Here is a 57,671-nt window from a genome sequence, read left to right as displayed (position 1 = left end):
CGGCACCCAAGAGTGATACGCCCCGATCCCCCGGGACAAATAGCCGGCTAGCCTACGAAGCGCTGGTAGGTACGTCGCGCCTCCACGCTCGGCTCCGCATCGATCTCCGCCAACCGTGCCGAAAGCTGCCGAAAGGTAAGCTCCAGCGCAGGCAACCGCCCCAGCTCTCCCTGAATCGTCATGATCTGCCGCCACAGCACCTCGCTATAGGGATCGATCCGATCCACCGCCAAGGTCAAGGCTCCCAGCGCGCGATCGGGATCGCCCTTGCGCTCCAACTCGGCCAACTGCGTCACCGCGGTCACGGCCTTGGTGAGTGCGGCCTGGCGAAGGGGAAGACACCACAGGTCATCACGGTCGGCCAACAGCGGTCCTTGATAGAGGTCGAGCATCTGCCGGAGCGCGTGGAGTCGAACAGACTCGCTGTCGGCGGCGTTCGCCTTCACGTACGCCTCCTCAAACCGCCACAGGTCGACATCGAAATACGCCGCTGGCAGACGACGCCGCTGCGCTGCCTTCACCACGAACTTCACCCCGGCACCTAGCCCTGTCGCCTGCCGCATGGCCGCATTGATATCGCGCACCGCGGTCTCCAGCCGCCGGAGTCCACGCTCCCCCTCATCGGGCCACAGCCGCTCGACCACCGACTCCGACAGCTCGCCGTCCTTCGACGCCGCCAGCAAGGCGAACAGGGCACGTCCCTCGGTTCGTCCGAAGGACACCTCGTTCCCCGCCACCGTCACCCGTGTTGCCCCAAGGACCTCTACCGTGGCCACGGCCCGCGGCACCACCGTAGTGGCCGATGTGCCGGAAACTGCGGCACGCTCGTCCGGGACGACATCTCGCTTTGGTTGAGCCGCTTCGCTCACAACGGCGCCGACCGAAGAAGCCGTTGTTTCCCTTAGCGCATCGGAGTGCACGCTCAGTGAGGCTGTTGGTCCATCGGATACAGGCGCGGGAGGGCGAGAGACATCTTCGCCCTGGCATGACACGCTCCCCGACACTGTGGACGCAGCCGCGACGTCCCGATGAATCCGCGTACGTGTCCAGCGCACCGCCAGCGCGCTCATCAGCATCACCACAAGCCCGAAGACAGCGGCCCCTATTAGCGCCGGCCACTGCTCGCTAGAGGCTTGCCTTCCCTGTACGTGGACAGGAGACGCGCCAGGCCCCACCTCAGGCATGGGTTTCTTCTCCACGGTGGAAGGCGACGGCGACCGCGCCACCGTCACCGTAGGCTCCGCTTCTGGATGGCCGGCTCGGCGTCCGTGACTTCTGTGTGTGGGCTTGCTCGTCCCCGTTCCCTTCTTCGTGGTGGGGAACGGCCGAAGCCGCTGGACGTTCCTTCCCTCGCTCGGCGTCGCCACTCGGATGGGGTCATGGTGCGGTGGATTGGCTTTTCTCTGCCCCGTCGCACCTCTCACCTTGGCCGGGCGAGTTCGGTTGCCGACCGAGGTCCTGGCGGCCGACGGTTTCGGTCGGACCGTTGGGGTTTCGTCCCGGCTTTGGGGTCGGAGAGTGGCGGTCGGATACCGCCGCGATTCCTCCAGCCGTTCGGCGAGATTCGGAAGCCTTCCATTCCGCAGGTCGTTGTTAACTGCGGCGCACCATTTTTCGATGTCGTAGATCTGGTGCCCCTGACTCGAGACCGGTGGACAATAGTAGGGATCGCCCACCTCAGCGGCCGATGTGCCACTCAGGCACACGCCAATCACGACAGCCGCCAGGAGGGGATATTGAGGCAAATACCGGAACTCGTCACATCTGCCCCTTGTGAGAGGGTTTCGCCGAATCATCAGGCACCTCCACAAGAGCCAAGCACAACACCTCTGGTCTACTAACTCCTTCCCTAAGTCGATCATGGGGCGGCAATACACACCACCAAAGAATTTCCTCGTCTGGCAAATACTTAACTCAATACGCGGATACACACTTTACCCGCAAACTCATAACCAAAAGTGGCATACCGGGAATCCTGACCACATAGAATACCGCCGGTCAATATGTGAGACATTGCCACACAGAAATAACAGCCTCACGGCAACATTTGACGCATACCCGCCATAGTTTACCCAAGAGAACATCCTGGCGGGCGTAATATCTCCTATGCGGTCACTCCTGTCGGTTCAATGACGCATCGAAGCTGGCGGTAAATGGATACGGATATCCAGCGCTCGCCGAATACGGCCTTCCAGCGCCTTACGTAGCGGACGTGAGCCAGGCGCCGGGGTGGTTCATCACGGCATGGCGCATACAGGAGCGCGTGACTGTCGCATCTTGGCCTTGATCGGCTGTCCGCGACGGCAGGCCAAGTAGAGTCGTCAGAAGCGAAAGACGGGTCCCGTCGCAGCATCCAGCACACAGGCGTTGGAGAAGGTCTTCTGCCAGGTGATAGGCCGATTCCGCCAGATCCCGCTCATCGTCGCGGTGACCGGGTCATACTCCTTGGTGCAGGGATGCGGGTCGCGCGGAAGCCGGTCGAAGTCTCCGCCAGCGGCAGCGACGACGGCGCACGTAGCCTCGCCGTACGGGTGCTGGTAGGCCCGGCCTGGACACTGAATGACCACTGCTCGGAGCCAGGAATTCCCGTGGGCCGAGACGGCCAGGAACAGACCGTTCGGCGTCGCAGCCGCGGGAGCGGGGAACGCCGCGAGGACGATACCGGCGGCAACGCTGGCGCAGGCGATAGGCAGGACCAGGCGCATGAACGCTCCAGACGTCGGGACTTGGAGTAGCTGCAACACTACTTACCGCTACTTTACGACGCCTGACATCTCCGCGGTAAGCCTTTAGGGCAATCATGCATTCACATGAGGAGTATGCGGGCGCCGAAAATTGCACTCTTCACGCCCATATCTATCGATTCCCGACCAAGCTGCGAATCGGTGGTGCCGAGGGTGGAGGTGATCCTGGCCAGCGCATACCAGGGGTAGCGGCTGTTGGTGCGGAGGAGTTCACCGGCGGACACCAGGCGTCGAGCTTCATGGATTGGTAGTTGTCCCTCCGTGGAGAGAGCGCAACTCGGGTCGGGCAGTGACGGCGTCGCGCAGGAAACTGCGTTTGGAATAGAAGGTGCGCTGCGCCGCCAGGCCGCGCGCGGCCAGATAGCCCAGGAGCCAGTAGCTGATTCGTTCCATCTCTTGCAGCACCCCGTCGCCGTCATGGTCCAGGAGGCTGCGCGAGCGCCGGTACTCCATCTCGCACTGGGAGAGCACCACCTCCGGCGCCGCCAGGAGTGAGCAGTGGTCGAAGAAGATGCCGTACACGTGGCCGGTGCGCATAGATTCGCACTGGATGTCGTAGCGGACACGCCGGAAGGGCGGCATGGACTGCACCTGGAGGCCCAGCTCTGAGCGCAGGTACTCCTCGAAACCGCTTGGAGAGATCTCGATGTTGGAGTAGAGCTTTTCCCGGCGGGCAAAGGTGTCCTGCTCGAACCACTTCCGCTTCAGCACGTACGCGCCGTCGACGGTGGGGATGAAGGAGGCGTAGCCGTGCTCCGCGTCGGGCCCGGTGACGTCGAACAGGTGGTTCTCGAAGGAGTAGATCTGAAATTCGTCCCGATACTCTGGCCGGCAATCGGCCAGTTCGCCACGGCGTAGGGCCTGCAGAAGGTCCACGGAGGCGGCCCAGATGTCCGTCCCGGGTGTCAGGTTGTACTTGTACTCCAGCTCCGTCCCGGCGAAATGGGTGCGGAAGTACCGCAGATGGTTGTTGAGCGGCAGGGCGAACTCGGCGTGTGCGGCCAGCGCCGGGTCCAGCCAGCGCAACGCTTCCACCGCTCCCGCGCCGACCGGCTCCCGGGAGATGCGGACGAAACAGGCGTCCTCAGGGTAGAAACGGATCTGCGCGTACACGTGGTAGCCGCCCCCTGGGTGCTCGGACAGATAGCACAGCGGCACAAAGCTGGAGGCTGCTGCCGCGCCGACCATCTCGCGCACGGCGTGGCTGGCGACGGCGTCGGGGAACAGGGCGCTGCCCTCGATCTGACGTCGTCCGAGTGGTCTGCCGTCCGCGGTCAGGCTGCTGACCTGGCATGGGCCGAGCATGTCCCATCGGATGATCGTGGTGGTGCTTGGTACGCAGACCTCCTGCGGAGGAACCCGGATCAGCACGATCGGTTCGTCCGCGCGGCGGGGAGCGGTTCTGTTGAGCAGGTGTACCCCACCTAGGACGACCCAGGCTCCTGGCGTCGGCGTACTACTGCTCATGACTGATTCCCCTTCCTGAAGCCGGATGGCCGCCGTGCCGTCGCGCTGTGCGTTGGAGCTACCGCCGCAGCATGTTGCGCCTCGGTCTGCCACCAGCACCGAAGCGAATGACGGCAGGCGCGCGGCGGGGCAGCGGCGGCATAAGGTGTGGCGAGTGAGTCACGGTGGCCTTGGACGACGGGTCTTCGACGCAGCTCTCGCCGATGCGCGTCTTGCTGTGCTGGAGTTTGATGACGCTCTGGCCTGGCTGGAACGGGCGAGGCAGCAACCGATGGAGCCGCTCGCGGCCGAGGTGTGGGTCACGGACCCCACCTTCAGCCACGTCTTGCTCGTCAAGCACCGTTGGCGCGGATGGGTGCCGCCCGGCGGCAAGGTCGAACCAGGCGAGACGCCGCGGGCTGCAGCGGCCCGTGAGCTCGTTGAGGAGACCGGTCTGCGGGCTGAGTTGCTGCCCATGCCGGCGGCCGTCTCTGTCCGCTCGTACCACGCCGACTGGACGCCGACGCTGGGCCTGTCGTACGCCGCTGTCATCGGTCGCGACGTGCCGCTCGGCGGGGAAAACGGCCAGCCCCCGACGTGGTTTGATCTCGACGACGAGTGGGAGAGCATCTTTCCCGAGGACCGCGGTCGCATCCGTGCGCACGCACGTGGGCTGGCGGCCGGGCATGTGGACCGCGTGACCTGAACCATGCTTGTCTATGGTTAGACGTCGCTATCGATCTGGGCGACGACGACGAGCCAGCTCGTCACCACCGTGGTTTCGGGTGTGGTCAGGGCGTACGCCTTGTCCAAGATCTCCATGCGCTGCTCGTAGGTGAAGTGGCCTTCGGGCCGGGCGAACACCGGGATGGACAGCCATGCCTTCTTCTCCGTCATGGTGCTGTGCTGGGCGGTGACCTCGGTCTCCACGACGATCATCCCGGCGGCGGCCAACTGCGCTCGGCGAGGCCTTTCGCGGATCGGATATCCGCGTCGGCACGGGTCTGGGCCAGCCCGTACTGCCGCAGCAGGCACACCGCAGACCTCGCCTTCGACCGCGCCGAGGTTGTTCCTGGCCTGGAGCGGCTCTATCCTCAGCTCGCGACGAGCGAGCCGACCGGCGCCTGAACGAGCTGATCCGCCGGCGGCTCCCCGTGCGGGCGAGCCTGACTTGATGATCGTCAGTCATGGCGTCTATCTGAGCATCCTGACCCCCGCCGTCCCCATCGCCGAAGGTGAGGCCGCTGTCTAGACCCGTCAGGGAGACCACTTCGCCCTGCTCGCCCTCGTCACCCCTTCCCAGTGGGCGGCCTACCGGCCACCCGCGGTCCCGTAACCGCGGCGTCGTGGATCTGCCCGGCGGCGCGGCGTTCCGCGTCGCCGTGCCGGGCGTCCTGGTCACCAACGCGTACCTGATGAACGGCGCCCGCGAGGTCGTGGCGGTGTTGCCGGGCGGAGCCGGCGCACCGCGCAGGTGCTGGACAGCCGACCGGATGTGGACATCGCCGCCCTCCGGCTGGAGGGGACCGCGCTGCCGCCCATGCACTCCGGTGCCGGCCTGGACCGGGCATGCGCCGGTGATCCGGTGCTTGCCCTCGGCGCGGACGGCGCTGTCGCCCGGGGGGCCATCCAGGATCTCGGCCATCCGGTGACCTGGAACGTTCGACTGGACTGGAGATTTGTGACGTAATGTTCCCCCAACCCAGTGCTGCTGAGCCGCTTTTGCTGCCGGCAGCGTAAGGTAAGGGGGATCGGAGATCAGCGGCACCGGCCTCCTCATTTTCGGGGAACGCTCCGCTGGCGGCCCGCATGGCGCGCTGGATCTGGTCGGACAGGCGCGTATTTTCTACGGTCGCGATCGACTCCCGGAGTGCTTCGAGGAACACGTGCGGGCACAGGGGTAGTCCAAGGCAGCATGCGAAACGCGCGATCACTGATCGGGTCGCTGCCGTACAACGCGGTCAGAATGACAATCACGGTCAGCGCTGTTTCCACCAGAATGACAACCACCGCCAGGGCAGGAGCAGCCAGCCACAGTCCGGCGTGGACCCCCGCCACGGTCAAAACAGCTCCGCCCTGGCCGACGGCGGTGGCAGAAGATCGGCGGCGGTCGGGTGCATGCGTGGAGGGCATGACCGCAGAGTGGTTCCGGCGGATGCCGATCCGGAACAGGGCTTGGACAACCTCGGACATATGCGCGTTGCGTCCAGGCTGGGCAACCGGCGTCCGGATGAGGCAATATCCGAAGGGATCGGACACCAACACAGTGACTGACAAGACCATGGTGAGGGCGTGGCCGCCTGGGGCAACGATTGCGAGGGTCTGCTGTGTCATCGCCGCCGCAGACGCCGGAGGACTTCGGCAAGGCGTTCACTGCGTTGTTGACCGCCGCTGGCCTCACCGTCGACCAGGTCATACGACGGCGGGCGGTAGTCAGCCGTAGCACCCTGTACGACTGGAAGAAAGGCGATCATCTCCCCGAGGACACCGGTCCGCTGCTGGCCGTGGTGGAGCTGTGCCTGGATCTCGCCGCTCAACGAGGAGCCGATCTCGGGGTGGCGCCCAATGATGTGAACGACTGGCTTCAGCTACTCGCTCAGGCCAAGCAGACCCGAGACTCCCGCGCCGCGCAAGGAGGCACGCCCGAGGCGGCTGCCGGCTCCAGCGGGCAGGGGAGAGCCGGTTCCGGGCGGCTGGTGGGCCAGTGGGATCCGGTGGTGCTGGGAGTGCACAAGGCGATCGGCGGCGGACCGCTACCGAGCTATGTCCGGCGTGCCCACGACGACCTGCTGGATGCGGTGCTGAATCCGGCCGTGGCCGCCAACCGCCTGATAGTGCTGCGCGGAGACTCCTCCACTGGCAAGTCTCGAGCGGCCTACCAGTCGGTGATGGCGCGGTTGCCGCACTGGCCGCTGCTGTACCCGCGCACTGCGGCCGCGCTGGCGGGGCTGCTGGGCAAGGGGGTGCCGCGCCGGTCGGTGCTGTGGCTAAATGAGCTGCGCCATTACGCCGATGACCCTGTAGCAGCGCACGTGCTGTTCGAGCTGGCCGGGCTACTGCAAGGCCGCGACCACATCGTGGCCATCACCGCCTTGTGGCCGGGACACTGGGCCGCCTACACCTCCAGCCACTCCGGCGGGCCGGGCACCGCCGATCCGGCCCGTGCGACCCGCGAGCTGCTGACTCCACTGCCCGAACTCACCGGCCAGGATCCTCGCCGTGTCAATGCCGCTCGTGGTGGCGTCATTGACGTGCCTGACTACTTCACCGGCGAACAAGTCGCTCAGGCGCGCCGTCGCGGCGATGCGGCGTTGGGTGAAGCTCTTACCGCCGCCAAGCGCGCCGGAGAGGAAGCACGGCTCACCCAGTACCTGGCTGGCGTGCCCGACCTGCTCGCCCACTACGAACAGCCTGGCGCCGATCCCTACGGCCAAGCTCTGATCACCGTCGCCATGGACGCTGTCCGGTTAGGCCATGCCGGCCTGCTGGGACGGGACCTGCTGCAGCATGCAGCCGTCGGCTATCTGGCACCTCAGCACCGGAGCATTGCTGGTGAAGAGCTCAACAGTTGGCAAGAACGGGCCTGGGCGTACGCCACGCGTAGCCTAAAAGGCACCATCCAGGCTCTGCAGCCGGTGCCTCCTGAGCATGGCTTCGGAATCGTCGGCTACCGACTGGCTGACTACCTCGACCAGCATGGCCGCCGCCACCGCGCCAGCAAGGTTCCGCCCATGGAGTTTTGGACCGCGGCCGTCACTCACGCCAGCCCCGGTGACATGACCGCCCTCGGGTATGCCGCCCAAGAGCGGGGCCTGTACCGCGAGGCTGCCCGACTGTTCAAACGCGCCAACGCTCAGGGCGATCCAGCTGCCGCCGCGGCCCTTGTCCGCCACCTGCATGCCCTGAATCCTGCTGACCCCCGCCCCGCCCACTGGGCCGCCGCCCATGTCTCTCTGGAGGACCCGGACGCCGTGGCCCGGCTGCTGGACACGCTGCGAGAGGTGGGCGCGCACGACCAGGCCGCCGCGCTGGCTGAACGCGCTGCCGCCCATGTTGCCCTGAACGACCCGAGCGCTGTGGGCGACTTGCTGAACGAGCTGCGGAGGATCGGGGCGCACGACCAGCTGCTCGCGCTGGCCGAACGCGCTGCCGCCCATGTCGCCTTGGACAGCCCGGTTGCCGTGGCATATCTGCTGGGGAGACTGCGAAAGTTCGGCGCGCACGACCAGATGCGCGCGCTGGCCGAACGCGCTGCCGCGCACGTCGCCTTCGGCCGCAGCCGCGCTGTGCCCCGGCTGCTGAACGAGTTGCGCGAGGCCGGCGCGCGCGACCAGACCATCACGCTGGCCGAACACGCCGCCGCCGAGATTGCCCTGAACGACCCGGGTGTCGTGGGTCAGCTGGTGCACGCGCTGTGGGAGGCCGGAGCGCACGACCAGGTCACCATGCTGCTGGCCCGTAACCCGGCCGCCTTGGTCACCGTGGACGATCCCAGTGCCACAGCCCGGCTGCTGGACGCGCTATGGAAGATCGGGGCACACGATCAGGCCACCGCGCTAGCCGGACGGGCTGCAGCCGATGTCGCCCTGGAGGATCCGGGTGCCGTGGCTTGGTTGCTGGACCGACTGCTGATGACGGGGACGCATGACCAGGCCCGTGTGTTGGCCGGACGCGCTGCAGCCCACGTCGCCCTAGAGGATCCGGGTGCCGTGGCCTGGCTGCTGGGCTTCTTGCACCGGGCCGGGGCGCGCGACGAGGCCGCCACACTGGCCGGACGCGCCGCCGCACATGCAGCCCTGAACGATTCCGACGGCGTGGCCCGGCTGCTGGACGCGCTATGGGACGCCGAAGCGCATGACCAGATGTGCGCTCTGGCGGGACGTGCCGCCGCTCATGTCGCCCAGGACGACTTGGACGCTGTCGCTGTTCTGTTGCACGAACTGCAGGAGATCGGCGCACAGGACCACGCCGCCGCGCTGTTGGCCCGTGATCCCGCCGCCCTGGCTACGTTGAACGATCCGTTTAGCCTGTCCAGGCTGCTGAACGAGCTACGGGAAGCTGGCGCGCCCGAGCAGGCCGCCGCGCTGGCCGGACGCGCCGCCGCCCAGGTTGTCCTGAACGACCCATTCGCCGTGGGTGAGTTGGTCCAGGCGCTGCGGGAGGTCGGTGCCCACGACCAGATCCGCGCGCTGGCCGGACCCGCCGTCGACCGCGTCTCCCTGAACGCCCCGGACGCCGTCGCCTGGCTGCTGCGCGCGCTATGGGAGGCTGGCGCGCGCGAATCGGCTGCCGCGCTGGCTGAACGGGCCGCCGCCCATCTCGTCCTGGACAAGCGGAAGCCAGTGGCCGTTCTGCTGCACGAACTGCGACAGACCGGAGCACACGACCAGGCCGCCGCGTTGGTCAGACGACTCCCGGCAGAAGGGCTATTCGATCAGTTCACTGAAATTGCTGATCATCGGGAGCGATTTCGGTTCGGGTGGGAATCCGATGGGGCCGCCGCTGCACCTTGGACCTGGGAGGACCTCGAGTGACCAGGAAACGGCGCTCAACGTCGGACCGCCGTATCCAGGCGATGACGTGCTGCCCGGCGTAGGCGCGCAGGTACTGGAACCCATACGACTTCGGCTCGAACCGCGCCTCCCACTCGGGCTCCAGCGCGTTGACCCCCGCGCTTGAAGCATCCGATCGGCGATCACCGGCGATCCCGAGTGGACGCTGTTTCCCGCCCGCCTTGGGGATGAACAACGCCGCAAACACCGCCTCATGAACTGGAAGGAACTACGCCAAGCCCCTCGCCAAGGCCCGGATCCCCCTGGGCCGAAGCCTCGTCGCCACCGGCGACTGAGGCGGAGAGCACGGCGCCACGTCCATGGGTGTCCTGCTCGGCCCGCGTACCGCCAGGAGAACCAGGAGGCCCGAGGCGCCCACCTTGAGGGCTCGCCACGAGGGGGCACCTTGCTTATTTCACGCCCGGGGGGCGTCTCCGAAGTCCGGGATCGCCAGCCGCTCGCCGCCCTTGAGGGCGGATTGGTGCGCGACGATGCCGGGCAAGGTGTAGCGTGCGGCGACCCAGGCATTGACCGGGGGCACGGCGCCGGTGGCGACCGCCCGCACGAAGTCGTCGGCCAGGAAGTGATGACTGCCCTCATGGCCGTTGGAGACGTGGGCGAACTCTTCAGGCAGCCGCGAGCGGTCGTGCACCGGCGCTGAGCCCGAGGTGAAGGCGTCTCTGAGGGCGGGAGCAACATGCTGGAGCGAGGGGTCGTCAGGTGACAGGGTGGGCTTGGGCTGCAGGAACTCGGTGATGTCGGTGACACCGCTCTTGTTCTGCCACAAGCTCACTGTGGCCAACTGTTCCAGACTCCCCTCCGTCCCGAAGAACCGGAACCGTGACTCACGGATGTGCGAGGGGTAGCCGACCCGCCGGAACTCGTTCGTCCGGAAGCATCCCCCGCCCTCGACCTCGAACAAAGCAGTGGCGTTGGAGAAGTCGTTGCCGAACTGGCTGACCGACTTGTCGAACACCCCGTCCCCGCGATCGTCGACGACCCCGATTGCCGACACGCTGATTGCGTACGTCTGCCATGCGCCGAGCACACCACCGATCGCATGGGTGGGGTAGAGCAGCGGCGGGTAGCTAGCGGTCGCCTGCCAGGTATCGCCGCCGCTGTACCGGTAGGCGTCGTAGAAGCCGAGGTCCATGTCGTGCACGTAGTCGCCCTCCGCGTAGAACAGCCGTCCGAAGCCGCCGGCAGCGACCTGGTTGCGGGCGTACACCGTGGCCGGGTTGTACTGGCTGGTCTCCCCCATCATGTAGATCAGCCCAGTCTCTTGGACGGCCGTGAGGATGGCTGCGATCTCCACCTCGGTCACCGCCATGGGTACCGCCGAATACACGTGCTTACCGGCCCGTAGCGCCTTGACCGTCAGCGGCCCGTGGGTCCAGCGTTGGGTGAAGATGGCGACCGCGTCGATATCGGAGTCGAGCAGGGCCTCGAAGGACGGCACGGTGCCGGCAAGGTCGTAGTCGGCGGCCAGCCGGGCGGCCCGGTCCGCGATCAGGTCGGTGGCCCAGATATCGCCGACGCCAGGGTGGATCCGCCACAGCTTGGCGAACTGCCCAGCGAACTGCCCGGCGCCGACGATACCCAAAGAAAAGGTCATGAAGGGTTCCTTGTCATGCCGTCCGAGGAATGGTCATGCTTTCCTGCCCCGCGGACCCGCCGTCGGTGAGGCGCCGGCACCGGCCTCGGGCGGCCCACGTGGACTGCCACGACGATAGAGCCCTACAATCCACGAACGCTTCATCCAAAAGAGTGAGAACTTCTTGGATCCTCATGTCCGGCCTTGAACCGCCGAGCCTCACCGGATGGCGGGGCCGACCAGTGGTCATGGGCGCCCCGCATCAGCACGACGACCTGGAGATCAATCTGGTGACCGAGGGCGGCACCATGCTCTACCTGTTTGGTGGCACGCCCGTCGAGATCAGCTCCGGAAGCCTGGCAGTGTTCTGGGCCGCGGTACCGCATCAACTGGTGGCGAACTCGGCGACGTCCGTTCACTGGCTGCATCTGCCGTTCACGACCTTCCTGGGCTGGGGACTGCCCGACACGCTCGTCAGGCGCGTTCTGTCCGGTACGCCTGTGGTCTCCGCGCCGTCGGCCGCCTTGCCCACCGATCCCGCGAGCTTCGCCCAGTGGGCCGCCGACCTCGCCACCAACCACCGCGAACGCCACCGGATCGCACTGCTCGAGATCGAAGCCAGGGTCCGCCGCCTCGCTCTGACGAGCCTGGGCGAACCAGTGCGCCGGTACACCGGAGGCGAACCGGCGCTACAGCACGTCATCGCCATGGTGCGGCACATCGCCGAACACTTCCGCGAGCCGTTGACGAGCGCCGACATCGCCGGCGCCGCACACCTGCACCCCCACTACGCCATGACCCAGTTCCGCAAGGTGGTCCGCACGACCATGGGCGACTACCTCACCAAGCACCGCCTTGCGGAGGCCCGCCGACTGCTGATCACCACCGATCTGCCGGTCAACGACATCGCGTCCGCAGCCGGCTTCGGTTCAGTCAGCCGGTTCTACAGCGTGTTCACCTCTCTCTGTGGCACATCCCCGGCGAAGTTCAGACGCGAATACCAGGGAGCCGGCCGTCACCGTACGCCAGAGCACCCCTGAACCAACCGGAGGCCCCTGCCGCCACCCACGCCCCTCCGGCACGTGCTCTGCCCTTGCTCATGCCGGGATCGCATGCGGTCAGTTGCGTCTGCATCCCTAGGGCGTTGGGGCTGCTGGCCAGGCCGCCCAGGAACCAGACGGTGGCCGAGCCGGTCAGGACCAGCGCGGCTGAGGCGCACTGGCTCACCCCGCAGAGGAGCTGACACGTCACTATGATCCAGAACCGGGTAGCCGGTCGGCCAGCACGCGAGCGATCGGGATGACGGCCAGGAAGATGAGCAAGCTGACAGTCGTCACTACGCCGATGGCAGTGGCTCCGCCGCCGACGGCGATGAGCGCAAAGGCGAGCCCGGCCGGCGCCGTGGTGGTGCCGAGGACGGAGGCGGTACGCGCCACGGCGTAGCGCGAAACTGCCTGTTGCGGCGCAGTAGCTCCGCTGCGGCTGCGAGACGCTCGCGCATCACACCGTCCTGCTGCCGGCGAACGGCTGTCCCGATGTAAAGGGTGGGGCGGCCGGGCGAAGCCGGGCGCCGAAGTGGGCCGCGATTCCCGCCTCGCTTTGCTGCACGGCGGCGTGCAGGTCGCCCGCGAGCGGCTCAGGTATGCCGTCTGAACCCAGCCCAGCGGCCTCGACGGCTGCGGTGAGTCTTTGCTCGTCAGCGTCCGTGAGAGCCAATCGGCATGCCTGGTAGGAGAGCAGGTCCCGCGCTGCGTAGCCGTCGCCCGCGGTGAGAACGTCGCTTACGAGCCGGGCGGCGATCGGCGCCGTGTCCGGCTGGCCCGGGCCGCCCGCAAGGTCGAGTACGGTCAGGCCGAGGCGGGTGTGGAAAACGACCAGCTCGTCTGCGGGTTCGAGGTCGAGGTAGCGCTGTCGCATGGCCGCGATCTTCGTGTCGGCCGGTTGCGCGCAGGCGCGGAGGCACAGTACGTCGAGGGCGCGGGCGACCAGACGCTCCCACGGCTCGCTGGGGGTGCTGTCGTCCAGGAGCGCCTGCGCGTCCTTCGGCTGTTGAGCCAGGCAGCGGCTCACGATGGCCGCCTGGCGTCCGTCCAGCAGGCGTCGGCCGACGCCGTGGTGGCGTTCGGAGTGTTTTGCCGCCTGCTGCCAGCGGCCTGCGCTGATCAGCGCTCTGGCGCCTTCGGCCAGGAAGACGCCCCACAGCCACTGGACCACGTTGCGATGCTCGGTGTCGCTGGTGGTGAGGTCGCGAAAGGAGACGGGCGTGTCGTCGATGATGGCGTTGCCGCGGTCGGCGACAGCGTGGAACAGGTCTTCGAGTAGGTGGTAGGCGCCGTCGGCGTCGCCGGCGCGGATGGCCAGCCGGGCGAGGTTGACCGCGGGCTCGAGGGCGTAGCGCGCTTCCTTCGCATTCAGCGGCCGGGCGCGAAGGAAGAGGTCGAACTGACGTCGGCACCAGGTTCGAGCCAGATCGGGCCGCCCGCAGTCGCTGGCGATCAGCGCGGCTTTGTTCATCGCCTGCACCGCCTGGGACAGCAGGACGGAGCCGCCTTCGCCGGCGGTGCGCGCGAGGGTGCGTACGTCGTCGATGCGGTCCGGCAACGGTGGGTAGGCGGGTCTGGGCCGTGGAATGAGCGGGAAGCGGTGCGCGATCTGGGCGAGGTCCAGGGCGGCGTTCATGAGGTCACATCCAGTCGGTCCAGGGCCGGGTGTTGGGCCGGTCGAGGGTGAATTGGCTGGGAAGGGGGCGTGTAAGTCGGCGTGCTGGAGGTCGATGCCCACGCGACGGCATTGGGCGGCCGGTGTGCTTGTCGGTGTGGTCCATCAGCGTCGCAGCGGAGGTGTCGCGGCGGGCTCGCGGCCGAAGACGACGGTTGCGGCGGTGCCGGCCAGCACGGCTTGGGTCTCGTGGGGTAGGCCGTGCCTGTTCCAGGTGAAGATGACGTGGTGGGCCAGGACGTCGCGCAGCCCGCGATGGAGTCGCCCGTCGGCGGCTAGATCGCCCAGCTGGCGGCCGGCGGCGGAGAAGGCTTCCACCCACCCGGCTGCATCGGCGAGGGCCGCGCCAGGGCGGCAGAGGCTGGTGAGGTCCACGCTCATCAGCCGGCGCAGCTTCTCATGCAAGTCGGGGCGCGGAAGGGCTGGTTCACGGTGCTGGGCCACGCGTGCCCAGATGTCGCCCTGTTCATACCAGTCTTGACCGGCAGCGCGCATCAGGGCGCTGCACAGCAGGATGGCCAGCTCACGGCGATGCCCGCCGTCCGGCCGATGGCGGGCCGCGATGAGGTGGTCGAGCAGGTGACGGGTGTCGGCGTGGAAGAGCTGGTGGGCGCAGGCCATGGCTTCGCTACCGCCGAAGGCTCGAGTCTCGGGCTCGTAGCGGACCCTTCTGGCGCTGATGATGTGTCCGGCGCTGGCCAGGTCCGCCAGGTGGTCGTGCAGGTACATCTCGGCCCCGGCGGTGTCGGCTGCGGGCACGTACCGCAGTCGCCAGCAGGGCGCCTTGCGGATGATCCACCACAAGGTGATCCACCCTTGGGCGTCGGCCATCTTCAGCAGGGGCGCGAGATGCGCCAGGGCGATGGCCTCGGCGTCGTCCCATGAGGGGAACGCAACGTTGATCTGCTGACATGGCCTGTTCATGGTTGGGGCTCCGATCCTCAGGCGAACGCGAGAACGGTGTCCCAGCGGGAGGCCGGGGCGGTGCCGGTGCCGAAGGTGTGCAGGGCGAGCGCGGCCCCGGCCGCGCCGTCGAGGAGTTCGGCATCGGACACGCGTGGCGACAGATCGGCGGCGAGTTGGCCAGCCAGGTACGGCAGTTCGGCGGAGATCTGCGAAGTGCGGGCGTCGGCGGACATCCGCCATGCGGCGTGCAGCAGGCCGGCCTTGCCGTGGCAGAGGCCGGTGTCGTCGCCCAACTGCTGCAGGTGTGCGGGGTCGCGCAGCGCGGCGAGTATCGCCTCTTCGGCGGTTTGCTGGCGGTCGGTGTCGCCGAGCGCCATGGCGGCGAGTTGCTGGGCGCGGGCCGTGCCCGCGATGCCGTAACACCAGGAGGGCCGCGGCCGCAGTTCTGGGGAGACGCATCTCATGCGGACCTGGTCGGCGGTGATGTAGCCGGGCCACCAGGGGCCGGCCTCGCCCGTCTGGCGCCAGTGGTCGGTCCACGCGCAGATGCGGCCGATGGCTTCTTCGGCGCCGGGTACGGAGGCGTTCTGCAGGAGTGACAGGGCGAGCAGGGCCAGGACGGAGCCGACGCCGTGGGACACGCCGAAGTTTCCGTGTCCTTCCCGGTAGTTCGGGTTCGGTTCGCCGTCGGTCCAGACAGGGGTCCACCATGGCGGAAACGGGTCGTCGGCGGTCAGCGGTTCAGTGAGCCGCACCAGGTAGGTGAGTACGTCGCCGGTGATGGGGTGGTCGGGGTGGCGGGCCAGATGGTAGGCGGCCAGCCCGGCCAGTCCGCGGATGAGGTCGAACTCGGCCAGGGTGGGCCGCTCGCCGCGTTCGATGCGCGCGTACGCAGTCGCCAGCCGGGTTTGGGTAACGGTGGAAACGGCAGTGTCGAGTCGTGCGAGCGCGTCCCTGTATCGGCCGGTGCCGCCGTCGGCGGCCCAGATGACGAACGCCAGCGCAGGAGCGCCGTAGAACAGGCCGGCGTTGTCGGCCGCGCTCAGCGGCGCTTCGACCGCCGTGGTCAGCCAGTCGTGGGCGGTCAGGTGGTCGGCGTGGCCGGAGCGGGCTCGTTCGATGTGGAGCAGGGCGATGCCCGCGGCTCCCCCGGCCAGCGATTGGGGCCATGGCCGGCCGCCGCGGATTGTGGCGGCCGACCGGTGCGGGTCGGTCAGGACGTCGGCGATACGCGCAGCCTGGGCTTGCGCGGCGGCCTCTGGTGTGATCATCGGCTCCTCGTGGTTCGGGCGGTCCAGCTCAACGCGGCGGCGCGCGCCAGGTGCAGGCACGCCCGCTCGCTGGTCCGGGACGTGCTGATCATCCGGACATGGTGGAGATGCAGCAGATCCGGGAGCAGGTCGGCTGCGTTGACGCCGGCGACCTCCAGGGTGGTGCGGTAGGTGGTCAGGGCGGTGCGCCGTCGTTCCCAGCAGGCCAGGACCTGCTGGCCGCCCGTGTGCGCGGCCAGCTCGTTGCGGTGGGATCCAGCGGTGAAGGCGAGGGCCAGGGTGAGGGCCTGGTCGTATTGGTCGCGGCGGGGAGCTTGAGAGTCAGGCCGGGTGTGGTCGATCATCCAGCGCATCGCCGCGGCGGTGTCGCCGAGCAGCGCGATGGTGAGGTTGAGGAGGCTGGCGGCGGTAAGGGCACGCGTGTCGGGCCCGGATGGTGCCGTGGTGGAGGTCATGAGCTGTGCGAGCACGGCGGCCGAGTCGGCGGCGAAGTACGCCTCGGCCGCGTCCATCGCCTCCGGGCCGCCGAAGCGGCCGATCTCGGGGAAGTAGGTGTCCCATTGCAGGCGGCCGATCAGACCTGCGTGGCGCAGGTGGTCGCTCCAGGCGTTGATGTGGAGGATGGCGTCGGCGAGCGTGTCTGGCGGCACGGTCATGCGGATGCGCAGGTGGTCGTCGGGGTCGTGGTAGCGCAGGAACCACCACGTGAGCGGGCCGGTGAGCTGTTCCAGCCGCTCCGCCAGGTGAGGAAGGTGCCGGGTGAGGATGCTGGTGTGCCGGTCGGGATGTCCGTACAGCTTCAGGTACAGCCGTCCGTCCTGGCCGGGCAGATACCCGTGGCCGCGGCCGGTGAACTCGTATGCCCGTGCGGGCGGGTCAGCCGGACCGATGGTCGCCTTCAGCGGCAGTACGAGCTCATGAGCGTGGCCGCCGATCCAGCCTGCGGCATCGGGGGCGGGGGCGGGCAGCAGCACGGCGGTGTCGCCGTTGTGAAGATGGGCGCGCAGGAGTGCCCGGTGAGCGGGCTCGTCGAGGTCGAGGATGATGCGGCGATCGCCCTCGCCGAGGTAGACCCGCGATGGCACGGCGGTCTGCTCCCGCCAGGTGGCCAGGGCGCAGTCCCAGTCCGGCCAGGACGCTTCCCGGCCGGGCAAATCGGAGGCGGCCAGCAACCAGCGCGCGGGGGAGATGATCGTGCGGCCGTAGCGCAGCGCCGGCAGGAACGGCAGTGCGGTGGCCAGCCCCCACTCGAACGGGGTGCAGGGCGTGCTCAGCGCGTGCGGCGCCTCGATGAGGAAGCGCACCAGAGGGTGGATGTGGCTGGCCGGGTTGACGGCGTTCAGCGCCAGCGGCTCGATGGCGCGGCGCCGGGAGCGGGACATGACGTACAGGCGTCGGGCATCCGCCGTAATGGCGAGGTCGGCCACAGTGAGGGATCGGCCGTTGCCGTCGTGGTACTCCCCGATTGGCAGCAGATGCGTGCATGTTTGCGGAGCGCGGGCGACGTCGCCGCTGCTGGTGTGCAGCGGAGGCGCGGAGATCTGCGCCGTCAGCGCGCCGCGGGTTGCCGTCGGCAGCTGCGCGTACAGCGCTGCCACCCGCTGCAGGTAGTCCTCGCCGAGGAGAGGCAGGAACCGGCCGGTGGTCGTGCCGGCTTGGCGGGACACTCCGACGATCGCCAGCGTGTAGGCGCCGGCGGCGAGTGCCTGTGCGGTGGGGGCGTCCACACGGACGGTCAGCTCGGTGCTCGTCTGGATGGGCGTGCCCTTCCCGACGACCGACAGGCGGTCGATGAGCTCGTCGTCCAGGACGATCTCCCTCTGGCGCAGCAGCGCGGCCCGCTGCGCCAGAGGGAGCAGGTGGGTGTCGCGCTTGGTCGGTGTAGCTTGCTGGGGCGGGGCTGCGCCGAGGTATCCGGCCGGGTAGCCGAGTCCGATGTCGGCGTCGACGGCGTCGAGGACGGGGATGAGGGCGTGCGGGCCGTAGCGTTCCAGGAAGCGCTGGTGCCAGTCGATCCAGGCGCTGCTGAGGGCGGGGCGGCGGGCCAGGCGGATGAGCACGCTCGCTGCGGCGGCTGCTTCCTTCGCCACGGCGGCGGGCATCGCCACCTCGGCGTTGAGGCGCACATCGAGGGCAAGGGGCTGGGTAGTGGGGTGAACGGCCCTCATCGTGGCGGTCGCTCGCGTCATCGCCTTGCGCAGGTCGGGCAGGTGTGCCAGCTGTTGCGGGCGGCCGAGGTGCTCGGCGATCTCACGCAGCCGTTTGATGGTTTCGGCCGTCTCTCCCACGGTGTCGGCGTCCACGGCGGCGAGCTCGCCGAGGAGATGGCCGAGGGGGTCGCTCGCCGTCGCGGGCGGCCGCAGGCTGGTGAGCAGGAGCCGCTCGCGCACCAGATCTGCCAGCAGCGCGTCGATGGCGGGCTCGGCTGCGGTGGGGAACATGACGGCGAGCTGGGCGTGGAGGCTCTCGCACGGGACGGGGAGGTGGGCCAGGCGCAGTGCGGCCCGCAGGGGGTCGGTGGCGCGCACGCTGACGTGAGCGGGGCGCCCGTTCGGCTGGGCATGGGATCGGTGCTGCAGCACGATCTGGCCGTCTCGCTCGAACAGCAGGTCGTTGGTCCGTACGGGCAGGCGTCGGCGCAGCGCCGGTGTGCTCTCCAGGCGGTCGACGACCGCGGCGAGCCAGGCGGAGCGCGCGTGCAGCACCGCGTCGTGGCCGTTGCTGATCCGTACGGAAGGCTGGCGGGCTGGGGCGATGCGGGCCGGGGCGATGCCGGCGAACATGCCGAACGGCGTCGCCCGGGTTTGGGCGCGCAGCAGGTATCGCATGGTCGACAGCACCAGGCGGCGCGCGTCGGGGTCGGTGATGCGGTGACCGTCGAGCATGTCGCCGATGCGCTGAGCCAGATCGGGGCTGGCCTGCTGGACCGCTGTGGCGAGGGCGGGGATCTGCCAGATGAGGCCTAGCCAGCGCCGCCAGGAAAGCTGATCGGCAGATGCGCTGGTCAGGTCTGGCCATGGGGGAAGCTGCTGGTTCGGCTGCCACGTTGTCGCGCGGAGCAGCGCGGCGTCGGCGTACTGGTACATCGGCTGTCCTGGAGGCGGGTGGCGCCCCCGGCCGGTCGAGGATCGGCCGGCCGGGCGCGGTTTCAAAGGGGTTCAGCGTCCGCTCTGGTTGCGGACGCGGGCCCAGCCCGTTACGGGCAGGTGTTGGGGCAGGCGCTCTGGCACGTCTTGCCGCAGCCATCGTCGGTCATCCGGATGAGCCTGTCGGCCTCCGGTCCAGACTCGACGAGGGTGATGTCCAGCGTCCAGTCCTGCTCGGTGTCGAGAGCGGGTGCCGGGGTGGCCGGTGGGATCGAGGCGGGTGCCTCGGCCAGCTGGACGGTCATGGTGCCTCCTAACTTGTGGCGGATGGGTTTCCCCTGGACGCCCTCAGGCGGGATCACCGCCCGGGGGTTCCGGAGGTCTGGGGCCAGGAGACGGCCACGCTTCCGTGCCGCTTGCGCAGCAGCCCGCCCTGCTGCGGCTCGTGCTCCGGCGGTGTGGCGGCCTGCGCGGGCAGGTAGCGGATGCAGGCGGCGCCGCGGCGGCGGTACTGTTCCGCCCAGCGGCGTAGCAGCTGCCCGTACTGCGCCGTGACGTACTCGGCGGAGGGGCCGTGCGCGATGACACCGCTTTCGAAGTCGTCGCTGCCCCGCTGACGTTTGATGCGGTAGGCGAAGCTGCCGTCGTCGCCGATGAGGACGGGCGCTCCGAGGCGGGCGGCGGCCCTCACCAGTCCTTCCTCGATCCGTTCCGGGCTGGCGTGCAGCAGGGCCATCCGCGGTGAGTTGGTTAGCAGGAACAGCTCCAACTCGTCGGGCAGATCAAAGGCGGCGCCGGGCCAGCTCTCCATAGGCGGCGAGTGCAGGGCCTGCCGCAGCGCGGTGACGTCGATGCTGTGCTCGGTGTCCTCCATGGTCAGGTAGACGCCGGTATTGATCGTGAGGCGCTGGTTGCTCCGAGCTCCGTCGCCTTGCATGGGGACGAAGCGGCACAGGCAGTAGCTGCGGCTGACCAGGCCGGCGCCGTCGCGGTCGAACGCGATGGACCTGGTGACGCCCTTCAGCCGCAGCGGCACCACGATCCGGCCGTTGCCGGTGAGCTGCTCCAGCCACGCGGGCGGGATGTCCGGGCTGTCCACGGTGACGATGATCCGGTCGTAGGGAGCGCCAGCGGGCAGGCCGTATTCGGCGTCGGCATGCACCACGTCGACGCGGTCGTAGCCGGCGTCGGCGAGGTAGGTGCGGGCTCGCTCGACGATCTCACGGTCGATATCGATGGAGGTGACGTGTCCGGTTGGGCCGACCAGCTCGGCGATGACCGCTGCGTTGTAGCCCATGGAGCCGATTTCGAGCACCCGCATGCCGGGCGTGATCTCGGCCTGCTCCAGCATGGTGGCCTGGAGGTGTGCGGCTGACAGCGAGCTGAGGGTCAGGCCGTCGCTGTCGCGCTTGATCGGTACCGCGGTGTTCGGCTCGTAGGCCTGTTCCAAAGGCGCTTCGGGCACGAAGAGGTGCCGGGGCACCGTGGCCATGGCTTTGGCCACCGCGTCGGAAGTGATCGCGTCGCCGCGGAGTTCCGCCACCATGGCGGTGCGCAGCTGGTCGGCGTCGTCAACGTCGCGGTCTCGCACTGTAGTCATGTGATCGCCGTATTGGTTGGTGGTTGGACGGGTCGAGTTTCGGGCGGGGTCGCGGGGGCGAGTTCTGCCCCCTATGGCCGGGGGCGCTGCGGCGCGGCTGCAGCAGCGTTCCGCATCTGGCCAGGAAATCGCGACGCGAGTGTGCTGCTTGGTGATGAGCACGCTGTTGGGCGGCACCTCGACAGGGTGGTCAATCGGCCATACCTCGAATTGCGGGCCAGCTCCGCCGCGGTAGTCGCGGTCCCACACCTGGACCTGCTCCACGATCGCCTGGGCGACCTCGCCGCCGCGCGGGCCGTAGCCGTGCGCGCCGAACTCGACGCGACCCTCCCCGGCGGCCGGGCGGACCGACAGGTAGGCGAATGAGTCGTCCTCGACGGCAGCGAAGGGGAACCAGCGTCCACCCTGCTCGACCGCGATCCCGGGATCCTCGTCGCCGGATGCTTTCACGGTGATGTTGCAGAAGCCGGGCAGCGCCGTGGCCATCCACAAGGGCAGATCGGGGAACGGCTCGGGGCGGGCCACGGTCACCCCGGACCAGGCCGCGGTGGGCTTGCCGGCGAGCACGCCATCCAGCTTGCCCGGGTCGGCGAGGTTGCCGTCATCGAAGCGCAGCCCGACCTTTTCGCCGTTGAGGAGCCACAGGTGCTCGTCGTGCTGGCCGGCCCCCTGCATCCTGACGAAGCCGCACACGCCCTGCGACAGGCTCACCAGGTGGTCGTTCGTGCGTTCCAGGGCCAGGGAGCGGGTGATGCCCTTCATCCGCAGCGGGATGACGATCCTGCCGCCCTTGGCGAGCTGGTGACGCCAGGCCGGAGCGATGTCCCACGCTCCCACGGTGACCATGATCCGGTCGTACGGGGCGTTGGCCTCCCAGCCGTATTCGCCATCAGCCGTGACGACCCGCACCTGCGAATACCCGGCGGCGGCCAGGCAGTCGCGAGCCCGGCTGGTCACGTCGGCGTCGATGTCCATGGTCGTGACCTGACCGGTCGGGCCCACCAGCTCCGACAGCAGGGACGCGAAGTAACCTCCTGAGCCGATCTCCAGCACGCGCATTCCCGGGCTGATGTCGGCCTGCACGAGCTGCATGGCCTGGATGTCGGGTGCGGACATGGTGGAGATCAGGGCGCCATGCTCGCTGCGCTTGACTTCGACGATGTCCACCGCGTACGCCGCCTCCGGCGACACCTCGGGGGCGAACAGATGCCGAGGGACCCTGCGGAACGCGGCCTCGACCTGCACGGGGAGCGGGAAGCCCCACTCCGCGCATCTGGCCGCCACGGCGGTGGTCATGGCGTCACGCAGGGCCACGGCGTCCTGGACGTCGTTATCGGTGGCCACAGGCTGGGTCCCCTCTTCTTGGTTGTGATGGGCAACTGGTCGATGGTGGCTGGTGGTCGGCCGCTACGCGGTTAGCCGCGCCGTCCCCTTCCCTTAAGAGGCGGTCGAGCCGGCTAGTCCGGACCCAGGGTGAGGGCCGGACCGGAGTCCTTGCTGATCCGGCCGTTCGGAATGCAGCCGGACTATGTACTACATGCTTCCTAGTCTGGAAACGATGCGGGGTCAATGAGTATGTAGTACGTACTGCCACTATGGTGAGCACATGGTGACTCCAGGGGCCCACTACCGCGATGTGGCAAACACGATCCGTCAGGCCATCCACGCAGGCGTCTACCCTCGCGGCTCCCTGCTCCCCAACGAGGACCAGCTTGCCGAAGAACTCGGCGTGAACAGGGCCACGGTGAACAAGGCCCTGAAGATCTTGAAAAGCGAAGGGCTCGTCTACGTGCACATGGGGGTGGGCACCTACGTCCACGAGCTGCCGCCGATCCTGCGCGATGCTGCCATACGGCACAGTCGCGCCCACCGCGAGCGGGGAGGCATGCGCGGCTCGCTGGCCAGCGAACTTGACCAGCTCGGCTACAGGCTGGACTCCGACAACACCATCGGGCCCGGCCGGCCGCCTGCCGACGTAGCGGACGTTCTCGGCGTTGATCCCGACTCCGACAGCGTGATCGTGCGCGCTCGCCGCATGCGTGCCGAGGGTGTCCCCATCCAGATCGTCACCAGCTACATCCCGCGCGACATCGCTGACGGCACTCCCATCGCGGAGCGTGACCCGGGCGTCGGCGGGATCAGCAGCCGCCTGGCCGAACTCGGCTACGCCCAGGTCGAGATCGAGGAGAACCTTCGGGTACGGCCGCCCGCATCGGACGAGGCGCGGTTCCTGCGCATGACACCGGACCAGCGGGTGATTGAGATCTTCCATATCGGCTGGACCGCGAGCAACCGGGCCGTCAAGATCAACCTCTACATCCTGCCCAGCTATCAATGGAACCTCCGCTACCGCTATCCGATCGATCCTGTCTGATTCCCGTTCCGCGAGCGCCCCCGCCCCCTGGCGGTCTGGTCGATGGTGGCTGTTGGCGGGCAGCCCCGCGGTCAGGCCACGCCGTCCGCCTCATCCACGTACGGGTCGGGCTCCAGCGGCTCCCCGCGGGTGACGTGCTCGCGGCGATGCTCGATCACCAGCGCGACGTACGTCCGGACGGCGCCGCGGTGGGTGCGGCCTCGGCCGGTCTCCTCGTAACCGCCGTTCTCGGCCTGACGCAGCACGAAGAACTGACCGCCCTCGGACGCGAGCTCGTACCGACCGCAGCACGAGGTGTGCCGGACCCGCAGAATGCCCCCGGCCGGGGCATACGGTGTCCACTCGAACGTGTCGGCAGTCTGCGCGCTAGGTCGTCGCGAGCGGCTGACTCGCTGGTTCATCTGCTGTCTCCGCGCTCGATTCGGGTGGTGGTGCGGGCGATCGAGCGGTAACCGACGAACGCGCCGCGTCCGTAGGCGTGGGAAGGCGGACAGGCAGATAGCCGCAGTCGTACATGACGAGGATGAGGGCGTCCATCGGCGGTGGCCTTTGCTGTGACCTGGTCCGGGCGGCGAGAAGGTGGAGCTCGCAGCCCACGACGGACAGAAGCTCCGGCGTGGGCTGCCAGTGGTAGGCGGCGCAGGCCAGGAGGGAATGGATTCCGATGGTGGGTTCAGCCCGCGCCGTCGTGCGTAGCCGACGACGAGAGCGCAGTTCTCCGCGCGTCGGACCGAGCCAAGACGTGGCGTGGCTTCCCCGTCTGCGTGCGGGGCCGTCTGCCTGACCACGTCTCGCTTCATGACCCGGCACCCTCGCCCGGCCCGGGACTGCTCTCCATAGAGCTGTGAGGCTGCGGCGTCTGGGAGGCCGGCGAGCGCCACAGCGCTTGTGCTTCGCGGCTCATCCGCTCCAGCAACTCGTCCGGATGCGCGGCCTCCACTACGAGGCCAGGCGGAGGGCAATTCCCCTGGTAGAACGCGACGAGACGGCGCTTGCGCCGGGAGTACATCAGCCACCAGTAGGGCACACGCTGCTGCCAATGCTTGACGAACGCCATCCCGGCAGCGTCGGCGGCAGCATCGGCGCTGTCGATAAGCATCGATTCCTCCGTGCGGACAGGGAGTCGAGACAAAGAGGGGGCGGGGCGCAGGCCGGGCGACGATACTCGTCCAGAAGGCCACCCGGCCTGCGCCCGTACGGTGCGAGACGGCGGCTTGTACAGCGGGCCGCTCGCACAGGACGTGGCTGCGCAGCGCCCTCGAGAGGGCGCCTTGCCGTGACCATGTGTCGCCATGATCAACGGGTCGCCACGTCACGATCATCAGTCCTCGGTAACAGTCGCTATCAGGTGCTAAGGATCTAGTCAGCAAAGGTTCGGCGGAGAACGATGAGACAGCCTGACGACTGGGTGACGTGGCCGCTCACCTGCACTTCGGCGATACCTGTGCAGCATCCACCCGGTTCAGGGCACGATGGAGGGGCACACTGAGCGTGCCCACACCGTGCCCACACGCTGACCGAAAAAGGGATCGCCAGGTGGAAGCGCCACACCTCCCCCTTCCGGACCTGCTGAAACACCTGCGGCAGTCCGCCAGAATGACTCAGCAGCAGGTGGCAGACAGGCTGTGTGCGATCACTGGCACGTGCACCGTCACCCGGTTCGAGGTCGGCAGATGGGAGCAGGGCCGTGTCCGGCCGGCTTCTTGGCTTCCCGCGCTGGCGCAAGTCCTGAACGTCGACCTGGACGTGCTGGAGACGGCACCTGACAGGCCCGGAAAGAAGACACGCACCAGGCAGCCGCCGGTCGCTCCCTACACTGCCCCCAGCGACGATGTAGAGCAGGTGAGCGAGGTGCTACGCCGGACATTCCTCCAGCGCGGAATAGCTGCCGCCGCAGTGCCTGCCATGCACGTGCACGAGGATCGGCGGGTCATCCAGGCCCTCAGCGTGATCGGTAACGATCATCTCAGCGGGATGGTGGACAGCCTGGGCGAACTCATCGACCACTACGCGCAGACAATCTGCGCGCTTCCTCCCGCAGAGGTGTATGACGAGCTTCTCACGGTCAGGTCGTACGCCAGCGGGATCCTCGATCACGTCGATCACACCTCACCTCGGACGGACCTCGTCTTGGCAACTGGCCGGCTATCCCACCTGCTCGCCGTGGCCGCATGCGACATGGGAGAGCACGCCGCCGCTCGCGTCTGGTGCTCCGACGCCGAACGCCGCAGCAGGGAAGCCAGACACCCAGAACTGGAGGCATGGGCAGCACTGACCAAAGCAATGATCGCCTGGTATCAAGGGCAGCCTCGCCAGTCTGCGACGCTGTCAGCCCGGGGCCAGCACGTCGCGCCGCGAGGGACGGTCGTCTACGCCAAGCTGGCCTCTCAGGAGATGCGGGCCGCGGCGATGGCGGGCAATGTCGATGGCATGACCCGCGCCCGCCGCCAGGCCAGCAAGGCAATCGCGACCCTTCCCGCTGATGCCGCGACAACAGGTGCGCTCTCCATCGCTCTGTCAGAAGACCCGCCCTACACCGCCACGTCGCTGCTGTTCGTCGGCCGGTACCGCGAGGCCGTGAACGCCACCCAGCGTGTCATCGAGACCGTCTACCAGCCAGAAGCCCGCCAACGCGGCGAGCACCCATCCGGCTACGCACGCTCACTGCTGATCCTTGGACTCGCCCAGGCCGCACTCGGCCAGCTGGACGAATCAGCGGCCGCCGGCCACGCCGCGGTATCCGGCAGCCGCCCCACCTGGCCCACCATGGTGCTCGCCGACAAGCTCGACAAAGTCCTGGCCCAGCAATTCGCCGGCGCCGAACAGACCGTCGAGTACCATGCCCGGTACCTGGAGGCGATCAATGCCCCAGCCGCACACCACCTGCAACTCCCGCGCGCTGTTGAGGACCGTGGATGACCGACGACATCAGTCCCGACCAGATAGCCGAGATCACCGCGTACGTGGACGTCCATGCACCTCCGCCTGACGACCAGCCGACCGCACTCCTGCTCTTTGGAACCAATCAGGCGCCACCAGCCGAGATCGCGGCCGAGCGATACCACGCGGGTCTCGCACCACAGATCATCGCCACCGGGGGCGTGAACCGCCACAACGGGATCGTCGAAGCGCGCACCTTCCGCCGTCTCCTCATCGAACGTGGCGTCCCCGACGACGTGATCCGCTGCGAAGACCAGTCCGCCAACACCTGGCAGAACGTTGAATTCGCGCTGCCATACCTACAGGAAGCACTACGGTCAGGGCTGGTCATCACCGCCGTGTCGAAGTGGTACCACCGCCGCACCGTGAACATGCTCAAGACGCTCCTCCCAGACATCGGCGCCTTTCACGCCATCGGATGGGAGCCCGTCTACGCGGGCAAGACGGTGACCCGGACGGACTGGCCATCCATCCCCGATGGGAAGCGGCGAGTGATCCGCGAGTGGGAAGAAGTCTCCCGCCGCGTCGGGGAAAGGAGCCTCGCTGACGCGCGACGCACAGATGGGACGTGGTGCTGAGCGAATGCTCGACGACAACACCGCCACGAGGGACGGAAACTGGGTCCGGCGGTCACCCTTGCCGCCGCGGAACGTCCGAGAGCACTTATCGCACCTGACCTAGTGAAACGCCTCACAGCCGGAGTCATCCGGGACAAGATCGAGCGAAGCGCAGAGGCGGTGGCCGAGGACCCGCTCTGGATTCCACGCTCAACCGAGCGCCGATGCTCCATTTTGAGCGTGTCCCAGCCGCACTTCCCGGTCATCCGTGAGGAAGCCCTATGGACCCGGTACGCCATCGATCGCAGCTGCAACGCCCTCATCGCCTGCTGGAGCACTGGGCTGGGGATACCGCGGTGGTCGTAGCGGATTTTCCTTCCGGGATCTCCAGCCGCGGCGCCCTGAATCTGGCCAGGGCGTTCACCCAACTCTGAAGGCTGGCGCCGGCAACGCGAACGGGAGGCCTTCGCCTTCGTCCCCACCGCATTGACCAGCCCGAACCTGCCCTCTGACGGGTACATGATCCAGTCCTACATCCGTGTCGAGGAAGCCGCCCACCGAGTCGGCCGGGCCCTGCACGCGCTCGATGCCGCCGGGCTGACCACCCGCGTCGCCATCGGCGTCGCCGCCGAACTGGCCGCCATCGAGCAGGCCGAGTTGGGCAACGTGTCCGAGCGCGCTCGACAGGCTGTCGCTCTCACCCGCGAGACGCCTCGCCGGTCCAGGTGGCCAAAGCCGCCAGCATGATGCACGACGATCCCTGCGGCTCCGAGACGCTCTTCACCGAGATCGACCCGGCCGCGGCTGCCGTCACCGCAGCGCACTGGCTGCACGCGGCGGCCACCGTCACCGCCGAGTATGCGGGGCTACCCGCCACTCAGATCGTGACCGAGGCCGCCAACATCTCGGTCCTCCCCTACCAGACGCCGACCCTCGTCCTGGAGTTGGTTGCCGACGGCGCCTCCCCCCGCCAGGCGGTGATGCCCTTGATTCGCAATGCCCTGCGAGTCGCCGAAGGCAAGATCCCTGACATCACGGCGCTCAAACAGCGGATCACCGCCGCCGAGCAGCTGCTCGACAAATGGCGCGATGACCAGCCCGAATTGAGCCTGGACGCGCTCGATCTGCGGATCACCCTCCTGGATCCCGGCCGTCCAGCTCTCGACCTACTGGAGGATCTGCTCAGCGGAATCCGCGGCTGCTGGCTGCTGTATGCCGTGTACACAAACGATGTCGAGGTCGCCGGCTTCATCGAGAGCCGGCGACCTCGACGATGAGGACGTAGAGGAGGACTAGCAGGAGCGTCGCACCGACGCGTTCCTCACGGAAGTCCGGGAAGAAGCCAACACACAGCGCCAGCGTGCTGCCGTGCTCGGAACCGCCTCGCTGTCGTCCTCTTGAGTGACCTGTCCCCAGCGGCAGAGCACACAGCCCGCACCTGGTTTGCCGGAGGCGTCGTCCATTCCTGACAGAAGGCCAACTCCGCCGCGAGCGAGATGCGATGCCACCCTCGCCCGCGAGGCCGGCAAGCGACGTCTCGATGCTTGACGACTCCGAACGGTGAACCGGTCTGGGCACACCGGGGCCTCCAAGAAACCTGGACCGGTTCAGGTAGCGACAAGGCTCGGATCCTGCAGGAGTACGAGCAGCGCGTTCGCGTCGGCCCTGGCGATCACCGCCAGGTCCCAACTGCCCTAATCGAAATCGCCAGGTGGGCGGCGGTGAGGCCAGGCTCGCGCCACGAGCGGCTCGAGACGATACCGACCGTTCTCGTCTTGGTCCAAAACACCGAGCGCTGACAAACAGCTCACGATGCTTTCAGGACTGTCGGCTCCCGAGAAGGCAGCGGCATCCACTAGATCTGCCCATGACATCCCGTTGTTGTCCATCCAACCGCAAATCTCCCCGTAAGCGGCAGCGATCGTATCGTCGATGTTAAGGCCAATGCGGTCGATCAGGCCCACGCACCCTTTGACGGCGGACACCTCGTCTGCGATACGGCGTAGCGCCTCATCTTCATTGCCGGTATTCACTGTCAATGACAGCGCTCGCTCAATAAGGTACGGCCAGCCGGAAGTGATCTGCAGCAGGTGTTCCTGCTTTTTCTCCGTCCCGAATCTCTCGGCCTCCAACGCCCACACGCGCAGAGCCGTTCTGTCGTATCGACGTAGGGTCACCACGCCCAGCTCAGGCAGATCCTCTGTAAATACCCTTGCCCAGAACGACAGCGCTCCGGTATCAGCGACGAGGACGACGGAGCGCGTGACTCCGCCTCGAACCGGACGCATCTCGATCGCGCTCCGCAAGCTCTCCCAACAGCTCTCGGGTTTGGTCCTGAAGCCAGCAAGGTCGGAGAGGACCAAGCGGCGACCACCGGGGTGTCCGCCTACCAAAGCCTCGTTGAACTCCTTGCGACCGCCTGCGGGGATCAGGGTGAAGCGGTCTCCGAGTTCTTGGACCACCTCAGTGATCGTGTCGGCGACCGCATCGATTCCGGTCGCGGAGGAGCCAAGCACCAAGCGCACCTGGTTTGTGTGATCTCCGAGCAGGTCGTTCACCTGTGCGATGGTCAACGGCCAACGGGTTCCAGTTGCGAGAGTACGACGTGTTTGCTGCGCGATGACTTCGGGAGGGACGGACTTTGATTCCGCTTGGAGGAGCTCCGCCTGTACTTCGTTCCTCGTGCCGATCATGTTGAGGGCGTTGGAGGAACGCAGTCGCCAACCCACCCCGTCCGGGTTCGGTCGCAGTACGCCGAGTCCGGCGAGTTCGGATAGATAGGAGCGGAACGCTTCGGCATCGAGTGTGGCGAATCCTGCCTCCCACCAGGATCGGCACTCTTCCGCGAGTTGGGCATCCGATAGCCGGGCGTTCAGGTCATTTTCATACGCGTGGTGGGCGAGCACATTGGCAATTACGTTGTAACGGGGATCGAGATTCAGGGTGTCGCGGAAGGCGCTGGTGATGTCACGGCGCAGCTCGGCGTCGGATTCCACAGCCCTCACATCGGTCTCGGTGACGACGTATGGCGGGCCAGCTTCATCTTTCGCCCGTCTGGCATGCATTGTCTCGATCAGCCGATGACCGAACATCTGTAGCAGGTAGGGCTGGTAGGAGCAGTAGTTCAGAATTCTGTGAACCAGTTCAGGGTCGTCGAACTTGAAGCCGAGAACGTCGAGTGGCTGGTTGATCAGATCAAAGGCGTGTTGAGGCCGCAGCGGCCCGATCGCCGTAGCCTTGCCCAGATGGCTAAAGGGGCTGTTCCCGGAGAGTTTGGAGAAGCGTTGTACGGAGTGCAGCCCGGCAAAGACCACCTTGGCCCGGCCGTCCGACTCCAGCACTAGTTGCTTGAGCCGCTTCGTCTCGCGGAAGTCAGCGCTGCCGGAAGAATCCGAATCAAAGAAGGTATCTGCTTCGTCAAGCAGGATGAGCAGCTTGCGCCGGGAATCGCGCCCCAACCACTCCAACGCACCCTCACGTACGGCGTCGTAGGGATCGCGACGCGATTTCCGGGAGGTGGGCTGAGCCAGCACTTCGGCGGTGATGAGCGTCTGGCGCAACCGGTCCCAAACCATGCTCGCTCCCAGCCCCCCGCCGTCGGAGGCCACGTTCAACTCCAGGTTCACCGCCACGCGCTCGGGCTCCCGCTCGAAGCGGTCCTTGCTCTCCCTGAGAAGCGCCGACTTGCCGAGCCCACGCCCTCCGAAAATCACCTGAGTGCCATCCGGGTCCAGTATGTCTCTGCACTCCTTGTCGCGACCGTAGAACATCTCGGGCGCCACCAGCATCCGCTTCCGCCGGACATAGGGATTGACCGCGGAGAACGGAAGCGCGGTCGCCATGGTTGTCTCGAGCCGGCCGAGTCCGTTAGCGGCGACGTAGGCCAACAGTGCATCGTCGATCGCCACAATGGGAGCCCCCGTGGAGACCGCTAGTTGCGCAAGCTCGCGCCGGGTGTCGGGGGGCATCGTCCCGAAGTAGCCGATCAGAATGCTGTCTCCCGATGTATCCTGGTCGACCCAGCCCGTCAGCATTCCTGCAGTAGGCCGGTCCCATACAAGCAGGATTCGAAGTCGTCCACCGCGTTGATTTCTGATGCCCAGTTTGCTGCCGAACGCTGGGACCATGGCCTTACCTGTCACCGAGATCCCGACCAGTTCGATGAAGCGTCGCGACTTGCCCCGTGGTAGATCGTCCCGCCGATCCACTCTCTGAGCCTCGATACCGATGATACGCATCGCCTGCAGTACGTCTCGATGATTAAAGTTCGCTCGCTCCTCAGCCCGGGTTCTGCCCAATTTGGCCCAGAGTTCGAGAGCGTCGGCAGCACTGCCGCGAGCGTCGGTCGACAATGCCGAATAGTCGAGTGATGCCAAGCCCGTATGGCAGCCACCATCTCGTACGGTAACGAGGAAAGATTCCGTGAGCCCGCCCTGCAGCGCCTCAGGAACAGCGGGAAAGAACCTCTCGAGGTCCCGTCTACTCACGCCAACCGGCGTCGTGTCCCCCATCTCGAGGAAATAGAGGTGCTCCTCGGCCGCTGCGAGTTCACCCTCTTCGATCAGGCGTCGGATGCGATCCTGATCGTCTTCGGTGAGCTCCAACCGCTCTACGAGAAGAGCCAGCTGTTCGCTTAGTCGCTTCGCCGCTTCTCGCCGATGCCGAGAAAGGTCGTCTGAGACGCCTGCCAGAATATTCCTTACTCGGACCAGATCCAGGCGCCGTGCTGGATCGGCGGTTCTAAGGATCTCGGCGAGTTCACTTTCCTGCTCGTCCGAAAGCTCGTTACGGGCCCGTCCCCGTCGCAGCTCAGCGATGAGGCGGGCGCTTATATCCATCAGCTCGGCGCGACTAAACTCGACTGCCGCGTTGAGCTTGTCCTCGATACCGCTTTTGGTCAGCGGACCGAGGTCTTCTTCGGGCAGGGGCAACCGCCCGCTCTTTGCCAAATTGATCGTCTCTCGGACTGCTGAGTAGTTCTCCACACCGATCTGCGTCGAGAGAGCCTTTGTCCAGTCCGCTGCGGCAGCGGCGAGCAATTCCTCTGGTGATGTACCCGCCGGGACCGTGACGAACAGCGTCCGAGAGTCGACGTCAGCCCTCGGCACCTTTAAAAGCTCTGCGGTAAGCGCTAGCCCGGCTGGGATTTCACCCGGCGACAAACGGACGCCACCGTCGAGGAGTTCGAAAATCTCGGACATCGACTCTCTTGCGGCGTTCGCCGCAGCAGCCACCAGAGGATCGGAGCTCCTCGACTGGTCCGTAAGGCCGGCGATCACACCTGCGCGTTGCTTCCCGACAGTCGAGCGCAGGGCGGCGATCGCCTCTATAGCCCAACTCTGTCCAGCAGTCTGGTGTCGCTCGTACGCGGCGATAGCCGCCAGCCATTCGGAGACGACTTCGACCACATCGTGGATAAGGGCTAAGAGGTCCTGCCTGCTTGGACCTTCCACTGGCTTTCCGGAGTGTTCCCTCGTATACCAGCGGTCAATGGCGTCGATTTCTTTTTCAGCTTCGTCGAACTGGGACAGCCTCTGCGCTTCCTCACGGATCGTCGGCTCGACCGAACGGTCGTCTTCAGCAGCAGCAGCGAGTAGCACCCCGAGCAGACCGTCGTTGCCAAGCCATTGCTTGGCAATAGCAGTAGCCCGTTGGAAGCGGAGCTTGCGGGGACGCAACAAATGCAGAGCCGCCTCGCCGGCAGCAGAAATCCTCCGCTCCAGTTGAGTGACGTCGGCGAGCACACCGACTATAGGAGCTTCCAGGAAGGTTCCACGCAGCGCTTGCTCACCGACCTCTGTTGCCACTCTGCTGAGATACGGATCGAGCCGCCCGGAGATGCTGGCCAGGAGCGCTCCCGTCGTGGGCTCGCCTGTGATCAACGCGGCTCGGAGCAAGGCCGGCACGGCCAGCAACAACGTCAATTGCTCGGCGTGGATTTCCCTGCCATTGAGTTCCGATCGGAGCTTGGCTGCGCAGGAGCCGGATGCTGGTCGTACATGCTGCCCCAGAGCTGCCACACGTAATGCCCACGTTCGCGCTTCGGCGTAGTCGGCAGCCTGCGCTACGGCGTGCGCCATGCCGAATCGCCGCTGGGCGATAAGACCAGCGATGCCGGTCAGGACGCTGGCTGTCTCGGCCCGACTCCTCGTCTCGTTGATGATGGGCTGAGCGCTTGGAGAAAAGATGGTCTCAGAGGCCTCGTTCTCACCGCTTTGCGCTACTGCGATCTCATGATTAGCCGGCTGATTTCCTTCACGCGCTGCGGTATCACCATCGGTGGCTGCCTTCGGGTTCTCAGAAACCGGCAGCTCATTTTCGTTGGGCGTGGCAATCGAGAAAGCGACTGCATCGGTGGCATGACTGTCTGAGGCAACGGCGGGAATGGTTTCGGCTCCGGTACGCGGGACTGGGCCTTCATCGGGGCGGGCTCGGGCTATGGTCGGCGGGGTTCGGAGGAGCTTCCCCGCAGCCGCCATAATCGTCAACATGCTGAGGGCGGACGGCAAAGCCTGGGCCCGCTGCTGGCAATCGGCGAGTATGGCTGGATCAGCCGTGGCACACCCGCCGGGCGCATTCGCTAGATCGACGAGGTCGCTCAAAGCGAGCAGGCCCTCCAGAAGCTCTCGCTGCGTAGCGTCCCAGCTTTCGGCCGCCAGAAGCCCGCTGGCCAGATCCTTCAGCCGTTCCAGCGGGGTATGCAACTCCTCTGGCCCCGTCAGGCGATGCAGCTCGGACAACCGACGGCGTTCGGCGAAGTCCTTCCAGCTCTCCTCTAGTGAGGCAATAGCTCGGGTGGCCGCGGGAACCGTCGCCTCCTCGAGCGTTACGCCCTGCTGCCCCAGCCAGTCCACCGCCTCTTCGAATGCCTGCGTCAATCGTTCCAGCGATGCCAGGTCGTCTTCTGAAGGAACGCGCCCCTGCATGCGCACAGATGCATCGATCTGCTGCGCGGCCTGGACCGCCGCAGTCAGCGCACCCGCGAGATCTTCACGTAGAGCCCGTGCCCTGGCCGATTCGGGTATATCTACGGGATTGTCTGTAGCGGCAGATGCTTGCTGCTCAGCTGTCATGGCGGGGGTGGAATCCTCCGTGAGATTGGAAGGTATGGCGCCGACCTTACGAGCCGCGTCCAGCAAGGCAGCGACCTGCTCGGCAGCGAACCCTGGCGGCAGCCACCAGTCGTAGCGGGCCGCGCCGAGCAGCTTTCGTGCCTCAGCAGGACATGGGTGCACGTGTGCCCATAGGGCCGCACGCCTCAACGCGTCCGGCCAACGGGCAAAGGCGATGTCACCCTCTGCTTGATCTTCGCCTGCCTGAAGTACGGCAGCCAGGACATCAGGCTGGACGGGCTGAGTGAGAAGGCTGGCCGCGAACCTGGACGCCGGCAACTTTGCACCGCGCAGGCATGCCAGCACCTGTGCGCAGAGCGAGGGACCGACACGAGTCATGTTTCTCATTCCGAGAACGCGTAGGAGCCGAGAGCGATCCCTCGAAACCACCTTCGGTAGCGCGGTACCCACGTCGTCTGCGGTGAGTGAGTCGAGCACAGCGCGCCACAGATCTGGCAGGGCATCCTGCAGTGCCTTTGCCACGCCCTCAAGCGCGGCACGCTCCTCCAGTGTGTGCGGCAGCCCTTGGTGGTGCGGCTTCCGTAGCACGTTAGTCAGCGGGTCGGGGTCCCACGGCCGTTTCATTTGCTACGCGAACTCCTCAATGGACACAAGTTAGCGATAAACGTCAATTTGCCCTAAACGGACATGATTAGGGGATGGATCCCATCGCCGCCATCCCAGGTGCGGCGAAAACTCACTCCAGTCTGCACCAAGCCTTCGACATTTCCTTCCGATTTCACATCACATCCATCATGTTGCCCACACCCTTACACAAAGATGTATCGGGAGTGTCACTCTCCGCTCTCACCCTGTCGCACCTCCCTGGAGGAGGCCAGTAGAACTTTGCTGAGCAGGTGCCCGGGCCGGCCGCACGCCTGGAAGGCGCGCCAACTCCTGCTGCAGGAAGCGGCGACGGCCGCCTGTGCGGCATTCTTAGCCACCGCGACGATGCGCGCGGACGATGGTGTAGCCGGCCGGAAGTTCGGCCCCGAATCCGAATTGCTCGGCGACCTGGCGGTACTCCGCGCGGGCTGAGTCTGTTGCCTGTTTGCCCGGCGGGAGCCGTCTGAGAAATGACCGCACATCGTAAGCTCTGAGGCGCACGGCCTTGGCGTGGGCCTCCCGCTCCGAAGCGCTTTCCGCTACTGGAGCGTTCTCAGACCGCCAAACTAGAACGGGAATCTCCAGTTCCCCACTCGCCGCGGGGAAGGTTAGTGCGCCGTCCGGGGCTCTGCTCGCCACTGTTCGGTGCAGGACCCCGTCGGTGAGCAGTTCCGCCACGGGAACTGACAGAGTTGTCGCCTCGGAGGCCGGATCATCGAAGACTATCCTGGCGAGCATCTGTTCCGGCAGGACCGCGCTGCCGTCCGCCTGGAGCACGCCCGCTCGACGGACCGCGCGGAGGATCCGTTCACGAAGCCTGAGGTGTCCAGGTTGCCCCCTTACGACGCAACCCGGAGCCCTGTCCCTGGTGACGGCTCCCGGGTCGTATCGGTGTTCGATGAGCTCACCGTCGAGCATGATCGGAACATCAAGAAGGGTCGATCCGGCGTTGAGAGTGGGTGCTCCGCGAGGCCACCAAAAGTTAAGGAGGATGCCAGGAAAGTACTCCAGCGGCCAGCACACGCCGGCCAGACTGAGCCCGCTTTGTCGGTGCTCGACGCTGACCATCTGATCCGCCTCATCGGGATCTAGGTCGCATCCATCGTGTTTGAGTCGCAACCGTACGGCTTCCTCCTTCAGCTCACCCGTGAGGCGCGCGGGTAGTGGGAGCGTTCCCTCCGTGTGATGCTGGAGCCGCAGCGGGGTGGTCCAGTCGATCTGGGAATCGGTGATGGTGAGTCGTTCCTCGGCGGCGGGTTCGGCGGCCCAGAGGTCGTCATCGGCGACAGGCGGTAGGCTCTCCAGCCAGCCGAGGCCGAGCGGCAGGAGTGGGTCGAGGCTGGCGTGCGGCCCAGCGGGATAGGAGACACGCCAGACGCCGCCGCCCTGCCGGGCATCGTCGAGTCGCAGGTGTCCGCCTGACGGCAGAACACCCCCTTCGTCGGCTTCGCGCCTGGCCACGTCGGACAGCACGGCGTTGGTATGGCAGACGGCGACAGCGTAGGCGATCCCTCCTAGCGCTGCCTGATTGGAGGCGAACGCGCGCAGGCGGGGACCGATGGCCGTGTAGGTCACGCTCTCGGCGGGTCGATTTCGTCGACTCTCCGACGGCGGCCAGGTCATTCCGCTGACGATCGCGGACAGGTCGGGCCCGCCGAGTTCACCCTCCCTGTCGGCGAATCGGATCGCGAGCGTCTCGCGAGGAAAGGCGTACGGCCCCCAGCGCCGCAAGCCAGGAGCATTGGAAAGGACAGCGTCAAGGGTGCGGAGCGCTCCACGCACGCCCGCCTGGAGATCAGTATCGTCGGCATCGGCACCAAGCAGTAAGGGCAGCGGCCCTCTGATCAGGCACTCCCGGGCGGGGCCCAAGAGGAACTCCACGAATCCCGTTCGGGCTTGGGCGGGCAGAAGCAGGTGACCGAGATCGTCGAGCAGTCGGCCCTTGCGGCGTAGCCGTCCGAGGCGTTCACGCGTGGTGATAACGCCTTGACCAAAGGCGTCGAAATCTACGACCAGCCTGTCTCGGGGCTCCGGACCACCCTCAGGGCCTGCCGTGTTGCGGGGAGCTCCCGACAGCCAGGGCTCGACCTCACCATCGTCGTGCAGGGCGGGATGCGAGCCCTCGGTGTACATGACTTCGCCGAACAACGGTTCCCTACCTGCCGCCAGGCTTATCATCGCCCCGACCGGAGGGGCGGGTGCGTCAGGCCGTGCCGCAGGCAGGAGGTCGAAATCCACTGGGCCACCTGTGTAGCCGCCGTAGTCGAGGTCGTAGCCGAAGTACACGGCGTTGAACGCAACCGCGGTGTGAAGAACGCCGCGCCGGGAAGCTACGGCTTCGAGGTAGCCGGTAAGTTGCTCCCGCTGGTGTTCGGACATGGCTTTGGGACCAATGACGAGTTCGGCGGTGAACAAAGGTTCGCCCGCATAGGGAGTCCAGATCGTCACCGTGTCTCCTTAGCCCGCCAGGCGGCCTCGCGCCGCACGTTGCCGATTTCCCGCCAGCGCCCCTCGACGAACACCACCGTTCCCGCAGCCTCCAACCGCGCGAGTGAGTCCTCGACGCGACGCGCCGTCACCCGGGGTGCCGCCCCGAAATACCGGCTCGTGGTAATCGTCCTTTGCAGCCGCACCCTCTGCCGTCGCCCAGCGTGGAACCATGAGTCTTCACCTCGTAGAGCAAGGCGGAGGTGCTGAACGCTGAGACCACGCGCAACGTGCCACAGCAGGGCGATGATCTGCCGATCAAGAGTTCGGTCCTGCGCTGCGGATGCTCCTCCGCTTGCGGTCAGGTTTCGGATAGCGGTGTTGAGGGCCAGGGCGACGCCTGACTTTGTCTCCCCCTTCGGAAGGTCGACCCGCCTGTCCCAGCAGGACGAGCAGCGGTTGTGTGCGCCCGAGCAGCAGCCCTCGGGCAGCTCGGCGACACCGAAGTAGTCGGCGAATTTACGGTTAGCTCAAGTGGCGCGATCTTCGAAAAAGTCCCGCAACCAGTCCAGCTCCGCGGCAGCCCGTGCCGTACTGCGCCCAAGCGCCTCGTGGAAACCGTCGGGAAGCCCGCGACGCAATGTTCTCACTCCTGTGACGAACCTCCGCGACGGAGCTGCGGAGACGTCAAGCCTCCCCCTGTCATGCAGGTCGGACAGCAGCTCCCACAAATCTGCCGGATGCTCGAACGCGTCGGAATACCCGTCGATCTCAACTGCCAGATGGTGGTGGAGGTTTGAAAGGGAAAGCGCTGACCTGCGAAGGACATCCTCGCGCGCCGGAAGCCCCAGCACAGTCGCGATCAGTTTCTCCTCCAGCGGATCCGAAATGCCTCCCGGATCCGACAGCTCGCCCGCGGCGACCGCCACTCGGGGCGGGAAGTCACCGAGATCCTCAACAGCTCCGAGGTCGGCGAGCGTCGTAAAGACCTGAGCCACCCCTTCCGCATACTCATTGTGCGTGCGGGACTCCCGCGCCTTCGCGGCATCAATTCGTCCAGTCTCCAGATCCTCACCAATGAGCCGGTCGGCCACCGCGACGACATCAAGCACACCGTCATGGTGGTCGAACACCATGACGGCCATCCGCCGGGCGAGAGAGGCGGAGACAGCCCGGTCGGTCATGAACTGGACGGTCCGCAGACCTCTGTTGGTGGCGAGGGCGAGACCGGCGTTGACCATACCCGGCGCGCCACCGTCCCGACCAGCGCGGCCGATCTGCTGATAGAGCGCCGCCAGATCGGTCGGCGGCGACACGCAAAAAACCGTGCGCACGTCGGGACGGTCGATACCGAGGCCGAACGCGGACGTGGCCACTACTAGAAGCGGAACGAACCCCTCCTCGCCCTGCCGCGGAGCCTCGCGAAACTCCGTCATGACGGCCGCTTTCTCCGCCTCGGTGAGCCTGCCGTGGAAGCGTCGGACCTGCACGCGGCCACCACCGACGTGGTCGCGCAGATGCGCATGGACGGCAACGACTTCCTTGACCGTTAGGCAGTAGAAGATCGCGTGCCCGTCGAGCTCGCGGACGACCCCTTCCAACAGAGCGGCGACCTTAGCCGGCCCGGCCGACCCGATCGAGCGGCGGTGGATGGCCAGTTCCGGCCTGATCGGACTTTCCTGCACCGTCACGAGGTCGCTGTCGTCTCTGCCCTCGTGGAGCCCGAAGATCCTTTCTCGCAATCCGGCGCGGACAGTGTGGTTGGCCGTGGCAGTCAGCGCCGTCACGCGCAGGTCGTGCTCCGCGCGAAGTTCGGCCAGGAAGCGTTCGACTCTGCGAAAGGACGGTCGGAAGTCGTCCCCCCACTGGATCGAGGTATGTGCCTCATCGATCGCGATCCGGGCGATGATCCCGTCGCGCACGGCTTCACGCACCAGCGCTCGAAAGCGGCTCTGGCACAACCGTTCAGGGGACACGTAAATGATCTTTATGCGGTGATCGTGCCGACCCTGCAGCTGCTCGTGGACTTCGGTGCGCCCCGCGCGGGAGTTCGACTCGCGCATCGGCCCGACGAGCGCTCGCACCGCGCCGCCGATGGAACGGTTGAGCTCAAGTGCCTGGTCGTGCATGAGGGCGACCAGCGGCGACACCACCAGCGTTACCCCGGGCAGAATCAGCGCGGGCAACTGGAAGCAGTAACTCTTGCCGAAGCCCGTCGGTAGAAGCCCAAGCAGGTCATGTCTGTCGGCCACGGCTCGAATCGCCCGCTCTTGGGCGGGCTTCAACACGGCCGGACCATCCTGGAGCCGAAGGAGGCCCGCGACAGCCGCAGCCCTCTGGATGACCTCATCGGCCAGTCCGCCGGAGGATCGCAACCGTTCGACCTCTTTGTGACTCAGTTCCAGCATTCGGATCGCGCGGGTCTGTGGCAAAGTCGTGTGCTTGTCGAGCGCCTCGTCGGTCGACAGTTCCGACGCCCGGTCCGGGTCTAGCAGCCCATGACGGGCAAAGAAGTGCCAGATCCGGCGCCAGGCGTCCGTCATCGGCACGACGTTGCCTCCTCCGGGCTCCCAGGTAACGCGATGGGGCTTGAGAATCTCCGGTTCAAGTGAGCCGAGGAAGATCCTTCGATAAGTACGGCGAAGCGCTGAGACTCCCGCGAGCTTGCGGTCGGAGATGACCACAACACCCCTGTGGCGCTCGGATCGGATGAGCCGTCCGACGGCCTGCCGGAGCTGGAGCGCGGCCATCGGCAGGTAATACCGTTCAGTGGCTGACCGCTCGGGATCCTCGAGGCCAAGCGACTCGGCTCGGACCGCCTCGGCTGCCCGGCGCGCCTCGATCACCGGGTCACCGAATGGCGCGAACGGCAGCTTGTTGATCCAGACAAGGCTGAGGCGCTGCGGATCGGCGATATCGACGCCCTGCCACAGCCCTTTGGTACCGATGAGGAAGCCGCCACCGTATTCACGGTCAGCAAACTCGGCGAGCCCCTGCTTATTGCCGCGTACCAACGCTGACCGAACGGGAGCCGGGTCTCCGGCACGCCGTAGCTCGCCCACGAGACGGTCAGCGATTCCGCCGGCGGTCGACCGTGCCGTGGTGAGGACGAGAACGCCGTTGTCGTAGCCACCGCGTTCGCCGTCGGTCGGGCGGACCATAGCGGCGGCGTATCCCCGCAGTTGATGAGCGACGGTCCTGATGGCGCCTTCCGTCTGCTCAGCCCACGACGGGAAGTCTTCCAGGCAGACCAGCTCCATCTGGTCTTCCAGGTCGAACGGGCTCGGCAGGTGCAGCGTTCGGGTGGTCTCCTTCAACCCCAGCCGCGATTGAAGGTAGGCCCACGAGCCCTCCACTCGAAGCGTGGCCGAGACATAGTAGGCGCGCCGGAAGGTGTCCAGACAGCGCCGCCATTCGGGGTCCTCGGGCAGTTCGACTGGAGAGGTTGCGAGCTGGAATCGGTAGTTCCGTAGACTCCCCCGCAGTACATCCAGTTCCTTCGCATGGACGACACGGTTCGATGTATTCGGCGGCAAAGCCCCGCGATCTGCGGAGCTTCCGATCCGTCCCTCCTCGCCGACGTGTGCGCATTCCTTGTGCCCGGTTTCGGGCGGCAGGCCGGGCAGATCGGACATGTCGTCGACTTCGATCAGGTCATTGTCGTCCGGGTCACTCAGTTCGGCCGATTCGGCGAGCTCATCGTCGGCGTGCGGCTCGTCGGTGGTCAGCGATTGGTCGGCGCCGTCGAGGAAGTCCTTCAGGTCAGCGACGATTGCCTGGGCAGCGGAACACTGGACCATCGTGCGGCTGATCAGCGCGCTGACCCGTTCCTTCGCGTAGAAGTCGAGAGGTTGGTTTGAGCGGTAGGCGCCCAGAGCTCCAACGACAGCCTCACACAGGCCAGCGAGCCGCATCAGGAGGCCCGCGAGGGTGGCGACCCGGCCACGACCAGAGGAGCCGCCGAATGGGCTCGCGAGTGTGGCGGTGCGGGAACCGACTGAGGCTCCCGGCGAACGGGCGTCAAAAAGCTGGGCAGCCAGCTTGGGAAGGCTCTCGTGATCGAGAAGGCCGTTCAGGTTCGCGACGGCATCAATTACCGCAGTGCGGCGCGGACCAGCCGCTGCCTCGGGGATCCAAGCCTCGAGCTCAGCACGGAGGTCTTCGAGTGCTTGATAGTCCACGATCGTGGTGAGCGTGGAGGTGGCGGCGTTCTCCAACTCGTGGGCTTCGTCCACTACCAGCATGGCGTCTGCACTGAGGGCCTCCAGCTGATCGAGGTGGGCGAGGAGCAGCGCGTGATTCGCGAGAACCAGCCGCCGGGAGGCGAGGGCTTCGCGGACGGTATCGGTATGCAAGGACACGGGGTTGTCCGGATCTTCGGCGTAGTCTCCCGCATCGCCTTGCGAAAGGGTCGCCAGCCAGATGTAGAACACAGGGCCGACGTACTCGGCGAAGAACACCGGCACGTCGACCGGGTCGACGGAGCGTGCCGCCCAAGAGGTAGACGGTTCGCTTGCGGCGCGCAACCGTAGGAACAGATAGATGAGTAGTTCCCGATAGCGCGGATCCGGGAGGAAACGCCCTGCCGAGCCTGGCCTGACGCGCCGTCCAAGGTCGAGCGCGGTAGCGTCCGCCAGAGCGAGCAGCAACGCCCTCAGTGAGAGCCGGTTAGCCTTGCCCTTGACCACGTTGCTCAGGCCAAGAAGCCCGGGGACCGCCTGCTCGAGCAGGACGAGATCAGCAGCGAGTTGCGCCTGAAGTTGCTTGGTGTACGTCGTGACGATGGCGGTGTGCGCGGGATGGGCGGCCAGCCAATCAACGACGGCCGCAAGGATCGCATAGCTCTTCCCCGTGCCGGTCGGCGCCTCGATCGCGCCGCACGCGTCGGCATCGGCCCAGGAGTGGAGGGCGGCTGCCATCTGTTCCTGGGCCGGCCGCCGTCGTACATGCTCGCCGTGGACCAGCGCCGCGAGTGCGACAGGGTCCACTCTGCCATCGGGTCCGCGCAGGTGCTCGGCAACGGCGAGCATTTCAAGGCCCTCACCGCTGTCCGGCCCGCGCAGCGGTGCTCTGTCGGCGAGAAGACCGACGGTGAGCTGAGCAATCTCAGCGTGCGTGGCGGGTAGTTCTCTACCGAGCGCGCGGCCACCGCCCGCTAGCTCGCGCAACAGGCGCCAAGCCATCGAGTCGGGGCATGCAGAGGCGATCAGGTCCGCAAGCTGTTCTGGCCAGGAGGCCAGGGTTCGCGCGCCGAACTCAAGCAGCCGACCGAGCAACTCCGCATCGTCCGTTGCATCGTGCCATGAAAGATCCTCGGTCTCGACGCCCAAGTCCTCGGCGAGGGTGGCGAGCCGGTGAGAGTCAGCCATAGGCCACAGGGAGAGGGCGAGATAGTAACCGTCGATCCGATGGCCGGGCAGATCCGGCAATCCCTCGCGAGCCAGCGCGTCGGCGAGCATCGGGAAGTCGGCGTCGGTGCCGTTGTAGGCGACAACGACATCCGCGCCGTCCAGGAAGGCAAGGAGATCTGCGAGGGCCTCAGCAGGCGAGAGCGCTTCGGCGGCGTGCCGCTCACGCATCTGGACCGAAGCGATCGTCCAGTCGTCGTCGGACGGAAGTGCCAGCCAGCGAGTGAACCGGCCGGCACCCGAAGTCCATGCTAGGTCTGCGCCACAGCGGACCGCGCCGATCTGAAAGATTCGCCTCTCCGTATAGGGCTCGCGGTCGGTGGTGCGCACGACCGACTCCACATCGATGGCGACCGCCCGCAGTGCTCTGGGAGGCTTCCTCTCCGGCTCCGCCCCTCGGGAAGGCAACGATGTGGAGTTGCTTCCTGCTTGGTGCAGGATTCCCGAGTCCTCGTTGATGTGCCCGGCCGTCACGGCCTCGTCAATGAGCAGGGACAGCCGAGAGTCAGGCTGGCGCGGGAATTTCGCTCGTGCTCGGGCGAGGAGCTCCGTACGCGTGAGACCGCTGTCGCCGAGCAACGCGAGAAGCTTGCGGGTATGGGGGGTAGGGCCGGTCATCGCGCCTTCATTCGTCGTGAGCAAGCAGCGGGGACTCTGGGTCGTCCGGGAGTTCGTCGGCGCGGTACTCGGGATGATCGAGGTCCAGTTGGCGAGCCAGGTGTAGGGGCTCTGGGTAGGTGGTCTGGCCGTCCCAGCCGCTCGTCTGGCGGCACAGGCGAGCGGCGGTGATGGCCAGCGCCTCCATTGCGTGATCCGGCAGTTCCCCGATCGGATACAGCTCCAGGGTGTTCATGGAGTACCAGGTGCGACGGGTCGCCGGCCCTTCTTCGGCGCCCCATCGGGTCGTGAACTCGCCGAGCCGTCCCGAGCCCGCTCCGTCGAACTGGACGGGTACCCGGGACAGCCAGAACACTGGGTTGCCGAAGTCGGTCTCGACGCGGAATAGTCGGGTGGTGGTGCGCGATTCCGTGGTGGTTTGGCGACCGTCGGCGTGGAGGCGCACTGTCGTGACGCTGATGGGTCGGGGCGTCTCGGCTGGTTCGGCGTTGACCCGGACTGTGGCGACGGGTCGCTGGGCGACCGGCAGGGTCGAGCCGGGGAGCCAGGGACGGTCCAGAACCGGGGTGGTTCCCTGCCGGTTGTTGAACAGCCCCGGCCAGGCCCCACGGCTGGCGAACCCGTCAACGTAGATCACGTAGGGGACGCCGCGGAGCGTGGTGTCGGTGAGCGTGCCGAGGGCATGTTCGACGATGCCTGCGAGCCGGATGAGCTCATCGTGACTGCGGCTACCCGGCTCCAGCGCGACGGCGTGGAAGTGCGCGCACGCCAGTGGATAGGGCTCCCAACAGGATCGGTCGCGATGCGTCCAGGCCCACACCTTCCATCCGGTCTCGCCCACGCCTGGAGGGATCAAGGCAGTGATCGTCACAACAAGCTTGGTCTTCCCGCCTCGTGCTTGCTTGTTCTGCTGGCGAACGTGAATCCCAATGTGCGCGAGGCTCGTCGCGAGATGTTCACCAATCCGAACTCCGGCGAGGGCATAAGTGAACCGGTCGTCGGCCAGGCCCGCGGAGCGGAGCAGATCGATCACTGCGGCTCGGGCGGGGTAGTCCTCATGTTTGGGCGGTTTCGCTCTTTTACGCACTGGCTTGGGCTGATCGAGAAATTGAGACACAAGCCCCAGTCGGGCGAGCAGTCGTCGCACCTGCGGTTTAGCGTCCTCCGCCTCGAGTTGCCCGCGCCGCTCGAGGAATCGCTTGTACGCCGCTCTTGCTTCCTGCTCGGTTTCCGGCTCAGTGTCCTCGGGCTCGACGCGTGCGCTGTGGTCGGAGTCCGTCTCGCAGAGAACGATCGTGAGGTCGCCCGGCGCCTGATGCAATACCGGGATCCGTTCCGCCAGGGAAGCTCGATCAATCTTGAGGCCGTGGTCGAGAAACTCCGGCGCGTGCTTGAGGGCGACCCTGATTTCGTCGGATACGGCAACAATGGCTCCGTCGGAGGGGTCCGTATCTACTAGGTCTACCCCGAAGGCCGCGCCGAGTTCGGTGAGCATTCGCCGCCGGTTGACGTCCTTGGCCCAGAGGCAGACGACGGTCAGCGAAGTGTGTCCGTGGGCGCGCAGGGCGGCCGCGATGGCCCCCGCTTCGATCGGGCCCTGGCGCGGGGCCGGGAATCGTCCTTTGACGACGCGCGTGCCGATCGCCCGAATCTCAGGGAAGGCCTCATGCACGTGCCGGTGAAGTGCGCGGTGGAAGTGCATCCCGACGCCCCGGCCGATGGCGAACCGCCAGGATTTCGGCACCACTCCACGAACCCGTCCGGGCTCTGCTGCGTTAGTCGTGAAGTCTTGAAGGTCGAGCACAGCCCGGTCCACGCTGAGGGCGGCCAAGGTTTGTGCGGCCGGCCGGTTGACGTGCCGGGCGATCCTCCCATCGAGTGCCAGGCGCACGAGGGGCGCTCCCACTGCCTTCTGTTCGACGAGTACCGAACTCACGCCGCGCAGCGTCGGGCTGATCCTGGTGGCATTGCCTTCCAACAGCAGGACCGGGTAGGCGATGTTCGGAACGGTCTTCAGACGGGCCGTGATGCGCGCCATGGAGTATCGAGGTTCAGCCCTCTTGTCTTTGGCGCCCGGCACGGGCCGCAGCACGGTGCCGGGCCACAGATCATCCCAGGCGTTGAGCGCACCGCTGGTGTCATCGCGAAGCCGCACGGACCGGCCGTCCACCGCCCAGGGATGTTCGGCAAGGGAACGAGCAAAGGCCCATACCGCGGTCGCGAACACCCAGCCGGGGGGATTCGGCTGGGTGAACCCTCCGTCGAGATAGGCTCCCAGGTGGACGTGTTCGGCCGGTGTGGCGGCGGCGATCTTCGCGAGCTCGCAGGGCCGGTCGAGGTTGGGCTCCTCACCGAGCGAGAAGGCGCGGAAGAGCGTGAACGTGTCGAGGACATCTTGTTCGTCGAGGTCCATCTCGGTGACGAGTTCGCCCTTGCCCGGGTCGAAGTGGACGTGACCGCCGAGCAGACCGCGCATTGCCAGTGACACCGCGGAGTGTGCGGGCTGGACGTCTCTGCCGCACTTGGCCTTGTAGGCGCTGTCAAAGGCCCACCAGGCGCGCCGGAACTCCTCGGGCAGCCGTCTGATCTGGACCGTTCCGGCCAGGTCGGGGGTGAACCGGAAGGCCAGGACGTTCAGTCGGCTCGTGCTGTCGGGCATCGGCTGCCGCTCCTCTTTGAGCGCTCGTACGGACGGGGAATCACTGGACGTCCTTCGGGTCGATACCGGCGACGTCTTTGAGCAGGGAGGTGAGTGCTGATCCGTAGACCGACCTCATGTCGGCGCGAGTCTGGTCGGGCCAGTCGGCGTACATACGGCGGATGATGGTCGCCATGTCGCTGCGCCAGCTCTGGTCATGGATGGCATGGTCGACGAGGAAGAGCCGCATGTCGGTGCCACCGCGGCGGGCGCGCCCGGCGAGCTGGATGAGGTCGACGATGACGCCCGCCACGACCTCTTCCTGCAAGTCGTCGTCCTGGTTGCGGAAATGCGGCGCCGCCCGTAGCACCTGGTAGAGCCGTTCACGTGAGCGCTTCCGGGCCGCCGCCAGCGTGTCAGCAGGACGGGCAGACGGCTCGAACCCCGTGTGCCCCGCGGCGTTGACGCTGGCGAACATCTCGGCGGGATCCGACATCAACGCGAGTGGGCGGACGCACAAGAAGATCGCGGACAGGGCGGATCGAATGCCGATGACGATGTTCAGCCCGCGGGTGATACGGGCCATGGGTGCGATCAGGATGTCGCCGTGTGCAGGGAAGTCCTCGAACTCATCCGCCGTAAGCGTGTTCACACCGCGGCGTAGCTGGAACTGTCCCATGAGTGCCTCGCGGCGTTTCGGTTCTGAGGGGACCGCGACGCACAGGCCATCTCGATAGCCAACGGCTCGTGTAATGCCACGCGCCAGATCCAGGCACTGCTCATAGGAGTTCACGGCTAGCGCTACTCTCGCGCGGTCGGGATCGTCGCGGCGCATCTCTTCCAGGAGGGGGACGAGGTGCGTCTCATAAAGCCGCTCCCCCATCTCCATCAGTTCGCCACGCTTGGCCTGTTTGGGCAAACCAGAGATCTGGATGTAGTCCGATCCCCGCATTACCCGGCCGTCGCGGACGGTGATGGCGTCCTCTGCGGCGTCCGTCATCCACCAGGCAAGCGGTGAGTGAATATGTTCGCGGACCGCTCCAGGGAAGAACGCCGTTGCCGATAGCCCCAGGACGATCCGTTCATGACCGCACAGGGTGAGCCCAACTATCGCGCCGAGCTGGGCGGTATAGGCGTGGGGGTCGCCTGTGATCGTCTGCAGGGACAGTTCGGTGGAGCCCTCTGGGTCGGTAAGGCCAGCGAATCGGAACCCCACCAGTGCATAGCCGAGCGGCCCGTACGGGAAGGGGCCTTTGAGTGCGAAAGCGGCCAAGCCGTCGACGAATTCACGGGCCGACGGCAGATCGACTGCGCGGAGTCGTGATGCCTCGCCCTGGAGCTCCCGAACGTGGTGTTGGAGCGCTGCGAACCACGCTTTGAGGATCATCTGGGTGACGTGCCCGGCGCGTTTCTTCTTGTCGGATACGACGGTGCTCAACAGGTCGTCCAGCTGAAGCCTCGCTTCGTTCAGGGACTCCTCGTTTGGATGGTTGAGGAGCGTCTGGAGGATCTCCTTGGCGGAAGCGAGCGGTTCGGCGGGCGAATCAATATGCCGCACATCGCGATCGGGCTCGTAGTCGGGGAACAGCGAGTCGAGTCGCCGGTAGGTCTCAGCAGTCAGTGTGGTGTCTTCAGGAATTCCGAACAGCGCGTCGATAAGGTTACGGTCGTAGGCGTTCGGCAGCTGCCATTTAGTGGTGTGGACGCCCTGCAGGACACCGGGGAGCCGGAGTGCTCCGTCCGCGACGAAGTTGACCAGTTGGTCGGACAACTCCCGGAGCCTGCTCAGGGCGGGTGTGATCCGCAGGGAGTCCCGGATCGGAATGCGGGCTCGGTCGTCGTCGAGCCGTTTGAGAGGGATCTCCTCCCACCGGGCCCTGGACGACAGCGTCATCTCGCGGGCGCAGACATCGACAGCTGTGGACTGGAACTGGTCGATCTCATCGATGATGACGACATCAAAGACGCTCAGCAGAAACTCCGCGGCCGCCATCCGGTCTCTGGGCCGCCCGTCGAGCTCAAGGGCCGTATGGAGCTTGCCTCTGAGGAAGTAGTGATGATTGGTGACAACGACCCCGGCGGTCACCGCTGCCCTCGTTTGCGTGAACTTTGGGCAAGTCGGCTTCCATGGGCAGATGCGGTTCTCCCTACCGCTCTTTCCGTCCGGCCGATGAACTTCACACGGTTCGGTACCAGGCTTGGGGCGGGACGCGGGATCGATCAGCTCCGAAAGGGCGCACCCGTAGCTGACTTGATCGAGGCGCCACTGGGTTCCTTCATCCCAGTCCCCTTCGATTCCTGCGTTCTCGGCCACCTTTGTCGCCCGCTCGTGTAAGCGATTCGGGGACATGAGTGGGGTACAGCCAGCTTTTACATCGAGCAAGTCGAGGTCGTCGGCAATCTCACGAGCGGTGCCGAGGCTGGACTCGATGGTAGGGACGATGACCGCCACGCGGATATCCCGCTGGGCCAAGTGGACGGCGAGAACCCGCATCAGCACGCTCTTACCTGTGCCGGTGGGTGCATTGAGAATTCGTAGCAGCCCACTCACCAGTACCAGATCATCTTTGAGCGGTCCGTCCGCGGTGCGCAGGCCGGCGAACAGCTTGTCCAGCGTGGCGTGAAGGTAGGGTGTGCGGTTGGGCCGAAGGGCGTCGAGTTGCTCAGCAAGGGAAAGAAGTTCGGAGATCCGCACTTTCAGGTTCGCCCGAAACGGTGCCTTGGAGAATGCAGGCAGCGGCACGGAGACGGCCACAGCACCGGGGAAATGCGGGATAGTGACCTCGACGTTCTCTCCAGCCCGTCCTTCCCGAGAGCGCCGCAGCCACCAAGGGCCTGGCGTTGCGACCTGATGCGCGCCGCCCTTGGGCGGACCGGCCTCAAGCTCAGCGAACAGGCGCGTAGCGAATCCAGCGAGGTCGCCGCCGAGCACTGGTCGCGCGCCCGTGCGGTCCTCCGTCAGTCGGAACGAGTCAATCCGTGGGCTCTCGGCGGAGAGTACGTGCAGCATGGTACGGCTGAAGACTGTGGGATTGGCGAATCGCTCCGGCCGCAACGCGAGAAGGCGGCCGAATCGCTGTTTCTCCTCGTAGGTGAGGCTTTCCCAGCGGTCCCAGCAGTGCAGATGGCCTGACAGCAGGAACGCGGCGTCGGTGAACTGGGCGATCTCGTCGTCACCGTCAGGGAAGTATTGCGCTGCCAGCGCCAGCGCCAACTCGGCGACCTTGAGTGAGGTGTCCGTCTCTGCGCGCTTCACGGCCATGAGACCCCCTGCTCTCGGCAGACCTCCTGAGCGAGCCTTGAGGCGGCACGCACCTTCCAGCCCATGGCCGCCAGCGCCCGTTCCAGGAGCTTTACCTGCGATTCCAACCGGTCGGGCACGACGAGGTACAGTCCGTTCTCCTGTCTACCTTCGCGTTCAAGCCTGCGAATGAGCGCGTCGACCGAGATGACGTCCTTCACATCGACCTTCCAGACTCGTTTTGGCCGTCCCTCTCGCTGGACTGTGATGTGTAGGTCGTAGGAGTCAAGCCGAGGCCAGAGGCCCACGGCCACGCCTCTTTTGCTCAGCTCGTCGTAGAGGGCGAGCTCCAGTAGCCCAGGCACCACGTGCGAGTGCCAACATTCGGGACCCACCATTTGGGTCCGCCCCGCCTCGTGTACTTGCGCCTCGCCGGCGATGGGTGCGAGCGGACGGCTCCGCGCGAGAATCGCCGGGGGTGGATGGATGCCTACGAGCTCGGGCGCGCCTTCACGGTCGTCGTCACGGATAAAGCGGTAGTCGGCCCCGCGTTCCCGATGTCCTCGATCGTCGCAAGACACCTTCACGACGCCGTCGGCCGGACGAACCCGCATCGGCCACTGGCAGAGCGGGCAGAGGAAACACCAGCGGCCGTAGCACCGCTCCCCGGGGACGCCTACATATAGATCCTCAATCTCCTTCGGCATGGAGCGCAGCGACCTCTGCAGTCCTGCCGCGTGACGGACCACGAATTCGCGACGCCTAACGTAGGCCCGCTGGCTCTCGCCCTTCATGAAGAGCGCATAGGCCCTGTTCTCAGCCAACTCCTCACGGAGCCAGGGCCAGTACGGAAGGTCACCCGACAACCTGGCGACCGCCCCGTACTCCCCGTCGAGCGCTTCGAGATCGACATTCCGCTCGCCCGTCTCTGGATCGACCGCATAGACCGAGCCGAGGCCGCCGTCTTCGCGTCCGGGAGGCAGCAACCCCGCGACCGGCCCGCGGACCAAATCCCGGAACTCGCCGAATCCGAGTGGATGCGCAGGGCCGCGCAGCGCCATCACGATCCCGTGTGCCCGGGTCAACGCGGCCAGCCGACGCTCCCCCGCCATGGCAGGTTCCGTCAGCGCTTCGGCCGCGATGAGCGCCGCGTACAGCGCCATATACCGCACATGATCATCGGAGATCTGGAATCGCTCAGCACTTGCCGTGTTCGCCACGTCACAACCGTACTGAAGCCCTCCGACAAAAAAGAGCCCACACGAACCGCCAAGACAACGAAAAGATAAGCACCCTCTCAAGAAAGGGATAGCAGAAGCAGACAAACACCCTAAAGCGTCATAATGTACTTTATGGGACGAACTTGGAAAGATGTAACGCTTCAATGCCATAACGGCGGCCCGGTGCTGCCTGAGCCTAAAGATCGTCTCCGGCCGCCCTGCAGACATGTAGATTCGGGGCTTCTCAGCAGCCCCCTCACCGGTCACGCCAAACACCATCAGGGCTTTGGCGGTGGGCACTCGAAAGGATGGCGTCCCCGTCGTCGTCTCCGGAAGCCTCGATGCCACGATCCGGATGTGGAGTCTCGCCTGAGAAATCCATCACCGGCCCATAACCGACACTACGAATACCGCCTGTGGCAGCATCAGCGAATGACATACGTCGACTGTGAGCTGCCTGCCAGGAAAGACGTCATTACCTCACAGCGCTCAGCCCGACCAAGGAGTGCAGTCAAGAGGAGGCCGGGGATCGGGAGGCAGGCCCAGGTCCGCGAGCACCGCGAGCGCCTCGGGAAACGGCCCCAGGAGCGGACCATGCGGTACTGGCCGCACGCCGTCGAAGCTGCGCTGGGCGGCGAGGCTGCGTGGATCGCGAAGACCGGTGAGCCGGTAGTGACGCCACAGGGTGCGCGGACCGGCGTCGATGGTGAATAGATCCGGCCGACGCCAGACGACGAGCGCCCAACTGCCGCCGGAGGAGGTGGCCCAGGCGCCGACAAGGCCGGAGGCCTGGGCGGCCGCGACAGCCTGGAGGGCGACGAGCCGTGCGTTGCCGAAGGTGCCGGTGACGTGCAGCAGGCGTTCGCCGTGCCGGTGCACGTCGCGGTTCTGCTGCGCCAGCGTGCGCACAGCGTCATTGAGAGGGTCAGCCTGGACGATCTCGGCGGCGAGTCTCTGCACCGCCTCCGGGCTCAACGCCGGGCCGAACGCCTCCTGCATCAGTTCGCAGTACTGCTCAACGTACTCGGGTTCGGTGGCGGGAAGGAGATGATCCACGACGGCGGCGGCCCGGGTGAAGGCCACTGTGGTGGCGGTGCTGACGTGGCGGGGCGCATGGGCGCGGAGCACTGCGAGGCCGACCGCTGCCAGGCTGCCCACCTGTGGTTCCACCTCGGCGGGCGGCGTGCCGACACCCAGTTCGCATACGGCATCCGCCAGGAGGCCGAGCCAGGCATGATCGTCGCGGTCCCAGGCGCCCGCCGCGGCGGTCCAGAGCAGGAGCCTGGTGACGAGCATCCGCTCCGGCAGCTCCAGTGTCGGCGCGACCCGGGTGAGACGGTCGGCCCACCGCTGGTAGCGAAGGCGTACCGCGGCGCCGGCGATGCGCAGGTCGGGAGGCGGCGTGACGGCGGTCGGCGGGTCGGCCACGGTCTCGGGGTCGTCGTTGTCGAGTCCGGCGTCGGCGTCGTCCGCGAACTGCTCGTCCCAGGACACCGGCAGCAGCTCCTCGTAGGCGCCTTCTTGCTCGGCAGGGAGGGCGGGCAGCCCGAGGGCGAAACGCAGCAGCGGCGTTCCGAGACGTCCGGCGCATTCGTCGAGGTAGGTGGCCCATCCGCCGCCGGATCGATCGGAGACGACCTCGGCACGCGCGGTCTTGGCCGGCGCCGCGGCCGAGGACGCGGCGGCGGAAGTGGGAGGCCGGGTCAGCGTGGTGGCGAGGGTGCTGAGGTCGGCGAGGAACTTACTGGCCAGTTGCTCGTTGGTGAACAGCTGGCCGGGCCTGGTCGTCGGCGCGGGGGTACCGCTGAGGCCGTACCGGTTCTGCGCGCGGATGGGGTCGACGACGAAGACGATGTTGCTGGGACGTGCCTGGCCGTCCAGGGTGGTGACGAGGCGAAGTCGGCTGCCGCCGTCGGCGGGCAGGGTCAGCAGGACCTCGGCGACGTCGGCGGGCACCTCGCCGACGCGTTCCCACGTCTCGGGCGGGGCCGCGGCGGCGGACAGCTCCAGGTATCCGCTGGTGCGGAGGGTGCGCGCGAACATGACGTGCAGGCCTTGCTCGACCCGGGTGGCGCCGAGCAGGAGCGGGCCTTTCCGCTCGTTGCGCGGGCGGATCGAGAACTTCAGCGGGCGTAGATCGGTGGTGGGCACGGTTGCGCCTTCGGGCATGCGGGAGGCGTGGATCGGCGCGATGAGGCCGAGTTCGCAGTTGCCGCCGTTCTCCAGGGACGTGGACAGCGCGGCGGCCGACAAGTTGGGGCTGCCGGTGAGCGCGTACCGGCGGCCCTCGACGACCCATTCGATGAGCTTGCCGTGCCGGTAGCGGGGTTCGTCGTCGAGGCGGACGTCGGCGTTGAGTTCGGTGACGAGGTCGGCGAGCGCCTGGCCGTCGAGCTCGGTGAAGCCGGGCTGGAAGCTGACGACCAGCCGCCGCGGCTGTAAGCGCTCGACCAAGCGGCGCAGGGTGACGGCACCGGGATCGTGGAACGGCGCGCACACCCCGAGTTCCTCGACCGGGCCTGTGGGGAGCTGGTCCATGATGGACTGCTCGCTGGACGACACCAGCCGGAGGTCCGGGTGCACGGCCTCGGCCTGCTCGCGCAGCGCCGCGAGACCGTCGGCGACCCGATGCAGCGCCTCTGGCACGCGCCTGGAAAACCGGATCCGGTCCGGCAGCCTGGACAGCCACGACGAGAGCTCGCCGAACAGGTCGGGGACGTGGTGCCGGTCGGCCCGCAGCACGGTCCACAACTCCGCGTTGGCCTGCCATCCGGCGAGCGTGGCGTTCCCGGAGCCGATGGCGACGGTGGCCCGCTGGGGGCCCACCAGCGCCATCAGCTTGGGGTGGAAGGCTCCGCCGCACACGGCCTGGCCGGGCAGGTAGGCGCGTCCGGCACGGCGTACGGCCCTCGGGTCGATCGTGCTCATCGCGGCATCACCGACCAGACTCACCCGTGCCCCGCACGCTTGGGCGACGCCCAGCGCCACCGTCTCGAAGAAGCCAAGGTCGGTGGTGAAGCTGAGGAACAGAGCCTCCTCGGCCTGCCGGTCTCCGTACCGTTCCTCCTCCATCAGCAGCGTCAGCGGCGAGGCGAGTTCCAGGTCCACCAGCGGCTCAGTCAAGGAGCACCTGCCCGGCATCGGTCACGCGCCAGGTTCCATCGGCCAGTTCGAGCACCCCGGCGCCGGCCAGCACGGAGGTGAGCTGCGCCAGCCTCAGGCCTACGTCGCCGCGCCCTTCCTGGCTGGTCCGAAAGAGCAACCCGTCGCGTTCGTGAAGACGGGTGGGCAGCCACAACGTCCCATCCGGCCGCCGGCGGGCCTTTGACAGCGCCACGCGTCTGCCGCGGGTCAGCAGGTCGTGGGTGAGCCGCCGGGCGAAGTCACGTGAGGAGCCGGACCGCGACTCGGCCAGCCGCCACGCCATCCACTCGGGGCCGAGCTCGACGCCGCGTTGCCCGAGGAAGGCGTCGCGTCCCCGTCCGGACAGCTCTTTCACCCGCCGGGCGTTGACAATCAGAACCGCCAGCTCGCGTACCGGATCGGGCAGGTCGCTCGCCCGCAATTGCTCCTCGGCCGGGGCGGGGGCACCCGTCGGGGTGACGGTGGCGGGCAGCCCATCCATGAACGCGGCCAGCGTTCCGTCCGGCATGCTGTCAGCGAACCGCTCGGCCAAGTCGTCGGCGGGCATCAAGCCGTCGACCTGGGACACGAGCCATGACCAGAGGCGCCGCCAGGCACTGACCGCGTAGTTGCGTAACACCACCCCGCGCCAGACCGGAGCCGTGTCCAATGGGGCGGTGACGGGGTCGCTCGTCAGGAAGTCGCCATACGCGATCAACGATCTGACATCGTTGGTGACGTCGCCAATCTCGTGGGTCCGCATCACCCGCGCGAGCAGCCGGATCGTGTTCTGCCTGCTGAGCCCGGCGGCTTCGGCGGGCTGCTCGCCAGGCAGGCACAGCAGCCTCGCCAGCCACGTCCCGTCGGCCGCTCCACCACCGGCGCACACGCACAGGTGCGGGTGGCCGCGCAGTTCGTCCACGGCCAGGCTCTGGCGAGCCGCCAGCTCCAGGATGCCGTCGAGCCCCGCGGTTACCTGCTCGACCGCGCAGGCAGGGCCCGGGGTCGGCATGCTCGCGGGCGCGAGGATCCCAAGGGAGACCTCGGAAGCCGCGTACGGATTCCAAAAGCCCCACACGTTGCGCACATAGCCGCCCTTAACGGGCAGCGCCGCCTCGGCCATGACAACCTCGCCGCCCTGCAACCGGCCCACGAGGGCATCGAGGCCGTGCGCCCGCGGCAGCCCGGTCTCGCCGTGGTCGTGCGCGTACGACACCGCTGCCATGACGACCTCACTACGGCGCAGCAGGTCCTGCGCCTGCTGGGGGGACAGCCGACGGCGCTCAGCCTCGATGGCGACGAGGGCGTGCAGGCTGTAGTAGCGGGCGTGCGGCGTCACCGTCGTCACACCCGGCACCAGCAGATCGGCCATCCGCATCACGTGCCGCTCGATCGACAGCGGATACCTGCCCGCGGCAACGTCGAGCCCAGTGGTGCTCCAGGCAGGGCCCTGCACCATGTACATCGAGGCCTCCCAGATCTTGGACGCCATGAACGCCGACACTATCGAGCATGTCCGCTTGATGACAGCAGATGGTGAGAAGACTGTTACTTAGAGAGGATGGCACGCACGGATGTGCGCCTGGGCGCTGATCGACTCGATTCCCGTGCGAGGCCGAACTGGACACCCACATCCAGCGCATCCACGCCGACGACTACGGCGTCTACGGCGCCCGCAAGGTCTGCAGCAACTACCGCCGAGGGACATCGGGTTGCCCGCTGTACCGTCGAGCGCCGAAGCCGAATACGTGTGACCATCGGGTAGACGCTGGGCGGCCTGGGCTTGCGGTGAAGCATGGAGTGATGTCGCAGCGTCCGTCGTTCAAGGACGCAGTCGGCCCTTCGAGATTCGACTGCCTTCAGCCTCGCCGGAAGCGCTGCAGCCGCAGTGGCTCTTCGCTCCGACTTGATGGCGGAAACTGTCACGCAATGTGGAGGATGGGATCTACGATGGCTCCTGGTACAGGTGAGCCCTTGGCGTACGAAGTTTGCCTTGGATAGAGGGCTTCTTGGGTCCGCTTACCGGCCCTTACGCAAACGAACGGAGTGCCCAGGAACCGTGCATCTCAGCAGCTTCTCCGTCAGCGGCTTCCGCTCGCTCACCAAGGTCGCAGACATCCCTGTCAGTGCGCCCACCATCTTGGCCGGTCACAACGATGGCGGAAAGACTGCCGTACTCGCCGCTCTGCAGTTTCTGGTCGGCGACTACAGCGTGGTCGAGGACGACCGAACGTACATGGCGCGCAATCGCGACGACGGCCAGACTGACGTTGCGCAGCGTCATGAGAAAACCGAGGTAGAAGGGGTCTTCACGCTCGACGAGTGGGAGCAGGAAACTTTTAAGCTCCCGCCTCGGCTCCGGATCAGACGTCACGCCGGCGAGGACTTGATCCCCCACCTCGAATGCTGGCTACCGATCCCTGACGATGATCGGTTGCGCGATCTGTCAGCTCACAGAGTGCCCGGGCTGAAAGAACTGGCGAAAGAGTTCGGGATCTCGCCTGTCCCGCAGTTGCGAGCCGACCTAGAGGAGGTCCTTCGCGCCTATGCCGCCGAGCATTCAGGCCCCGCCGGCTGGGTGGGGGTCCCATCGGGCGTGGCGAGCAGGATGCCGCAGGTAGTGGCCTTCAGCGGCCACAAGCCCGCCGAAGACTCTGTGAGGTCCGTCTTGCAGGGCCGTTTCCAAGCACACGTAGCGGATGAGTCCCTGCAGGAGCGGCTACAGACGGTTGAAGCCGAGGTTAAAGAGCGGCTGCGCATAGACGCCAAGTCTCTATGCGATCACATCCAGAGTCGCTGCCCTGACTTCACCGATGTTTTCGTCGAGCCGGAGGTTTCCTTCACGCAGGGCTTTCGAGCGGCCCGCATACGGCTGGCGCGATCTTCTGGCGAGCATGTGGGGTTGGAACGCTCCGGCCAGGGGAGCGCGCGGCGTGTCGCACTCGCCGTCTGGGAATGGACCAGCGAGCTCTTGTCCAGCCAGGAAAGAGTGGAGCTGACCGTCACCGAGGAAGATGACGGCAGCGCCAGCCCGCCTCGCGCGCAAACGATCATTGTCTATGACGAACCAGACACACATCTGGACTACGGTCATCAGCGTCAGATCATGCAGCTCATCCGTGAGCAGTCGTCACTTCCCCATGTCAGCGTCATGGTTGCCACGCACTCGATGAACCTGATCGATGGCGTCGACATCTCTGACGTGGTCAATTTGAAACTGCAGCAAGGCCGTACCGTGATGGAGCGTCTCGGAGCGAGCGACCACGACAGCATCGACAAGCACCTGCAACAGATCGCCGCCGCTTTGGGGCTTCGTAACTCTGTCCTCCTGCACGAACGCTGCTTCCTCGCGGTCGAGGGCCCCTCGGAGCAGCGGGCGATTCCCTTGCTCTTCCGTCTCTCCGAGGGAATGTCCCTTCAGTCGGCTGGGATCGCCCTCTGGGCGTGCTGCAACAACGAAGGGGCGCTGCATCTAGCTCGCTACCTGGTCGAACACGGTCGATCTGTCATGGTTGCTGTGGACGCCGACAGTCGCACTGCGGGGCGGGGCATGTTCAAAGAAGAACGGCTGCGTCAGACCTTCGGCGCAGAGACCAGTCAGATCGTGAAAATGATCGGAGAGCCCGGAGAATTTAACGAGTTCGAGGAACTCTTCAACGACGATTTGTGGGCTTCGGTCGCCAATGAGATATGGCCCAGAAACGAATTCGCCTGGAGAGCTGAAGATTTCAAGGCGCTCCGCGGCAATGGAAAATTCAGCGCGAAGTTGCAGCTCATGTTGCAGGAACAGAGCGATCAGGGACCGGGCGGGAAGCCGGACATGATGTTCCAGCTTGCGCTGGCTCTGACAGAACCTTCACAGGTACCCGATCAGCTGCGGGATATATTCAGAGAACTCAGGATAAGAGCGGCTTGAGCTGTAGGAACTGAGCTTTATCTTCAGCTCGTTGGCGCTTTCGTCGGGCCAGCATGCGTTCCTTGCGCTGGTCCGACGTTGGCGCCACCCACTGATGCCAACCCACCTCAGGTTTCCAGCGCTGGAGGTGATTGCGTTCCTCGATTCCGCACCATCTACACCCGTTCGGCGGAGGTGCGTGCTGGTCAACGTCACGGCCATCTTGAGACATGCCCCCTCCTCTCTGTGTAATTCTGCCCAAGAGCACCGACAATTTTCATGGTTACTCGATCATCCGCTCGTGTACAGGTCCTCTGTCAAGCACGGCTCGCCTGCACCCGACCCTCAGCTGGTTGGCGTGTCGTCAAGGCCGTGATGTCGCCCCGACGCGGTAGATCTGCCCGAGCCTGGTTGTCTCCTTCACCAGCTTCATGTTGCCCGCGCCCGTGCGGTCTAGCAGCACAGCTGGCAAGACGCGCCAGTATCCTCCAACGACGGATATGTCGACGACGCGTGAATACTGACCCCCAGGCGACGGCTGAATGTTGACCCCTCCACTCTCTGGAGGGTGATCAAGGTGGAGGACTGGGCGGAG

The 57,671-nt window shown here is 66.5% G+C and carries 33 protein-coding genes and 1 pseudogene (1 of these 34 running past the window's edge); 12 read left to right on the top strand and 22 right to left on the bottom strand.

Annotated features, from left to right (window positions below):
* Positions 1 to 16, top strand: partial view of a hypothetical protein gene (locus ACIBX3_RS51400; RefSeq protein ID WP_397128079.1) — the 3' portion only. It extends 374 nt beyond the left edge of the window; only the last 16 of its 390 coding nucleotides appear in the window; the start codon falls outside the window, past its left edge; the stop codon is at positions 14 to 16.
* 31 nt (positions 17 to 47) lie between these two features.
* Here ACIBX3_RS51400 and ACIBX3_RS51395 read toward each other — a convergent pair whose 3' ends face one another.
* The 3 genes from ACIBX3_RS51395 to ACIBX3_RS51385 form a co-directional block, all read right to left on the bottom strand.
* Positions 48 to 920 (bottom strand): BTAD domain-containing putative transcriptional regulator, encoded by an 873-nt coding sequence (locus ACIBX3_RS51395; RefSeq protein WP_397128078.1) that lies wholly within the window; start codon positions 918 to 920, stop codon positions 48 to 50.
* Positions 921 to 2,321: 1,401 nt separating this feature from the next.
* Positions 2,322 to 2,705, bottom strand: coding sequence for an SSI family serine proteinase inhibitor (locus ACIBX3_RS51390; protein ID WP_397128077.1), 384 nt, complete (start codon positions 2,703 to 2,705; stop codon positions 2,322 to 2,324).
* 276 nt (positions 2,706 to 2,981) lie between these two features.
* On the bottom strand, positions 2,982 to 4,310 hold the full coding sequence (locus ACIBX3_RS51385) for a hypothetical protein (protein WP_397128076.1): 1,329 nt from the start codon (positions 4,308 to 4,310) through the stop codon (positions 2,982 to 2,984).
* A gap of 55 nt (positions 4,311 to 4,365) precedes the next feature.
* Here ACIBX3_RS51385 and ACIBX3_RS51380 point away from each other — a divergent pair, with 55 nt between their 5' ends.
* Positions 4,366 to 4,896 carry an NUDIX hydrolase gene (locus tag ACIBX3_RS51380; protein WP_397128075.1) on the top strand — a complete coding sequence of 177 codons (531 nt, stop codon included), beginning with the start codon at positions 4,366 to 4,368 and terminating at the stop codon, positions 4,894 to 4,896.
* A 17-nt stretch (positions 4,897 to 4,913) separates the two neighbouring features.
* Here the strand turns inward: ACIBX3_RS51380 and ACIBX3_RS51375 are convergent, their stop codons facing one another.
* On the bottom strand, positions 4,914 to 5,129 hold the full coding sequence (locus tag ACIBX3_RS51375) for a hypothetical protein (protein ID WP_397128074.1): 216 nt from the start codon (positions 5,127 to 5,129) through the stop codon (positions 4,914 to 4,916).
* 556 nt (positions 5,130 to 5,685) lie between these two features.
* On the opposite strand from ACIBX3_RS51375, the gene ACIBX3_RS51370 reads away from it, so the two are divergent.
* Positions 5,686 to 5,880: a hypothetical protein gene (locus tag ACIBX3_RS51370; protein ID WP_397128073.1), complete on the top strand. Its 195-nt coding sequence runs from the start codon at positions 5,686 to 5,688 to the stop codon at positions 5,878 to 5,880.
* Between the two features lie 637 nt (positions 5,881 to 6,517).
* Positions 6,518 to 9,724, top strand: a complete 3,207-nt coding sequence (locus ACIBX3_RS51365; RefSeq protein WP_397128072.1) for a hypothetical protein — start codon at positions 6,518 to 6,520, stop codon at positions 9,722 to 9,724.
* A 433-nt stretch (positions 9,725 to 10,157) separates the two neighbouring features.
* On the opposite strand, the gene ACIBX3_RS51360 is transcribed toward ACIBX3_RS51365, so the two are convergent.
* Complete coding sequence (locus tag ACIBX3_RS51360) at positions 10,158 to 11,357, bottom strand: Gfo/Idh/MocA family protein (RefSeq protein WP_397128071.1); 1,200 nt, start codon at positions 11,355 to 11,357, stop codon at positions 10,158 to 10,160.
* A gap of 227 nt (positions 11,358 to 11,584) precedes the next feature.
* Here ACIBX3_RS51360 and ACIBX3_RS51355 point away from each other — a divergent pair, with 227 nt between their 5' ends.
* Complete coding sequence (locus ACIBX3_RS51355) at positions 11,585 to 12,376, top strand: helix-turn-helix domain-containing protein (RefSeq protein WP_397128140.1); 792 nt, start codon at positions 11,585 to 11,587, stop codon at positions 12,374 to 12,376.
* A 210-nt stretch (positions 12,377 to 12,586) separates the two neighbouring features.
* Here the strand turns inward: ACIBX3_RS51355 and ACIBX3_RS51350 are convergent, their stop codons facing one another.
* The 7 genes from ACIBX3_RS51350 to fxlM all read right to left on the bottom strand — a co-directional run bounded on the left by ACIBX3_RS51350 (position 12,587) and on the right by fxlM (position 22,261).
* Positions 12,587 to 12,772 carry a hypothetical protein gene (locus ACIBX3_RS51350; RefSeq protein WP_397128070.1) on the bottom strand — a complete coding sequence of 62 codons (186 nt, stop codon included), beginning with the start codon at positions 12,770 to 12,772 and terminating at the stop codon, positions 12,587 to 12,589.
* 64 nt (positions 12,773 to 12,836) lie between these two features.
* Entirely contained in the window at positions 12,837 to 14,015 is a 1,179-nt protein-coding gene (locus ACIBX3_RS51345; RefSeq protein WP_397128069.1) for a hypothetical protein, read from the bottom strand.
* A 144-nt stretch (positions 14,016 to 14,159) separates the two neighbouring features.
* Positions 14,160 to 14,978, bottom strand: a complete 819-nt coding sequence (locus ACIBX3_RS51340; protein ID WP_397128068.1) for a thiopeptide-type bacteriocin biosynthesis protein — start codon at positions 14,976 to 14,978, stop codon at positions 14,160 to 14,162.
* Between the two features lie 17 nt (positions 14,979 to 14,995).
* Positions 14,996 to 16,231 (bottom strand): lanthionine synthetase C family protein, encoded by a 1,236-nt coding sequence (locus ACIBX3_RS51335; protein WP_397128067.1) that lies wholly within the window; start codon positions 16,229 to 16,231, stop codon positions 14,996 to 14,998.
* Positions 16,228 to 19,317, bottom strand: a complete 3,090-nt coding sequence (locus ACIBX3_RS51330) for a lantibiotic dehydratase (RefSeq protein WP_397128066.1) — start codon at positions 19,315 to 19,317, stop codon at positions 16,228 to 16,230. The genes ACIBX3_RS51335 and ACIBX3_RS51330 overlap by 4 nt, the downstream gene beginning before the upstream one ends.
* A gap of 110 nt (positions 19,318 to 19,427) precedes the next feature.
* Positions 19,428 to 19,622: an FxLD family lanthipeptide gene (locus tag ACIBX3_RS51325; RefSeq protein WP_397128065.1), complete on the bottom strand. Its 195-nt coding sequence runs from the start codon at positions 19,620 to 19,622 to the stop codon at positions 19,428 to 19,430.
* Positions 19,623 to 19,675: 53 nt separating this feature from the next.
* Positions 19,676 to 22,261: a methyltransferase, FxLD system gene (fxlM, locus tag ACIBX3_RS51320; RefSeq protein ID WP_397128064.1), complete on the bottom strand. Its 2,586-nt coding sequence runs from the start codon at positions 22,259 to 22,261 to the stop codon at positions 19,676 to 19,678.
* A 262-nt stretch (positions 22,262 to 22,523) separates the two neighbouring features.
* On the opposite strand from fxlM, the gene ACIBX3_RS51315 reads away from it, so the two are divergent.
* Positions 22,524 to 23,291, top strand: coding sequence for a GntR family transcriptional regulator (locus tag ACIBX3_RS51315; RefSeq protein WP_397128063.1), 768 nt, complete (start codon positions 22,524 to 22,526; stop codon positions 23,289 to 23,291).
* 71 nt (positions 23,292 to 23,362) lie between these two features.
* On the opposite strand, the gene ACIBX3_RS51310 is transcribed toward ACIBX3_RS51315, so the two are convergent.
* Positions 23,363 to 23,692 (bottom strand): hypothetical protein, encoded by a 330-nt coding sequence (locus ACIBX3_RS51310; protein WP_397128061.1) that lies wholly within the window; start codon positions 23,690 to 23,692, stop codon positions 23,363 to 23,365.
* 395 nt (positions 23,693 to 24,087) lie between these two features.
* Entirely contained in the window at positions 24,088 to 24,390 is a 303-nt protein-coding gene (locus ACIBX3_RS51305) for a hypothetical protein (RefSeq protein WP_397128060.1), read from the bottom strand.
* Between the two features lie 314 nt (positions 24,391 to 24,704).
* Here ACIBX3_RS51305 and ACIBX3_RS51300 point away from each other — a divergent pair.
* The 5 genes and pseudogenes from ACIBX3_RS51300 to ACIBX3_RS51280 form a co-directional block, all read left to right on the top strand.
* A pseudogene (locus ACIBX3_RS51300) lies at positions 24,705 to 25,034 on the top strand (helix-turn-helix domain-containing protein); the annotation flags it as partial.
* Between the two features lie 162 nt (positions 25,035 to 25,196).
* Positions 25,197 to 26,210 (top strand): hypothetical protein, encoded by a 1,014-nt coding sequence (locus ACIBX3_RS51295; protein ID WP_397128145.1) that lies wholly within the window; start codon positions 25,197 to 25,199, stop codon positions 26,208 to 26,210.
* Positions 26,207 to 26,809: a YdcF family protein gene (locus ACIBX3_RS51290; RefSeq protein WP_397128059.1), complete on the top strand. Its 603-nt coding sequence runs from the start codon at positions 26,207 to 26,209 to the stop codon at positions 26,807 to 26,809. The genes ACIBX3_RS51295 and ACIBX3_RS51290 overlap by 4 nt, the downstream gene beginning before the upstream one ends.
* Before the next feature lie 498 nt (positions 26,810 to 27,307).
* Positions 27,308 to 27,535: a hypothetical protein gene (locus ACIBX3_RS51285; RefSeq protein WP_397128058.1), complete on the top strand. Its 228-nt coding sequence runs from the start codon at positions 27,308 to 27,310 to the stop codon at positions 27,533 to 27,535.
* Positions 27,532 to 28,065, top strand: coding sequence for a hypothetical protein (locus ACIBX3_RS51280; protein WP_397128057.1), 534 nt, complete (start codon positions 27,532 to 27,534; stop codon positions 28,063 to 28,065). The genes ACIBX3_RS51285 and ACIBX3_RS51280 overlap by 4 nt, the downstream gene beginning before the upstream one ends.
* A gap of 417 nt (positions 28,066 to 28,482) precedes the next feature.
* Here the strand turns inward: ACIBX3_RS51280 and ACIBX3_RS51275 are convergent, their stop codons facing one another.
* The 8 genes from ACIBX3_RS51275 to ACIBX3_RS51240 all read right to left on the bottom strand — a co-directional run bounded on the left by ACIBX3_RS51275 (position 28,483) and on the right by ACIBX3_RS51240 (position 54,673).
* Positions 28,483 to 34,239 (bottom strand): hypothetical protein, encoded by a 5,757-nt coding sequence (locus ACIBX3_RS51275; RefSeq protein WP_397128056.1) that lies wholly within the window; start codon positions 34,237 to 34,239, stop codon positions 28,483 to 28,485.
* A 597-nt stretch (positions 34,240 to 34,836) separates the two neighbouring features.
* Positions 34,837 to 36,954, bottom strand: coding sequence for a hypothetical protein (locus ACIBX3_RS51270; protein ID WP_397128055.1), 2,118 nt, complete (start codon positions 36,952 to 36,954; stop codon positions 34,837 to 34,839).
* Positions 36,955 to 37,463: 509 nt separating this feature from the next.
* On the bottom strand, positions 37,464 to 42,959 hold the full coding sequence (locus ACIBX3_RS51265) for a DEAD/DEAH box helicase (protein ID WP_397128054.1): 5,496 nt from the start codon (positions 42,957 to 42,959) through the stop codon (positions 37,464 to 37,466).
* Between the two features lie 7 nt (positions 42,960 to 42,966).
* Positions 42,967 to 45,618 carry an RNaseH domain-containing protein gene (locus ACIBX3_RS51260; RefSeq protein ID WP_397128053.1) on the bottom strand — a complete coding sequence of 884 codons (2,652 nt, stop codon included), beginning with the start codon at positions 45,616 to 45,618 and terminating at the stop codon, positions 42,967 to 42,969.
* 40 nt (positions 45,619 to 45,658) lie between these two features.
* On the bottom strand, positions 45,659 to 48,859 hold the full coding sequence (locus ACIBX3_RS51255) for a hypothetical protein (protein ID WP_397128052.1): 3,201 nt from the start codon (positions 48,857 to 48,859) through the stop codon (positions 45,659 to 45,661).
* Positions 48,850 to 50,058, bottom strand: a complete 1,209-nt coding sequence (locus tag ACIBX3_RS51250) for a hypothetical protein (protein WP_397128051.1) — start codon at positions 50,056 to 50,058, stop codon at positions 48,850 to 48,852. Before ACIBX3_RS51250 ends, ACIBX3_RS51255 begins: the two co-directional genes overlap by 10 nt.
* Before the next feature lie 489 nt (positions 50,059 to 50,547).
* Entirely contained in the window at positions 50,548 to 53,181 is a 2,634-nt protein-coding gene (locus tag ACIBX3_RS51245) for a hypothetical protein (protein WP_397128050.1), read from the bottom strand.
* Positions 53,174 to 54,673 carry a hypothetical protein gene (locus tag ACIBX3_RS51240; RefSeq protein WP_397128049.1) on the bottom strand — a complete coding sequence of 500 codons (1,500 nt, stop codon included), beginning with the start codon at positions 54,671 to 54,673 and terminating at the stop codon, positions 53,174 to 53,176. Before ACIBX3_RS51240 ends, ACIBX3_RS51245 begins: the two co-directional genes overlap by 8 nt.
* A gap of 567 nt (positions 54,674 to 55,240) precedes the next feature.
* Here ACIBX3_RS51240 and ACIBX3_RS51235 point away from each other — a divergent pair.
* Positions 55,241 to 57,097, top strand: coding sequence for a hypothetical protein (locus ACIBX3_RS51235; protein WP_397128048.1), 1,857 nt, complete (start codon positions 55,241 to 55,243; stop codon positions 57,095 to 57,097).
* Positions 57,098 to 57,671 lie beyond the last annotated feature (574 nt).

The sequence above is a fragment of the Nonomuraea sp. NPDC049480 genome (genome assembly GCF_044465905.1).
Lineage (GTDB): Bacteria > Actinomycetota > Actinomycetes > Streptosporangiales > Streptosporangiaceae > Nonomuraea.
This window is presented reverse-complemented; position numbering and strand designations above follow the sequence as displayed.

Excerpts from the sequence above, each read along its gene's own strand:
- ACIBX3_RS51390 (WP_397128077.1), bottom strand. The coding sequence starts at position 2,705 with ATGCGCCTGGTCCTGCCTATCGCCTGCGCCAGCGTTGCCGCCGGTATC.
- ACIBX3_RS51345 (WP_397128069.1), bottom strand. The coding sequence starts at position 14,015 with ATGAACGCCGCCCTGGACCTCGCCCAGATCGCGCACCGCTTCCCGCTC.
- ACIBX3_RS51240 (WP_397128049.1), bottom strand. The coding sequence starts at position 54,673 with ATGGCGTCCAAGATCTGGGAGGCCTCGATGTACATGGTGCAGGGCCCT.
- ACIBX3_RS51275 (WP_397128056.1), bottom strand. The coding sequence starts at position 34,239 with ATGACTCGTGTCGGTCCCTCGCTCTGCGCACAGGTGCTGGCATGCCTG.
- ACIBX3_RS51340 (WP_397128068.1), bottom strand. The coding sequence starts at position 14,978 with ATGAACAGGCCATGTCAGCAGATCAACGTTGCGTTCCCCTCATGGGAC.
- ACIBX3_RS51285 (WP_397128058.1), top strand. The coding sequence starts at position 27,308 with ATGATCCAGTCCTACATCCGTGTCGAGGAAGCCGCCCACCGAGTCGGC.
- ACIBX3_RS51355 (WP_397128140.1), top strand. The coding sequence starts at position 11,585 with ATGGGCGCCCCGCATCAGCACGACGACCTGGAGATCAATCTGGTGACC.
- ACIBX3_RS51360 (WP_397128071.1), bottom strand. The coding sequence starts at position 11,357 with ATGACCTTTTCTTTGGGTATCGTCGGCGCCGGGCAGTTCGCTGGGCAG.
- ACIBX3_RS51290 (WP_397128059.1), top strand. The coding sequence starts at position 26,207 with ATGACCGACGACATCAGTCCCGACCAGATAGCCGAGATCACCGCGTAC.
- ACIBX3_RS51310 (WP_397128061.1), bottom strand. The coding sequence starts at position 23,692 with ATGAACCAGCGAGTCAGCCGCTCGCGACGACCTAGCGCGCAGACTGCC.
- ACIBX3_RS51255 (WP_397128052.1), bottom strand. The coding sequence starts at position 48,859 with ATGGCCGTGAAGCGCGCAGAGACGGACACCTCACTCAAGGTCGCCGAG.
- ACIBX3_RS51305 (WP_397128060.1), bottom strand. The coding sequence starts at position 24,390 with ATGCTTATCGACAGCGCCGATGCTGCCGCCGACGCTGCCGGGATGGCG.
- ACIBX3_RS51260 (WP_397128053.1), bottom strand. The coding sequence starts at position 45,618 with ATGCCCGACAGCACGAGCCGACTGAACGTCCTGGCCTTCCGGTTCACC.
- ACIBX3_RS51295 (WP_397128145.1), top strand. The coding sequence starts at position 25,197 with ATGCACGTGCACGAGGATCGGCGGGTCATCCAGGCCCTCAGCGTGATC.
- ACIBX3_RS51335 (WP_397128067.1), bottom strand. The coding sequence starts at position 16,231 with ATGATCACACCAGAGGCCGCCGCGCAAGCCCAGGCTGCGCGTATCGCC.
- ACIBX3_RS51265 (WP_397128054.1), bottom strand. The coding sequence starts at position 42,959 with ATGACCGGCCCTACCCCCCATACCCGCAAGCTTCTCGCGTTGCTCGGC.
- ACIBX3_RS51280 (WP_397128057.1), top strand. The coding sequence starts at position 27,532 with ATGATGCACGACGATCCCTGCGGCTCCGAGACGCTCTTCACCGAGATC.
- ACIBX3_RS51375 (WP_397128074.1), bottom strand. The coding sequence starts at position 5,129 with ATGATCGTCGTGGAGACCGAGGTCACCGCCCAGCACAGCACCATGACG.
- ACIBX3_RS51315 (WP_397128063.1), top strand. The coding sequence starts at position 22,524 with ATGGTGACTCCAGGGGCCCACTACCGCGATGTGGCAAACACGATCCGT.
- ACIBX3_RS51325 (WP_397128065.1), bottom strand. The coding sequence starts at position 19,622 with ATGACCGTCCAGCTGGCCGAGGCACCCGCCTCGATCCCACCGGCCACC.
- ACIBX3_RS51330 (WP_397128066.1), bottom strand. The coding sequence starts at position 19,317 with ATGTACCAGTACGCCGACGCCGCGCTGCTCCGCGCGACAACGTGGCAG.